Annotated in this window: 45 protein-coding genes and 2 pseudogenes; 31 read left to right on the top strand and 16 right to left on the bottom strand. The window is 71.7% G+C overall.

Going from position 1 to position 47893, the window contains the following annotated elements; translation table 11 throughout:
* The 5 genes from ACFVWU_RS28880 to ACFVWU_RS28860 all read left to right on the top strand — a co-directional run.
* The coding region (locus tag ACFVWU_RS28880) for a DUF317 domain-containing protein (RefSeq protein ID WP_387626380.1) at positions 1-761 on the top strand (761 nt) is incomplete at its 5' end.
* A gap of 96 nt (positions 762-857) precedes the next feature.
* Positions 858-1655 (top strand): hypothetical protein, encoded by a 798-nt coding sequence (locus tag ACFVWU_RS28875; RefSeq protein WP_387626378.1) that lies wholly within the window; start codon positions 858-860, stop codon positions 1653-1655.
* A 200-nt stretch (positions 1656-1855) separates the two neighbouring features.
* The gene (locus tag ACFVWU_RS28870; protein WP_387626376.1) at positions 1856-2029 is read left to right on the top strand and encodes a hypothetical protein; all 174 of its coding nucleotides are present in this window, start codon (positions 1856-1858) and stop codon (positions 2027-2029) included.
* A gap of 71 nt (positions 2030-2100) precedes the next feature.
* Complete coding sequence (locus tag ACFVWU_RS28865) at positions 2101-3111, top strand: hypothetical protein (RefSeq protein ID WP_387626374.1); 1011 nt, start codon at positions 2101-2103, stop codon at positions 3109-3111.
* A 213-nt stretch (positions 3112-3324) separates the two neighbouring features.
* Entirely contained in the window at positions 3325-4239 is a 915-nt protein-coding gene (locus ACFVWU_RS28860; RefSeq protein ID WP_270142935.1) for a ribosome-inactivating family protein, read from the top strand.
* A 92-nt stretch (positions 4240-4331) separates the two neighbouring features.
* Here ACFVWU_RS28860 and ACFVWU_RS28855 read toward each other — a convergent pair whose 3' ends face one another.
* A complete protein-coding gene (locus ACFVWU_RS28855) occupies positions 4332-4688 on the bottom strand; it encodes a hypothetical protein (protein ID WP_387626372.1) in 357 nt (118 codons plus the stop codon).
* Positions 4689-4852: 164 nt separating this feature from the next.
* Between ACFVWU_RS28855 and ACFVWU_RS28850 the strand changes: the two genes are divergently transcribed.
* Positions 4853-5932 carry an MFS transporter gene (locus tag ACFVWU_RS28850; RefSeq protein WP_387626370.1) on the top strand — a complete coding sequence of 360 codons (1080 nt, stop codon included), beginning with the start codon at positions 4853-4855 and terminating at the stop codon, positions 5930-5932.
* Between the two features lie 98 nt (positions 5933-6030).
* Here ACFVWU_RS28850 and ACFVWU_RS28845 read toward each other — a convergent pair whose 3' ends face one another.
* The gene (locus ACFVWU_RS28845) at positions 6031-6591 is read right to left on the bottom strand and encodes a hypothetical protein (RefSeq protein ID WP_387626368.1); all 561 of its coding nucleotides are present in this window, start codon (positions 6589-6591) and stop codon (positions 6031-6033) included.
* 348 nt (positions 6592-6939) lie between these two features.
* Between ACFVWU_RS28845 and ACFVWU_RS28840 the strand changes: the two genes are divergently transcribed.
* Positions 6940-8232, top strand: a complete 1293-nt coding sequence (locus tag ACFVWU_RS28840; protein ID WP_387626366.1) for a DUF317 domain-containing protein — start codon at positions 6940-6942, stop codon at positions 8230-8232.
* Between the two features lie 661 nt (positions 8233-8893).
* Here the strand turns inward: ACFVWU_RS28840 and ACFVWU_RS28835 are convergent.
* On the bottom strand, positions 8894-9697 hold the full coding sequence (locus ACFVWU_RS28835; protein WP_387626364.1) for an exodeoxyribonuclease III: 804 nt from the start codon (positions 9695-9697) through the stop codon (positions 8894-8896).
* A 297-nt stretch (positions 9698-9994) separates the two neighbouring features.
* Here ACFVWU_RS28835 and ACFVWU_RS28830 point away from each other — a divergent pair, with 297 nt between their 5' ends.
* Positions 9995-10768, top strand: coding sequence for a GntR family transcriptional regulator (locus tag ACFVWU_RS28830; RefSeq protein ID WP_387626362.1), 774 nt, complete (start codon positions 9995-9997; stop codon positions 10766-10768).
* 149 nt (positions 10769-10917) lie between these two features.
* Here ACFVWU_RS28830 and ACFVWU_RS28825 read toward each other — a convergent pair whose 3' ends face one another.
* The 3 genes from ACFVWU_RS28825 to ACFVWU_RS28815 form a co-directional block, all read right to left on the bottom strand.
* Positions 10918-12081, bottom strand: a complete 1164-nt coding sequence (locus ACFVWU_RS28825; RefSeq protein WP_387626360.1) for an ROK family protein — start codon at positions 12079-12081, stop codon at positions 10918-10920.
* 336 nt (positions 12082-12417) lie between these two features.
* A complete protein-coding gene (locus ACFVWU_RS28820; RefSeq protein ID WP_387626358.1) occupies positions 12418-12762 on the bottom strand; it encodes a hypothetical protein in 345 nt (114 codons plus the stop codon).
* 41 nt (positions 12763-12803) lie between these two features.
* Positions 12804-14348, bottom strand: coding sequence for a hypothetical protein (locus ACFVWU_RS28815; protein WP_387626356.1), 1545 nt, complete (start codon positions 14346-14348; stop codon positions 12804-12806).
* Between the two features lie 277 nt (positions 14349-14625).
* Here ACFVWU_RS28815 and paaK point away from each other — a divergent pair, with 277 nt between their 5' ends.
* On the top strand, positions 14626-15960 hold the full coding sequence (gene paaK, locus ACFVWU_RS28810) for a phenylacetate--CoA ligase PaaK (protein ID WP_387626354.1): 1335 nt from the start codon (positions 14626-14628) through the stop codon (positions 15958-15960).
* Between the two features lie 282 nt (positions 15961-16242).
* Here the strand turns inward: paaK and ACFVWU_RS28805 are convergent, their stop codons facing one another.
* The gene (locus ACFVWU_RS28805) at positions 16243-17364 is read right to left on the bottom strand and encodes a GNAT family N-acetyltransferase (RefSeq protein ID WP_387626352.1); all 1122 of its coding nucleotides are present in this window, start codon (positions 17362-17364) and stop codon (positions 16243-16245) included.
* 234 nt (positions 17365-17598) lie between these two features.
* Between ACFVWU_RS28805 and ACFVWU_RS28800 the strand changes: the two genes are divergently transcribed.
* From ACFVWU_RS28800 to ACFVWU_RS28790, 3 genes are all read left to right on the top strand, one after another.
* Positions 17599-19098, top strand: coding sequence for a DUF6025 family protein (locus ACFVWU_RS28800; protein WP_387626350.1), 1500 nt, complete (start codon positions 17599-17601; stop codon positions 19096-19098).
* A gap of 295 nt (positions 19099-19393) precedes the next feature.
* Complete coding sequence (locus ACFVWU_RS28795) at positions 19394-19576, top strand: hypothetical protein (protein ID WP_387626348.1); 183 nt, start codon at positions 19394-19396, stop codon at positions 19574-19576.
* Positions 19577-19584: 8 nt separating this feature from the next.
* Positions 19585-19866 (top strand): hypothetical protein, encoded by a 282-nt coding sequence (locus tag ACFVWU_RS28790; RefSeq protein WP_387626346.1) that lies wholly within the window; start codon positions 19585-19587, stop codon positions 19864-19866.
* 7 nt (positions 19867-19873) lie between these two features.
* Here the strand turns inward: ACFVWU_RS28790 and ACFVWU_RS28785 are convergent, their stop codons facing one another.
* Positions 19874-20743, bottom strand: coding sequence for a LuxR C-terminal-related transcriptional regulator (locus tag ACFVWU_RS28785; RefSeq protein WP_387626344.1), 870 nt, complete (start codon positions 20741-20743; stop codon positions 19874-19876).
* A 364-nt stretch (positions 20744-21107) separates the two neighbouring features.
* On the opposite strand from ACFVWU_RS28785, the gene ACFVWU_RS28780 reads away from it, so the two are divergent.
* The 12 genes and pseudogenes from ACFVWU_RS28780 to ACFVWU_RS28725 all read left to right on the top strand — a co-directional run bounded on the left by ACFVWU_RS28780 (position 21108) and on the right by ACFVWU_RS28725 (position 35688).
* The gene (locus ACFVWU_RS28780) at positions 21108-23396 is read left to right on the top strand and encodes an aconitate hydratase (protein ID WP_387626342.1); all 2289 of its coding nucleotides are present in this window, start codon (positions 21108-21110) and stop codon (positions 23394-23396) included.
* A gap of 19 nt (positions 23397-23415) precedes the next feature.
* Positions 23416-25029 carry an amino acid adenylation domain-containing protein gene (locus tag ACFVWU_RS28775; protein WP_387626340.1) on the top strand — a complete coding sequence of 538 codons (1614 nt, stop codon included), beginning with the start codon at positions 23416-23418 and terminating at the stop codon, positions 25027-25029.
* Positions 25030-25036: 7 nt separating this feature from the next.
* Positions 25037-26503 (top strand): citrate/2-methylcitrate synthase, encoded by a 1467-nt coding sequence (locus tag ACFVWU_RS28770; protein ID WP_387626338.1) that lies wholly within the window; start codon positions 25037-25039, stop codon positions 26501-26503.
* A 29-nt stretch (positions 26504-26532) separates the two neighbouring features.
* Positions 26533-29232, top strand: a complete 2700-nt coding sequence (gene acnA / locus ACFVWU_RS28765; RefSeq protein WP_387626336.1) for an aconitate hydratase AcnA — start codon at positions 26533-26535, stop codon at positions 29230-29232.
* Complete coding sequence (locus ACFVWU_RS28760) at positions 29229-30473, top strand: MFS transporter (RefSeq protein ID WP_387626334.1); 1245 nt, start codon at positions 29229-29231, stop codon at positions 30471-30473. The genes acnA and ACFVWU_RS28760 overlap by 4 nt, the downstream gene beginning before the upstream one ends.
* Entirely contained in the window at positions 30470-31696 is a 1227-nt protein-coding gene (locus tag ACFVWU_RS28755; RefSeq protein ID WP_387626332.1) for an acetyl-CoA carboxylase biotin carboxylase subunit family protein, read from the top strand. The genes ACFVWU_RS28760 and ACFVWU_RS28755 overlap by 4 nt, the downstream gene beginning before the upstream one ends.
* Positions 31696-32106 (top strand): hypothetical protein, encoded by a 411-nt coding sequence (locus ACFVWU_RS28750; RefSeq protein ID WP_387626330.1) that lies wholly within the window; start codon positions 31696-31698, stop codon positions 32104-32106. Before ACFVWU_RS28755 ends, ACFVWU_RS28750 begins: the two co-directional genes overlap by 1 nt.
* Positions 32107-32218: 112 nt before the next feature.
* A complete protein-coding gene (locus tag ACFVWU_RS28745; RefSeq protein ID WP_387626328.1) occupies positions 32219-32530 on the top strand; it encodes a DUF485 domain-containing protein in 312 nt (103 codons plus the stop codon).
* A gap of 40 nt (positions 32531-32570) precedes the next feature.
* Positions 32571-32951, top strand: a pseudogene (locus tag ACFVWU_RS28740) (hypothetical protein); the annotation flags it as partial.
* Positions 32952-32970: 19 nt separating this feature from the next.
* Positions 32971-33642, top strand: coding sequence for a class I SAM-dependent methyltransferase (locus ACFVWU_RS28735; RefSeq protein WP_387626326.1), 672 nt, complete (start codon positions 32971-32973; stop codon positions 33640-33642).
* A gap of 57 nt (positions 33643-33699) precedes the next feature.
* A complete protein-coding gene (locus ACFVWU_RS28730) occupies positions 33700-34155 on the top strand; it encodes a GNAT family N-acetyltransferase (protein ID WP_387626324.1) in 456 nt (151 codons plus the stop codon).
* 132 nt (positions 34156-34287) lie between these two features.
* Positions 34288-35688 carry a pyridoxal phosphate-dependent aminotransferase gene (locus ACFVWU_RS28725; RefSeq protein WP_387626322.1) on the top strand — a complete coding sequence of 467 codons (1401 nt, stop codon included), beginning with the start codon at positions 34288-34290 and terminating at the stop codon, positions 35686-35688.
* Positions 35689-35731: 43 nt separating this feature from the next.
* On the opposite strand, the gene ACFVWU_RS28720 is transcribed toward ACFVWU_RS28725, so the two are convergent.
* Positions 35732-37168 (bottom strand): aminopeptidase P family protein, encoded by a 1437-nt coding sequence (locus tag ACFVWU_RS28720; RefSeq protein ID WP_387626320.1) that lies wholly within the window; start codon positions 37166-37168, stop codon positions 35732-35734.
* A 358-nt stretch (positions 37169-37526) separates the two neighbouring features.
* On the opposite strand from ACFVWU_RS28720, the gene ACFVWU_RS28715 reads away from it, so the two are divergent.
* The 3 genes from ACFVWU_RS28715 (at position 37527) to ACFVWU_RS28705 (ending at position 39944) form a co-directional block, all read left to right on the top strand.
* Positions 37527-38528 (top strand): ArsR/SmtB family transcription factor, encoded by a 1002-nt coding sequence (locus tag ACFVWU_RS28715; RefSeq protein ID WP_387626318.1) that lies wholly within the window; start codon positions 37527-37529, stop codon positions 38526-38528.
* Positions 38529-38651: 123 nt separating this feature from the next.
* Entirely contained in the window at positions 38652-38855 is a 204-nt protein-coding gene (locus ACFVWU_RS28710) for a hypothetical protein (protein WP_387626316.1), read from the top strand.
* Between the two features lie 30 nt (positions 38856-38885).
* Complete coding sequence (locus tag ACFVWU_RS28705) at positions 38886-39944, top strand: radical SAM protein (protein WP_387626314.1); 1059 nt, start codon at positions 38886-38888, stop codon at positions 39942-39944.
* A gap of 118 nt (positions 39945-40062) precedes the next feature.
* On the opposite strand, the gene ACFVWU_RS28700 is transcribed toward ACFVWU_RS28705, so the two are convergent.
* On the bottom strand, positions 40063-41052 hold the full coding sequence (locus ACFVWU_RS28700) for a helix-turn-helix transcriptional regulator (RefSeq protein ID WP_387626312.1): 990 nt from the start codon (positions 41050-41052) through the stop codon (positions 40063-40065).
* Positions 41053-41145: 93 nt separating this feature from the next.
* On the opposite strand from ACFVWU_RS28700, the gene ACFVWU_RS28695 reads away from it, so the two are divergent.
* Positions 41146-41544, top strand: a complete 399-nt coding sequence (locus ACFVWU_RS28695; protein ID WP_387626310.1) for a VOC family protein — start codon at positions 41146-41148, stop codon at positions 41542-41544.
* Between the two features lie 274 nt (positions 41545-41818).
* Here ACFVWU_RS28695 and ACFVWU_RS28690 read toward each other — a convergent pair whose 3' ends face one another.
* Together ACFVWU_RS28690 and ACFVWU_RS28685 are read right to left on the bottom strand one after the other, a co-directional pair.
* Positions 41819-42670, bottom strand: a complete 852-nt coding sequence (locus ACFVWU_RS28690; protein WP_387626308.1) for an NAD(P)H-binding protein — start codon at positions 42668-42670, stop codon at positions 41819-41821.
* Positions 42671-42809: 139 nt separating this feature from the next.
* Complete coding sequence (locus ACFVWU_RS28685) at positions 42810-43691, bottom strand: SDR family oxidoreductase (RefSeq protein ID WP_387626306.1); 882 nt, start codon at positions 43689-43691, stop codon at positions 42810-42812.
* An 86-nt stretch (positions 43692-43777) separates the two neighbouring features.
* Here ACFVWU_RS28685 and ACFVWU_RS28680 point away from each other — a divergent pair, with 86 nt between their 5' ends.
* A complete protein-coding gene (locus ACFVWU_RS28680; RefSeq protein WP_387626304.1) occupies positions 43778-44356 on the top strand; it encodes a TetR/AcrR family transcriptional regulator in 579 nt (192 codons plus the stop codon).
* A 333-nt stretch (positions 44357-44689) separates the two neighbouring features.
* Here ACFVWU_RS28680 and ACFVWU_RS28675 read toward each other — a convergent pair whose 3' ends face one another.
* On the bottom strand, positions 44690-44923 hold the full coding sequence (locus ACFVWU_RS28675; protein ID WP_387626302.1) for a DUF397 domain-containing protein: 234 nt from the start codon (positions 44921-44923) through the stop codon (positions 44690-44692).
* Positions 44920-45657, bottom strand: a complete 738-nt coding sequence (locus ACFVWU_RS28670) for a DUF5753 domain-containing protein (RefSeq protein ID WP_387626300.1) — start codon at positions 45655-45657, stop codon at positions 44920-44922. Before ACFVWU_RS28670 ends, ACFVWU_RS28675 begins: the two co-directional genes overlap by 4 nt.
* Positions 45658-45878: 221 nt before the next feature.
* Between ACFVWU_RS28670 and ACFVWU_RS28665 the strand changes: the two genes are divergently transcribed.
* Both ACFVWU_RS28665 and ACFVWU_RS28660 read left to right on the top strand, forming a co-directional pair.
* Positions 45879-46202 (top strand): hypothetical protein, encoded by a 324-nt coding sequence (locus tag ACFVWU_RS28665; RefSeq protein WP_387626298.1) that lies wholly within the window; start codon positions 45879-45881, stop codon positions 46200-46202.
* Between the two features lie 17 nt (positions 46203-46219).
* Positions 46220-46438 carry a hypothetical protein gene (locus ACFVWU_RS28660; RefSeq protein WP_387626296.1) on the top strand — a complete coding sequence of 73 codons (219 nt, stop codon included), beginning with the start codon at positions 46220-46222 and terminating at the stop codon, positions 46436-46438.
* A 228-nt stretch (positions 46439-46666) separates the two neighbouring features.
* Here the strand turns inward: ACFVWU_RS28660 and ACFVWU_RS28655 are convergent, their stop codons facing one another.
* Positions 46667-47317: a DUF1707 domain-containing protein gene (locus tag ACFVWU_RS28655; protein ID WP_387626294.1), complete on the bottom strand. Its 651-nt coding sequence runs from the start codon at positions 47315-47317 to the stop codon at positions 46667-46669.
* Positions 47318-47674: 357 nt separating this feature from the next.
* Positions 47675-47893, bottom strand: a pseudogene (locus tag ACFVWU_RS28650) (IS200/IS605 family accessory protein TnpB-related protein); the annotation flags it as partial.

Genomic DNA, 47893 nt, shown 5'->3' with positions numbered 1-47893 from the left:
CAGATCCTGAGTCTCGACACCTCAAGATCTGCACAGGGGACGGCGTGTACTGCGTCAGGCGCTCCTCAGCGACCCACAGATGGAGCAGAAGAGCCCCAAATACGCTCTACGCGTTCGCGCGGGACACGACGAACACGTCGACCTGCTACGGACGCTGCGCCAGCATATGGCCCCCGCTGCTCACCACCGGCGCCACGGCCAGCCCGGGGGTCAACAGCAGCCACCTCGTCGCCGACACCCTCGAACACCTTCCCGACCAGCTCACCGCCAGCCGGAGCATCTACGTCAAGGAGGCCACCCGCCACCTCGAACAGGCCGGTTGGGACAAGCAGGTCACCGACACGCACACACGCCTGACGCCGGCAGGTGAGCACGCCGAGCTGGCCGGCCTGTCCCTCCAACGGCACCCTGAGCCGTGGCAGGGCGAGGAGTTCGAGCAGTTCGCGGAGACGATCACGATGTGGGGCGGCCCGAAGGGCAGCGCCCGCTGGGAGGCCAAGTTCACCCGGGACACGCCCCTGCACCTGGTAGCCGCAGCCACCCGCTCGCTGGTGACGCCGTCCCCGGTCGAGCGCTACCGCGACGACCTCGACCTGGCCGTCCTGCCCTACCTCGCCAGCCCTGACCGCTCACGCTCGACCCGCGCTGCCGCTGCTCGCGCCACCAGCACTACCACCGCCGCCGGTCACGGCGCCGCCGTCGTCGTTGCCCCGCCCGCAGCCGCTCAGCGCGATGCCGCAGCCGTCGCGAAGAAGCGCTGATCGGCCCGACCCGGCCGACGCGGCACCCACCGGCACGGCCCTGGGCCGCGGTACACCGAACAGGCGTCAACCCCACTGCGGACACCGGCCGCAGACTTGGAGCCCCAGCTGTACTTCGCCCCGTTCAACGACCACGTCTACGACCTCGACCTCGACGAACTGGACCCCGCCGACGAGCAGACCTCCCGCGCTCTCGCCCGGCTGGGCGACTGGGAGGACCCGTGCATCGTGCTGGCCGGCTACGATCAGCCCCGCGACCGGCAGCCGGGCCGGTGGGACTACTTCTATCTCGCGCACGACGAGCAGATGGCCGCCCAGGGCAGGCCGTTCTTCCTCGGTGTCCACCTGGAACGCGACACCGACGCCCGGCTGGTGCGCGTCGCCGTGCGCGAGTCGGCGATGCCGGACCTGGCCGAGGCGTGGCTCATTGCCCGGGGTGCCGACCCGACACAGCTTCGGGAGCGCATGCAGCGCAGCGAGTACCGCGCCGCCGACGCCGAAACCGAGGCGGCGCAGGACCTGCTGCGCCACTCCGGCACGCGCTTCGACGTCCACGACTCGGCCTCTTCGCCGGGCGCGCTGTACGTGACCTGGGTGATCGCCACCGACAACGAGGCACCCGACCCTGCCCGTCCGGTCGCTGTCTTTGTCGGGCACCGGCAGGCCGACAGTGAGGCGTTCACCCTCCGGTACGGGCACTTCGCCAGCATCGAGGACGCCTATACCTGGAGCCGCCTTCCCAGCGAACCCCTGCCGCGGCCCGGCCAGCCCGGTACGTCCCGCGCCGACGCCGCCCGCCTCGACCGCCGCCCGGCCGGTCTGACCGAGGCCAGCGGACTGGACGACCCACCCACCCCGCCAGCACACCGGTCCGGACCCGAACGCAGCCGCTGAGCCCGAAGGGAACTCCCCCGATCACCACCGACCCCAGCCCGAGCACCCCCCTCGACGTCGCCCCCCGGTACCTCGCTGGCGCAAGCAGTCGGACCAGCCCCATCGCCCGAGCCGTCCTGGTCCTCGACTGGCGGCAGGACTGCAACCGCGAACTCGGCCAGACCTTCGTCAGCAGTCCCGACCACCGCTTCCGGATCGGGATGGGCCAGCTCGAACCCGGCGCCTGGTGGCGGATCACCGCCGCCCGCGCAGCCGCCGCCCGCGCTCGCACCGGCAGTCCGGTCGCAGCAGCCGCCGGACGCACGACGACCGTCGTCGTGTCCCCTCCCGCCGTCGCCTCCGCAACCACCGTCCCGCACGGCAAGCGCCGCTGAGCCGGCCAAATCACGCCGCTCCACCGTCGGCAGTGTTGGCGCGGACACCGACCCAACCAACGCGCCACCGTGTGCAAGGTCCTCCACAACGCCCAACTCCTGCACCGCAACAGGCCAGAAGCGCACACGACTTCGCGCACCTGCCCGAGCGCGAGGCGTATCTCGCGCACTTCATCGACCGCCTCCCCGAGGGTGCGGCGATCGACATCAAGACCCTGGCGCGCGAGCAACCCCGTTACGGACAGCAGGCGGTGCGCAAGGCACTGAAGGCCCTGTGCGACGCCGGGCACCTCAGGCGGGAGCTCGAGAAGGTCGGCGAGGGGATCACCCGGTGGGTGTGGCGCACCTTCTTCTCCCGCACTCCGCACGCCGAGTCGTGGTGGCGGAACTTCCTCGGCAGCCGTGACCGCAACCGCCTGACCGGCGGCGCCGCCGACCCCGAACCCGGGCCGCCACCGCGCTCGGAGGCGTACCGCGCCCTGGCGGAGCTGGGCAACGCCGACAAGCGGCTGATGCTCTCCGCCAAGGACTGCGAGGCGTTGGAGCCACTCGCCGCCGAGTGGTTCGCGCGACGCGTGACGCTGGACCGGTTCCTGCACATGATGACCAACGCCCTGCCGCACAGCGTCGCCGCGCCGGGCCCGTTCGTCCGGAGGCGGCTGGTGGACAGGATCCCGCCCGAGCCTCCGGCGGCCCCGGCCGTCGTCCCGAGGCGCGACGGCTGCCGCGCGCCGGTCACGCGCGCCGGTGCGCCCTGTCACCGCTGCACCACCGCCCAACCGGGCGTGGCGCGGCCGGAGGTGCCCCAGCCGCCCCGGCCAGGAGCAGCTGGGCCGCCCGGTGTCCGCGAGCGCATGATCGCCGAGGCCCGTGCCGTCGTCAGCAGGGCCCGCGAGTTCGGAGCCCTTGGACAGGGAGGCCGGGAACGCGGGGAACGGGAACGCGGGGGCCGAGAGGCGCCGGCCCACCTCTCGGCGGTACAGGATCCACCGGCGGCCCCGGCTTCACGGAGCATGAGGTCCGTGCAGGTCAGCCGAGTTGATGAACAGCGCCCGGGAGGGCCGCCCGGCGGCACGCGGTAGCGCCCTGCCAACGGTGCGCGGTGCGGCGAACGATCGTTCCGTCTCGATCAAGTCCGATGGGCCTGCTGACATAGCGTCATGTGCGAGGGCGACCGCCGCCCGGTCGCCCAACCCCGTCGGCGGGTTGCGGGGAGCACCGGTCGGCTCGCCCGCTTCCTCCGTCGCTCCGGGCCCGCCCGGTGCGCTCACGCTGACGATCGGACAGACATGCACATGTTGGGGAGACTCCGCCGGACGCTGCGCCAGGCAGTGGGGGGCCTGGTTCTGGCACTGGCGGTCACGGCCGGCCTGCTGTGCCCCGCTGGAACGGCCTCGGCGTCGACCGGCGACGGCTCCGTGAGCCACGTCTGGCTGAACCTGGGCCACGCTCCCAGCCCGAACCTCCGCATCTCCTACTCGACCTTCCTGGCGAGCCTGCGCGCCGCGGTCGGCAACTCCCTGCAGGGGGTGGAGGTCGCCCAGGCCGCCTCGCAGAACGAAGGGGTCGTCCGAGTCTCACTGAGCGCCGTCGACGACCACGGGACCGAGCGGGCGGTCGACCTGTGGATCAACCCGGACAACCTCTACCTGGTGGGATACTCACCCCAGGCGACGCCCGGCGTTTCCTACATCTTCAACGACATCCATGCCAGCGCGGCCATCCCCACCGCACGGCAGAACCTGCCGTTCGGCGGGAACTACAACTCCCTGGTCGGCGCGGCCCACCGCGACCGTTCCAACACCCCCATCTCGTTCTCGAGCATCCGCCAGGCCGTCCTCGACCTGGCCAACCAGCGGTCGGCCGGCAGCAACCAGCAGACGACCGCCCGCGCCCTCCTGCTGCTCATCCAGTTCACCTCCGAAGCCGCCCGCTTCAACGACCTCGAGGGCGTCTTCCGCAACGTCCTGGCCGACTGGGGCAACTCGGGCAGCGGCATTCCCTCCTGGCTCCAGCAGATGGAGAACAACTGGGGCACCCTCTCCAACTTCTTCTGGAACGACCTCGGTTTCGGCAACAACCCCCACCCGGCGCCTCTGACCATCGGTGGCATTCGCATCAACAACGCGAGCGACGTCCGGCGTTACGTCAGGACCGTGCTGACTCCGGTGGTCGGCACCTCGTTCAACCCCGGGCACCAGGAGCTCTGACCCCGCCCCTCCGCACGCGCCGCTCGGACCACCGTCCGGGCGGCGCGTGCAGCAGGGCGAACGGACTGCTGGCGAAGGACGACAGCGCCCCCTCACGCCTCCGGCGGTGTGTACCGGGCCCGCGCGGTCACGGCCAGCAGGGTGAGGGGGACCGCGGCCGCCGCGGCGGCCGTGAAGAGGGCCCGGTAGGCGTGGTGTTCGGCCAGGGTGGCGCCGAGGGAGGAGCCCACGGCGCTGCCCGCGAACAGGGCGGCGACGAAGAGGGCGACCGAGGTGCCACGGGCAGCCGGCGCCAGGGACGTCGCCCAGGTCTGCAGCGAGGAGTGGAAGAACGACCAACCGCCGCCCAGCAGTACGGCGGCCAGTGCGATGCCCGGGACGGACAGCGTGATGGCGGCGACCAGGAAGCCGAGCACCATCATCGTGCCGCCCGCCGCATGGGCCCTCACCCCACATCACGCTGCCGAACCACCACCAATGCCGGAGCCCGCCCATAGCCACCCCTATCGCCGACCGCACCACCACCTCCACAAACCCGTACGCCACCGTCCTCAGTACGCCGCGCGTTCCTACGCTGCTCGCCGGCACCCTGATCGGGCGGATGCCGGGCGTCATGGCTCCAACTCTGGTCCTGCTGGCCCAGACTCGTGCCGGCACCGGACTCGTCACGGCAGGTGTCCTGTCAGCCCTGCAGGCCATCACCGCCGCCCTCAGCCAGCCTGTGCTCGCCAGGGTGGCCGACCGATACGGTCACCGAACCGTCCTGACCGCCAGCACCGCGGCCACCACACTGGTCTTCCTCCTCCTCGCGGCCATGCCCGCCAGCGAGTTCCTCACCGGCATACTCGTCGCGCTCTCCGGGCTCCTGGCTCCGCCGGTGCAGTCCTGCCTGCGAGGACGCTGGACCACGCTGGTCCCCGACCACGCGATCGGCTGCGCGCATGCCCTCGACAGCTCCCTGTCCGAGATCCTCTACATCGCGGCGCCACTGACCACAGCTGCGGCCGTCTACGGCACCGGCCCGGCCAGCGGTTACCTCCTCGCAGCCGGACTCGGCGTCATAGGCACTGCCGTCCTGTCCGTCGCCCCCTCTGTGCCCGCCACCCGCTCCACGTGGGCCCGCCACTCACTCGGCCCGCTCCGTTCCGCCGACCTGCTGTGGATCATGTCCATCCACGCATGCCTGGGCGCTTCGGTCGGCACGGTGACCTTGGCCGGACTGCTGGTCTCCACCCACAGCGGTCAGCCCTCCACCTCCGGCCTCGTTCCCGCCCTCTACGCCGTCGACGCCCTCGTCGGGGGCCTCATCTTCGGTGCGCGGCGGTGGCCGGGAACACCTGCACGCCGCCTGGTGATCGGCTTCGTCCTGATGGCCGTCAGCTGGCTGCCCGCCGCCGCCTGCTCCACCCCCTGGGGCGCGGCACTCGCCGCCATCGTCCCCGGCGCAGCAATGACACCCACCCTCGTCTGCGGCTCCGACCTGCGCCACGAGCATGTCATCGACGGCCAAGCCGAGGCATCCGGCTGGGTCATCGCGGCCACGGGGTTCGGAAGGGCGATCGGCGTAGCACTTGCCAGCCACTGGCCCACCACCTGGTGGCCAGCTGTCTACGCGGCCTGCGCGCTGCCAACCGCGGCGCTGTGGCTGCACCGTCCCCGCACCCGCTCACGCCCAGTCTCCCGTACCCCGTGACACGACCAACCCATGGCTGGGCGGACCGACGCCGACGCCGTTACGACCCACGGCCGCTGACGCCCCGACGAAACTTCCGCTCGACCGCGGTGAGAGCGTCAGCGGCGGTTGACGCTGAAGCCGCTGTCGCGGAGAGCGGCGGTCCACACGTCCCGGTCGAACCACTTCGTGATGTCCGGCACGTGTGCGGAGATCGCCTCCATGCGCGCGTCCCAGTCGTGGCCAGATGGCCCGCGGCTGCCCTCGCATCCAGGGCAGCCGTCCTCGCCGTGGATGTGGCCGGCCGTCCAGGCGTTCACGGCGACGTTGATGATCACCGAGTACAGGTCGCCGCCAGTCTCGGTCAGCGAGTCGGGGACGCCTGCCAGGATCAGCGCCAGTTCCGGGTTGTTGACCGGCGGCATCGGCGCCTGCCCGGCCCCGCGTGCGTCGCTGCTGGCCTTGAAGTCCTTCTGCTGCTGGGCGATGATGTCAGCCAGCCTGGTCGCGTCGAAGTACCGCCAGGCGGAACGGACCTGGATGCCCAGCTGCTCGGCCACCGTGGTCATGTTGCGCTCGATGGTGTCCTCGACCGTGCCCGGGCGCACGGTGACACCCCTGCGGGCCAGCTCGACCAGCGGCTGCGCGACGGCTTCCTTGAATGCTTTGGTGTTCCTCACCACAGCAGGTTAGAGCCTTACGAGCAGGCCAGGACCGAGCACCTGGAAGACCTGCTCTGCCCCTGCGGCGAGCGGTTCGAGACCCACAACCTCTGCTGCGGCAACCCCGCACGACCTCGTCGGAGTGCCGTACGGCAGCCCACCGGGTCGCAGCTGCCCGCTCGAGGACCGCCCGGACCACCAGCGCGGCAGCGACCCCGGGCCTGCCGGCATCCCATCCTCACCGGCGAGCGCACCGCGCCGCCGCTCACACCGCCGTATAGCGAGGAACACCCGATCGCCACCTACATCGACGTCACACCCCGCTATCTCGCCGGATACGCGGGCGACGGTCCCGTCCTCTCGCCGTTGGTCCTCGCGTACAACTGGGACCACAGCTACAACCGCGACCTCGACCAGACGTTCGTCTCCAGCCCTGACCATCGTTTCCGTATCGGTCTCAACCAGCTTGACCCCGGAGCCTGGTGGCGGATCTCCGCCGCCCGTGAACCCCTCGACGTGCCGCAGTGGCAGGCCGGTTTCTCCAAGGACACCCCGGCCGAGCTGATTGCCGCGGTCACCGACAAGCTGCACTACAACCGGCACACGATCGACTGGACGGGGGAGACGCACCCCGCGCTCAAGCAGGGCGCGTTCGGCGCGCTCGCTATCGCGGACGCGCTCGCCGCCGCCGGATGGCGCGAGCTGCAGGACACCGCCGGAGTACGGCGCTTCGAAACGGCAGACGGGCTGGCCCGCGCCGAACTGCGGCCCGACGCCGACCCGCTCGACCTGATGGCCCACCCCGCACTCCACGTCGAGGTCGGCCCCGCAGACGCCGGGATCCCCTACTGGCAGGCCCTGTTCACCGCCGACACCCCCGCCCTGGTCACCACCGCATTCGTCCAGGCCCTCACCGACCCCGCGCCGCTGCGACGGGACGCGGACTGGATGGACGAACACCTCCTCGCACACCTCGGCCGAGGCGACGCCGACACCGCAGAGGACACGGCGGCGCAGCTGCCGTTCACCGACGAGGACATCCGCAAGGCCACCGCCCGAGTCCTCTCGACCGCCCTGGAATGGGCCGACTACAACCCACCGGACGACATCTGGGAGGTCTTCGCCGACGCGGCCATCCCCAGCCGGGGCGTCCCCTTCAGGGACCTACCCAAGGACCAGGCAGCCCTCGCCACCCGCCTCGTCATCGACCTGGTCGTGGACGCAGCCGACCGCACCGAACTGCTCGTCGACCTGCCGGCCATCCGCCTGGAACCCCGAACGTCGACCACCAAGACTGCGGACCTCTCCGATCTGGAGCTGTCCGGCCTCGGCTTCACCAACGCCGACCTGTACGCCGCCGCGGCCGACGTCTGCGAGCACCAGATCCACTGGGGAGACGACCCATCGGGCATCGCCGAACTCCTCCACGACGAGGCCATCGCCAGCACCTCCGGGAACACGGCCACCCAGCTGACCTGGTGCGACCTCGAACCCGCTGCCCGAGAACAGGCCCACAAAGCCGTACACGCCTACATCGCGCTCGCAGGCGAGAGCACCCACGCCCTCTTCACGCCGCGCGATCAACTCCGCGCCGCCCCACTGGTCACGGCCAGCCCGGTCTTCCTCGCCGGTCCCGGCCCTGCCGGCGAATCCATTTAACCCGGAAGACCTGCAGCTCCGGCAACAAACCCCCTGTTTCGCCTGCCCATGTGATTGTGAGCCAGGCATGATACCTCACGGCAGCAAAAAGAGCTAGATATTGTTGCGCATATCACGCTGGTGGTGGTCGCGTTCGGGCGGTGCGGGGTGTTCCTGAGCAGGCTCAAGGACCCAAAAGATGCTAGGTGGACACCCACCACGCCGTTCACTCGGTTCACCCCCGTCGGCGGGGGAGAACCCGGCCAGTCGAGCAGTCCCCGGATCGGACGATGGATCACCCCGTGTGACAGCGCCCTCCGCGCCCTGCTGCGGGCCACCCCCGCGTCGGCGGGGATAGCATGCGCCGGACCGCGATCGAGCTGCACGCCAGCGGACCACCCCCCGCGTTGGCGGGGAGCACTTCCTGGGCCGTCGCCACCGCGCGCTGCTCGTTGGACCACCCCTGCGTCGGCGGGGAGAACTTGTCTCTGATTCACATAAAGCCACTGGTGACCGTGCTCCCCGCCGCCGCGGGGGTGATCCGTTCCTGGCGGACGTGGAGACCCTGGGTATCAAGTGCTCCCCGCCGACGCGGGGGTGGTTCGTAGGTCTTCCGCCACATGGCGCAGGTGGGCCACCCGCGCCTGCTCCGAGCTCAGGGCGGCCCAGCCGCTTCACCTCATCAGACGTTGTGGTCGTAAACGACCGTCACGGGCGCGTGGTCGGACCACCGTTCGGCGTGCGTGTCCGCGCGTTCGACGTAGGCCTCTACCGCCTTGGCAGCGATGCCCGGCGTTGTACAATGCAGGTCGATCCGCCAGCCGGAGTCGTTGTCGAAGGCGCGGCCGCGGTAGGACCACCAGGAGTAGGGGCCGGTGCGGTCGGGGTGGAGGGCGCGGACGACGTCGACGTAGCCGGCCTCGTCGTAGACGCGGGAGAGCCAGGCGCGTTCCTCGGGGAGGAAGCCGGCGGACTTCTGGTTGGCCTTCCAGTTCTTGAGGTCCTCGGGGCGGTGGGCGATGTTCCAGTCGCCGCAGACCACGACCTCGCGGCCGTCGGCGGCGGCGCGGGCGCGCAGGGCGGTGAGGTGGTCGAGGAATTCCGCCATGAAGCGTTCCTTCTCGTCCTGGCGCTCGGTGCCGACTTCGCCGGAGGGGAGGTAGAGGCTGGCGATGGTCAGGCCGGGCAGGTCGATTTCGGCATATCTGCCCGAATCATCGAATTCCTCCGACCCGAATCCGATGGCGGTGCGCTGCGGCTCCTGGCGGGAGAGGACGGCGACGCCGGCCCGGCCCTTGGCGACGGAGGGGGCCCAGACCGCGTGCCAGCCGTCCAGGTCGCGCAGTTCGACGGGCAGCTGCCCGGGCTCGGAGCGCACCTCCTGGAGGCAGATCACGTCCGCCTCGGTTCCGGCCAGCCATTCGACGAAGCCCTTCTTGGCTGCCGCCCGGATTCCGTTCACATTCACACTCGTCACCACGATCACCCGGGCAGCCTACCGACTGGCCTCGCCCGCGCCGAAGCGTGACGCGCTGCCGCAGGCGGTGTCGGGCCGCCGGAAAACAGCTGTCGTGAACGCGGCATGAATCTCCGCGACGGCCGCATCAAGCTGCGGCATTGGTCTTGACCATCTCCGGACGCAACACCTAGGGTCGCTTACTGCAAGGACCTTTAATAAAGAAGGACGGATAAAGGCCCGCTCTCCCACCTGCCGCAACAGCGGGCAGCGGGCCGGGGATCCGCCCTCCTTGTCAGGGCGGACAGAAGCAGGGTGGAGGACACGGTGGGAACGACAGGACAGCTTTCGCCGGTGCCGGAACCGAAGTACTGGCACCTGCGCACGGTGCTGCTGCGGGCCATCGACTCGGAGTTCTCCACCGGCCAGGTCCTGCCGAACGAGCGCGAGCTCGCCGCCCGCTTCGGGGTGGCCCGGGCCACGCTGCGACAGGCGCTCGACCAGCTGGAGCTGGAAGGCCGCCTGGTCCGCCGCCGGGGGATCGGCACCCTGATCGCCGCCCCGCGGGTCGGCGTCCCGGTGAACCGGCAGGAGGAGGGCTGGCCCGGCGCCGGCCGCAGCCAGGCCTGGCGCACGGTCGACTGCGCCACCGCCCCCGCCTCCGCGCAGCTGGCCAAGAACCTGGGCATCGCCGAGGGCGCCACCGTGCACACCGTCCGCCGGGTCCGACTGGTCGAGGGCCGTGCGATGGCCTGCGAGTCGCTGCACGTCCCGGCCTCCGCACTTCCGCACCTGCCCGGCTTCCGGGCCGAGAGCGACCGCGCCCGTTCGGTGCTGCGCCAGCTGGAGCGACTGGAGGTGGACGGCGAGTCCCGCGCCGTCGAGCTCGGTGTCGCCGAGGCCGAGGAGGCCCTGCTGCTGGAGCGCCCCCCGGGCACCCCGGTGCTGGTCATGACCACCCAGTACGCCTCGGCGGGCCGGCTGGTGGCGCTCGCCGTCGCCACCTACCGGGCGGACACCTGCAAGCTGACCTTCGGCGAGGCCGGCCTGGTCGAGGTCACCCCGGTCGGCGCGGCGGCCGAGGTCCGCACCGCCTCCTGAACCATTTCCCGACACCCTCGGGCAACGGCCCGGGCGCCCGAGTGGCGTCCGGGCCGTCGCCGTTGAGTGGGGTAGGGCGTGTCTGACAATTCGCGTCGCGCACCCGGCGGGAATTGTCAGACACGCCCGAGGTCTGCGTGCGGAGCCGGTCAGAGACGGGGCGGGTCGACGGCGAAGAGCTGGTCCTCGACGTGGTCCAGGGCGACCCGCAGGGCGCCCATCGCGACGACCTCCGAGCCCAGCGCCGCCAGCGCCACCTCGGGGGCGCGCAGGGTGAACTGGGCCAGCCGCTCACGCAGCGGCTCCAGCACGCCGTCCAGTCCGGCGGCCCAGCCGCCGATCACCACCAGCTGCGGGTCGATGGCCAGCACCAGCGCCGCGACGCCCTGCACCAGGCGGGTCAGGAAGCGGTCCATGGCGACCTTGGCCACCTCGTCGCCCTCCCGGGCCAGCCGCAGCACCCGGGCGACCGCTGCCTCGTCCAGCGGGTTGAGCGCCTTGCCGGTGGTGGAGAGCAGCCTCTCCGGGGTGACCTCCTGGCCGAGCAGGTGCAGCGCGCCGATCTCGCCGGCCGCGCCGCCGTAGCCGCGGTGCAGCTTGCCGTTGATCAGCGAGCCGGCGCCGGGGCTCAGGCCCGCCATCACGAAGACCACGTCGTCGGCGCCGAGTGCCGCGCCCTGCCAGTGCTCGGCGATGGCGGCGAGGTTGGCGTCGTTCTCGATCAGGACCGGGCAGCGGAACGAGCGCCGCAGCCGGGCACCGAGGTCCAGGCCGGTCCAACCGGGCATCGCGGTGCCGAGCTGAACGGTGCCCTCGCGGTCCACGATGCCGGGGGTGCCGATGCCGACGGCCCACAGGTTGTCCCGGGAGATCCCGGCCTTGCGCAGCACCTCGGCGACGGCGGTGCGGACGGCGGCGAGCCGGTCCTCGGCGTCCAGGGTCTCGTCCACCGGCTTGAAGTGACTGCCCACCACCTCGCCGGTGAGGTCGGCGAGGATGACCCGGATGTCGTGCACGCCGATCTCGATGCCGAGGATGTGCCCGGCCTCGGCGCGGAAGCGGAACCAGCGGGCCGGGCGGCCGCGGCGGCCGGTGCCCGACTGGCCGTCCTCGCGGGGCTGTTCGACCTCGGCCACCAGTCCGGTCTCGACCAGACCCTCGATCACGCCCTCGACGGTCGGCCGGGAGAGCCCGGTCTCGCCGACGAGCTGAGTGAGGGTCACGGAGTGGCCGGCCCGCAGCGCCCGAAGCGTGACCGCGGCGTTGATCCGCCGCAGCAGCGAGGAGTCTCCTCCGGTGAGCCGATCCGCCAATGCGATGCCCTTCGCCGTTCGCGCGACTGCCCTGGCGCGCGGTGTCGAGTGCGCGGAGCCCACAGAATGGCCCGCGGGGAGGTGCCCCCGGAACGCGGTACGGGCGGCGCGAGGGCCGCCCGCGCGAGGGCCCGGAGCACATGCCGGAGCCTACCCGGGGACCGCCCTGCGGGGCGAGGATTCCCGCAGCTCATCCGGGCTTCGGTATCGAAATGGTACGGATCGGGTGGTGGCGTGTGATCCGGGCTCCACGAGTCACTCACGGGTCGCCCGCATCAGGGTCTCCGGGACGTCACCGCCCGCTCCCGGACGGCCGGTACGCGGGAGCCCCGGGCCTCACCGCCCGCCCCCGGACGGCCCGCGGCCCGGGCGTGGCCCCCTGCCCACCAGCTGACCGCACGGGCCGGCCGGGCGCACCGCCCGGAACGAGCGCACCGCCCGGAGCCCCCGCACCGACCAGCGCGAGCGCACCGACAGCAGCGAGCCGACGCTCAGCCAGGAGCACGCCGACAGCGCGCTGAGGACCGAGCCGGCCGAGCCGATCGACAGCACGCTGCCGACCGACCCGACGGAGAGCACCGAGCCGACCGAGCCGATCGACAGCAGCGAGCCGATGGAACCGATGGAGGCGATCGAGCCCAGTGAGGCCCGGGAGCGGATCGAGCGCACGGAAGCGACCATGGGCCCGATGGTAGCCGCGGCTCGGCAGCCGTGGCTCGGCGTCAGTCCACTCGGGCGGCGAACAGCCGCTGCCCCAGCAGCCCCATCGGGTGCCCGTCCTCCGGCAGCGTGAGCACGGTCGGACAGCCGGCCGCGGTGAGCGCGGTCCGCCAGCGTTCGGCCGGGTGGGCGGTCAGGCCGCGGGCGTCGCCGGTGATCAGCACGTCGAGCTGTTCGACGGTGGGCGCGAGCAGCAGCAGCCGGCCGCCGGGGGAGAGCAGGTCGACCAGGGCCGGGACCTCCTCCTCGGGCCGTCCGGTCGCGGTGGCGACCACGACGTCGTAGCGGCCGCCGTCGGGGGCGAGGTGGTGCTCGGCGTTCTGTCGGGGGCGGGCGGCCAGGGCGCGGGTGATCGCGGTCTCGGCGCCGTCGCGGTCGAGTTCGAGCACCCGCAGCGGCTCCGTCCCGTCGTGGGCCTCGGCGGTGCCGCGCACCAGGGCGCCGACGGCGGCGCCGAGGTAGCCGCGGGAGGCGGCCCAGCGGACCGGGGCGGCGGCCGGACGGGGCGCCTCCTCGCCGGTGATCAGCCGGGGCAGTCGCAGCGCGCCGCGCCGTGCCCGGTCGAGGGCGGCGGCCGGGCCGAGCCCGTCGGCCCAGGCCTCGACGGCGGGGCGCCAGGCGTCGCGGACCTCGGCGGCGGTGAGTTCGGGCGCGCCGTGGAAGGTCGGGCCCTGGGCGCCGCCGTCCTGGCGGGCGATCAGGCCGTGCCGGGCGAGGGCGTCCAGCCAGCGGCCGACCCGGGGGCGCTGGGCGGGGGTGACCAGGGCGGTGGCGAGGAGCTCGGGCTCGGAGCAGCCGTGCGCGGGGTCGGTGAGGACGCCGGCCTGCTGGAGGGCGTGCAGCAGCGAGGTGAGGACGGCCCGGTCGAGGCGGGCGCCGAACTCGGTGACCTGCTCGGCGGTGACGCCGATGCTGTGCTTCCAGGCGGCGGCGGTGGCGGCCTCCGCGTCGGCGCGCAGCCGGCGGTCGGCGGCCTCGGCTTGGCTGTGCGGGGCGCGGACGTGGGCGAGGACGGCGCCGAGCGCGTCGACGGCGGCGTACACGTCGTCCTGGCGGGGCTCGGGTCCGACGTGCAGGACCAGCCGCAGCGCGCTGAGGTCGTGCTCGGTGAGGCCGGGTTGCCGGCTGAGTCGCCAGAGCAGGGCGGAGGGCAGGCTGAGGTGGGTGGTGCCGTTGGCGGCGAGGGCGGCGAGCTGCTCGTCGGCCCGCTGGTCGGGGTCGGCGCAGTGCACGGTGCCGCCGGCCAGCAGGGTGGCCAGGGCGAGTTCGACGGCGAGGTCGGTGGCGGGGTGCAGCACGGTGTGCCGGATCGGCGGCGGGCCGAGGACGCCCGCCCAGTGCCGGAGCCGCTGTTCGGCGGTGCGGGCGGCGGAGGGCGGCAGCGCGGCGTGTTCGGCGACGCGTTCGGCGAGGGCCCGGGGCAGGCCGCCCGGCGGGGAGACGCCGAGCAGCAGGCCGATGCCGCTGATCGCGCGCCCGTCGGCGACGACGGCGGGCCGGTCGCCGAGCTCGCGCAGCGCGCTGACCAGCGCAGGAGTCGAGGCCAAGGTGATCACTCCGGGGTGCAGGGGAGAAGCCGCACTACTGAACCATGCGTCCGGGCCGGAAGCGGCCGCCTACGGGTCAAAATTCCGTAATGATTTTCATATCGGCCAGCCAAGCGGGTGGATCGATCCCGGTACGAAGGTGCCGGAACTTCACATTCCGGGACCCTTGCGCGATCCCTTGACAGGTGGTTCGGGTGCTGGATTACTTGGCCTGGGCTTGCCCTGACCGAACGATCGGTCGGGCCTCCTGGATCGGCCGACCTGCGAAGGAGCGACGATGACCGCCAGTGCACCCGACCCGCGTCGACGTCTGGGGGAGCCGATTCCACCCGCACTCCTGGACGCCGGGGAGCGGATGAGCGTCGACGAACTGCGCGCCCATCAGCTCGACAGGCTCCGGGCCACCCTCCGGCACGCGTACGACAACGTCGAGCTCTACCGCCGCAAGTTCGACGCGGCCGGCGTGCGCCCCGAGGACTGCCGCACCCTGGACGACCTCGCCCGCTTCCCCTTCACCACCAAGGCCGACCTGCGCGAGGGCTACCCCTTCGGCATGTTCGCCGTCCCGATGGAGCGGGTCCGCCGGATCCACGCCTCCAGCGGCACCACCGGGCGCCCGACCGTGGTCGGCTACACCGAGAACGACCTGTCCATGTGGGCCGACGTGGTCGCCCGCTCGATCCGCGCGGCCGGCGGCCGGCCCGGCGACAAGGTGCACATCGCCTACGGCTACGGGCTGTTCACCGGGGGTCTGGGCGCGCACTACGGCGCCGAGCGGGCCGGCTGCACCGTCATCCCGGCCTCCGGCGGCATGACCGCCCGCCAGGTCCAGCTGATCCAGGATTTCCGGCCCGAGATCATCATGGTCACCCCGTCCTACCTGCTGACCCTGCTGGACGAGTTCGAGAAGCAGGGCGTCGACCCGCGCGCCAGCTCGCTGAAGGTCGGCATCTTCGGCGCCGAGCCCTGGACCGAGGAGATGCGGCGCGAGATCGAGGACCGACTCGACCTGCACGCCGTCGACATCTACGGCCTCTCCGAGGTGGTCGGCCCCGGCATCGCCCAGGAGTGCGTGGAGACCAAGGACGGACTGCACGTCTGGGAGGACCACTTCTACCCGGAGGTCGTCGACCCCTTCACCGACCGGGTGCTGCCGGAGGGCGAGGGCGGCGAGCTGGTCTTCACCTCGCTCACCAAGGAGGCCCTGCCGGTCATCCGCTACCGCACCCGCGACCTCAGCCGGCTGCTGCCCGGCACCGCGCGGCCGTCCTTCCGGCGGATGGAGAAGGTCACCGGGCGCAGCGACGACATGATCATCCTGCGCGGGGTGAACGTCTTCCCGACCCAGATCGAGGAGATCCTGCTGCGCACCCCGGGCGTCGCCCCGCACTTCCAGCTGCGGCTGACCCGGCAGGGGCGGCTGGACCACATGACGGTGCGGGTCGAGGCCCGCCCGGAGGCGCCGGTCGAGCAGCGGGAGGCGGCGCGGGCGGCCATCGTCCGCGCGGTGAAGGACGGCGTGGGCGTGACGGTCGCGGCCGAGGTGGTGGAGCCGTACACGCTGGAGCGCTCGGTCGGGAAGATCAAGCGGGTGGTCGACGAGCGGCGGTAGCCGGCGGGGTGGTCGAGGAGCGGCAGTGGTCGACGGGGCGGTCGACGGGCGGCCGCGGTGGCCGACGGGTGGTCGACCGGGCCGCTGTGGCGGGCCGCGGGGAGGTCGGAGGCGCACGGCTGTCCGGGGGGTGATGCCGTGCGCCTCCGACGTCTACAGAAATGTAGACGGCCATCCCGTGGGACGTCCAGCCGTGACCCGTTCGGCGCATCCGGATCGTGGCGCGGCCCGGAGCTCCCCGGGCTCCGAGGGGAGGGGGTGGACTCGGGACGGGACAACGCCTCAGGAGAGTCGACGCAGGAAGCAGTGCTGGTCGGTGGCCACGGCACCGCGGGACGCCTTGGCCTGCTCGCTGCCCAGACCGTAGTGGACGGCCCGTACCCCGCGGGCGGCGGCCTCCTCCACCAGGCGGTAGAAGAGCAGCTCGAAGTAGAGGGCCAGCTTGTGTTCGCGCTGGTAGGCGTAGTCGAAGCCGCAGTGCCGCGCGTACCAGCGGTCCTGGTGGCCGACCAGGAGGGCGAAGCCGCGGATGGTCGAGCCGGTGCGGGCGGTCAGCACCAAGGCGTCGTCGCCGTACAGCCGGTGGATCTCGTGGAGTTTTGCGGCGGCCTGCCCGGGCTCCAGCGCGACGCCGTACTTGTCGGTCAACTGGCATTCCAGAAAGGCCAGTTCGTCGATCTCCCGGACGTCCAGCGGGGCGAGGTCGATGCTCATCCGGTGTTCGGCCACGCGGCGCCGCTCGGCCTTGACGGAGACCTGGCGCTTGCGGGGCAGGGTGGCCAGCAGGCCCGCGAAGCCGTCTCCGGGGACGGGGAGCCGGCTGTAACGACCGGACCGGAAGGAGCGGTAGCCGCGGTCGGCGAGCACCGTGCGCAGCAGGGCGTCCTGCTCGTCGACGAAGAGGAAGGCGGCGCAGCCGGCCTCCAGTTCCACCGCGATGGCCTCGATCTCGGCCACCAGCGCCACCAGTTCGGCCTCGCCCGCCCGCGGATGGTGCAGGATCCGGGTGGTGCCGACGTGCCGGCCGCCCGCGATCAGTGCCGGCAGCAGGGCCTCGGCCGGGGCGGGCGGCTCGGCGAGGAGTTCCGCGAGGAGTTCGGTGGCACCCGGTTCTCCCGCGGCGGCCTGCCGCTCCAACAGGGTGTGCGGCCGTGCGGTGGGACCCCACCTGGTGGCCGCGTCGGCCCGGGCGGTGGCCACGGCGGCGAGCAGGGTGTCGCCGCGACGCAGCATCAGATAGCGCATCGGCACGCCGGCAACGCCCTCGACGACGTCGAGCCAGCGTCGACTGAGCAGGGCGTCCTCCGGCCCGAGGAGGGCGTCCCAGTCGGCGGGCAGTTCGGCGGCGTGCGCCACGCGGGAGATGGTCAGGGGGCCGTGGGCGGTGATCGTGTCGGTGTTCACCCGGCCATCCTCGAACGGCGGCGGCCGGCTTCTCCAGGGTTCGCGTGGCAGGAAGTTGAGCGGGCCGTTGACAGCTTCCTGCTCCGGTGTCCCGATGTCCGGTGAGCCGCGGACTGGCAGATTGAGGCCAGCGACAGACGGCGCCGTGTCGAACGGCCAGGACTTCGGGACGGTATGCGGATGATTTCTCTTGACAGCCCGGTACGAGCGAAGAAGGCAGCCGCTCGACGAGCCTTGGCGGACGACACCCGCTGCTATGCCAAGGACCGGGGCAGCCGGTTCATCTCGTTCCTGGACGAGTCCGGCCTGTTCGACGCGACCTTCGGCCGACCGCGGTTCACCCGGGAGCTCTTCGAACGGGTCGCCGAGCGGAAGCAGTTGTTCGTCGGGATCAACCCCGGCGGCACCGACCTGCAGGTGGGGCGGCTGCTCGACGCGATCCGCGGCCACGACTGGTTGCGCCCGGTGCGCAGCGGACACGCCGGCAACTGGGCGCCGATCTGGTCCGGGCGAGCCCCGTTGCTCGCCTACAACCGCGCCGCCACCGCGGACCTCGGGGTCGGCCGTCCGGTCATCCACGCGCTGGTGCTCACGGAGACCGCCGACCTCACCAAGGGCGACACGATCTACCGTCCGGGATCCCTGTACCGCGACGGCGAGTTGCACCCGCTGGACCTGGCGGCTCCGGCCGACCGGGGCGGTTGGCGGGAGCTGAGCCGCGAGGTGCCCCGCTTCGTCCCGTGGACCTGGGCGGAGCTGGACGGCGGCCGGGTCAACCTCGCGGACCTGCACTGCTCCGGGCTGCGGGCCGACGCCCCGGTCCCGGTGCTGGTGGAGGCCGAGCTGATCTGGCGCAACGCCGGGACGGTCCGCGGCTGGCTGGTCAACCTGCTGGAGAAGTACGGGCGTTCGGCCTTCCGCGGCGAACTCACGCCGCTCTTCGGTCGCGGTGTGGGGCGGGACGCCGCGGTCTGCGCGATCCGGGTCCGGGTCGACGGCGGCCGCTACCTGCTGTCCGGCGACAACGGCGCGACCTGGCAACCACTGGGCGGCGCCGAGGAGTTGGCCGACCTCTGCCTGCTTCCCTACCGGGTGGTGGCCGAGCCCGCGGTGGCCGAGCAGCTGGTGCGCTCCGCTCCCGCGATCACCCCGCTGCTCTCCAACCGGCTGTCCAGTCTGATCAGCGCCTACCTGGGCGTGGCCACCACCCTGCCGCCGGACGAGCTGGCAGCGGAGCCCTTCGCGTTGATGGTCGAATGGGGCGCTCTCGCGCAGGGCGGATACCCGCCCATGCGCCGAGGCTACTTCGCCTCCCGGAGCAACCAGCGCGCCATGCGTGGCATCGTCGGCGTCTTCGCCGCGGCCAACCGTCTCCCGCCGCTCGTGCACGTCATGCTGCCGCTGGCACCGTTGATCCTGCTGCCGTCCACCGCGGAGCCGGTCGACGCCGACCACTTGGCCGGTTTCTTCGCGGAGGTGGGCCGGCGTACGGCGGGGCTGGGCGACACGGTGCCCTTCGCGCTGGAACGGGCCGGCTCCGCCTATCAGGACTGGGGCGCTGCCGGGGCGGTCTCCGACTTCTACCGCAGCAAGTTCAGCGGGGCGCGCTCGGTGGAGACCCATGGCTCCGGCGCGGACACCGCGTTCACCATCGAGACCTCGCAGCTTCGCGAGCTGACCTTGCGTCAGGCGGGACTGACGGCGGCCACCCTGTTCGGCGCGTGGAAGGCGTAGCGCGGTCTCGGGGATTCGACACGGCATACGACAGGCAATACGGGCATGGCCCCGGGCGGAAGGTCGCCCGGGGCCATGCCCGTATCGGCTTTTCGTCGCGGTTCGGGAATGCCGGAGGCAATTCCGGTCCTGTCAGGAAGATGCAGCGGCGGGTGCAACTTGCTGGCCCGGCAGAGCCTGGAATCAAAACCCGGCACCTGCGAGATTTGAGGAGTCGCCGAGAACGCCGGAACACCGGAGCCGAAGGCGGCGAAATCCTGTGGAATCCCGATGAGTCGAGAGTGAGAAATCCTTCATGCGAAAGCTGCTGAGCGTCACCCGCCCGTCCACGGTCCGCACGGCCGCCGTACTGACGGCGCTCGGAATCGTCGCGGTGCCGTTCGCCGGAACCGCGAGCGCCGACGACACGCTGCCGACCACCACCACTGCCGTGACCACCACCGCCACCACACAGCCGGACATCCAGGGGTGGCAGTGACCGGGCGGGTGGATCAGCCGGCGGCGGTCCGGCCGAGGCCGGTGGAGCTGGTCGTCCGCAACGCCGCACAGGACGCGGCGACGGCGACGTCCCCGCTCGGTGCCTCCCGTCTGCTGTCGCTGCTGCCGGCGACCTGGCGGATCGACGTCGGCTTCGCCGACGGCGACGTGACCGTGCTGGTGCGGGCCGACGACGGCGTGACGGTGGAGCAGATCCGCCGGGCGGCGGAGCGGGCGCTGGCGGATCCCACCCTGGCCGGCTGGCGGCTGGTGTCCCGCCGTGGTCGATGACCGCAGGTCATATCCAGCCTCGCTCACGGGCCATGATCGCGACCTGGAAGCGGTTGGCCGCCCCGAGCCGCAGCATCACGTCGGCGACGTAACGCCGGAAGGTGCGGACCGAGATGCCCATCTGCCGCGCGCCGACCTCGTCCTTCTCCACCTCGGTGAGGATGCGCAGCACCATCAGCTCGTTGGTGCTCAGCTGCTCCTCCGAACCGGCCGGGTCGTCCCCCTCGGCCAGCGGCGCGGCGGCGTTCCAGACCTGGTTGAACAGCTCGATCATGTGGGAGACCAGGCCCGCCTGACGCACGATGAGCGCGCCGCGCGAGCTGTCGGCGGGGTCGACCGGAACGACGGCCACCGACCGGTCGAAGACGAGCAGCCGTTCCATGCGCTGCTCGACGGCTCGGATCTCCGCGCCGGCCTGGGTGAGTTCCCGCAGGTACCGACCGGTCGCCGGATCCGCCGTCGCACTGGTGAGCACCACGGTGCGCAGCGAGATCCCACGGCGCAACGCCCGCAGATCCAGCGGCCTGGCCGCCTCGATCAGGGCCGGGGTGAGCGGGCCGTCCGGTTGGAAGGCCAGGACCTCCCGGTGGGTGAAGAAGGCCAGATCGTCGATCCGGGCCCGGACTTCGGCCACGCTCTCCAGGCGCTCGATGTCGAGCGGGCTCTCCCGGTTCAGATCACCGTGCTGCTGGTCCTCGATGAGCGAGGGGATGACGCTGCGGGCTCCCGCGGTGCGTGCCACCTCGTCGTTGAGCTTCCGCAGGCGTTTGGAGATGAGCCGTTCGACGGCGGCCGCGGGTTGCGCCGCGACCACCCGTTCGCCCTCGACCAGCGAGAGGAGCTGGTCCTCGTGGAGCCGGAGGATCACGGCGTCCATGGATTCGCGGTCCAATCCGAGGTCATCGGCCGCGGATTCGACGGGCCGGCCCGGATGGCGAAGGAAGTGCCGGTACACCAGCTCTTCCTCGTGGGAAATTCCAAGACGTTCCAGACTCATCGTTTCCACCCCCAATGAGGCCGCATCCGCAGCATCGCACTGCTCTCTCGCGGCCAGGCATTTTTCCGTCCGCCCGAGGGGTCTGCCGAAGACCCGATCCCCGGTGTCGCGAACATTCCTGTCCACAGCCCGATTCACGTCGCCCGCTTCATGCCGACCGAAGGTCGTCAGGCGCATCGTGGGCCTACCTGTCGGTAGCCGTCCACAGCGGGCCGTTCCAACGTCAAAACCGATTGGAAGTCACATGTCCGACAACAGCCGTCGCACGTCCGAGGCGCTCGTCCGAGCGTCCTACCGGCGGGCCGTCCCGCGGATCGAGGCCGCGCGGGCCCGGATCGGGCGGCCCCTCACCCTCACCGAGAAGATCCTCGCCGGACACATGGTCGATCCCGCAGCCGCGACCGTGACTCGCGGAGAGGGCTACAACCCGTTGGTGCCCGACCGAGTGGCCATGCCGGACTCGACGGCGCAGATGGTGCTGCTTCAATTCATGACCTCGGGACTGTACCAGGTCGCGGTGCCGGCCTCGGTCCACTGCGACCACCTGATCCAGGCGCGGACCGGCGCCGGCCCGGACCTCCTGGCGGCCCGCCAGGAGAACGACGAGGTGTACGAGTTCCTGCGGGACGGCTGCCGCAAGTACGGGATCGGCTTCTGGGGCCCCGGCAGCGGGATCATCCACCAGGTCTTCTTCAACAACTACGCGTTCCCCGGCGGCATGCTGCTCGGGACGGACAGCCACACGCCGATGGCCGGCGGGATGGGCATGCTGGGCATCGGGGTGGGTGGTGGCGACGCCGTGGACAGCCTGGCCGGCCGGTCGTTCGGCCTGCCGATGCCGGGGATCATCGGGGTCCGCCTCACCGGCGCGCTCGGCGGCTGGACCAGTCCCAAGGACGTGGTCCTCGCGCTGGCCGGGATCCTCTCGGTCAAGGGCGGTACCGGCTCGGTCATCGAGTACTTCGGTCCGGGCGTCGCCTCGATCAGCGCCACCGGCCGGGGCACCATCTGCAACATGGGCGCCGAGGTCGGCGCGACCTCCTCGGTCTTCCCCTTCGACGAGGTCACGGCCCGGCACCTCCGGTCGACCGATCGCGCCGGCATCGCCGAACTGGCCGCCGGGCACGCCGAGCACCTGCGGGCCGACTCCGAGGTCGAGGCCCACCCGGAGCGGTTCTACGACCGGGTGATCGAGATCGACCTGTCCGCGCTCGAACAGCAGATCGTCGGCCCGCACAGTCCCGACGCGGCGCGCGGGGTCTCGCGGATGAGCGCGGTGGCGGCAGCCGAGAACCACCCGACCGAGATCAGCCAGGCGTTCATCGGTTCGTGCACCAACTCGAGCTATGAGGACATGGGCCGGGCCGCGGACGTGGCCCGGCAGGCCCGCGCCGCGGGCCTCAGGCTGAAGAGCCCGCTCTTCGTCACCCCCGGCTCCGAGCAGGTGCGCGCGACCATCGAGCGGGACGGGCTGCTGGCCGACCTGGAGGCGATCGGCGCGAAGGTCCTGGCCAACGCCTGCGGCCCGTGCATCGGCCAGTGGAAGCGCACCGACGGGCTGGGCGGCACCAGCAACGTCATCCTGTCGAGCTTCAACCGCAACTTCCCGCGCCGCAACGACGGCCACGCCGAGACGCTCGCCTTCCTCGCCTCCCCGGAGACGGTGATCGCCGCGGCGCTGGCCGGCCGGGTGGACTTCGACCCGCGCAGCGACGAACTGCCCGGCGGAGTGAGGCTCCGCCCGCCAGTGGCCGACGACGCCCCCGCGGCGGGCTACGCCGACGGCCACGACTACTTCCACGCCCCGTCCGCGACCCCGGACGAGATCGTCATCGAGGTGGACCCGGCGAGCGAGCGACTGCAGCTGCTGGAGGCCTTCCCCGCCTGGGACGGCGCGGACCTGGCCGAACTGCCGGTGCTGTTCAAGGCGAAGGGCAAGTGCACGACCGACCACATCTCGGCCGCCGGGTCGTGGCTGCGCTACCGCGGCCACCTGGAGCGGATCTCCGCGAACACCTTCCTGGGCGTCAACAACGCCTTCGGCGGCGGGGCGGGTGAGGGCCTCGACCAGCTCACCGGTGAGTGGGGCAAGCTGCCCGAGATCGCCCGCCGGTACCGCGACGCGGGCCTGGGCTGGGTCGCGGTCGGCGACGAGAACTACGGCGAGGGCTCCTCCCGCGAGCACGCCGCGATGCAGCCGCGCCACCTCGGCTGCCGGGCGGTGGTCGCCCGCGGCTTCGCCCGGATCCACGAGACCAATCTCAAGAGCCAGGGCGTCCTGCCGCTGACCCTCACCGACCCCGGCGACTACGAGCGGATCCGGTGCGCCGACCGGATCAGCGTGACCGGCCTGTCGGACCTGCGGCCGGGGGCACCGCTGCACGTGGTGCTGCACCACGAGGACGGCACCAGGGACGAGTTCCCCGTACGGCACAGCCTGAGCCACGAGCAGATCGAGTGGTTCCGGGCCGGCTCCGCCATGAACGCCCTGCGGCGGACCCTGTCGGACGCCACCGCGCCGGCCGTGGCGTGACGCGGAGAGGAGAATCCCTGTGAACCCCCTGACCGGCCTGTTGCACGCCGGATTCCTGCGGTCCGTCCAGCGGTACCCCGACCGGCCCGCCCTGCAGCTGCGCGGGAAGACGATCAGCTACGCCGAGGCCGACCTGGTCGCACGCCGGTGGGCCGCCGCACTGCTGGCCGCGGCCCCCGCGCCGCGTCGGGTCGGACTCTTCGCCCATCGGAGCGAGGTGTCCTACCTGGGCATGCTGGCCGCCCTCTACGCGGGCGCCGCCGTCGTCCCGCTGAACCGCACCTTCCCGCCGGCCCGCACCCGCGACATGCTCGAACGAGCCGAGCTGGACGTCCTGCTGGTGGACGCGCAGTCGGCGGAGCAGCTGCCCGAGGTGCTGCGCGGCCTCGATCCGGTGCTGCCGGTGGTGGCCCCCGAGTCGGCCGCCGGCCGGCTCGACCTGCCGCCCGGCACGCCGCTGCTCGCCGGGGGAGAGGTCACCGCCCGCGCCGGCCTGCCGGCCCCCGTGCAGAGCGACCCGAACGCGACGGCGTACCTGCTGTTCACCTCCGGCAGCACCGGCCGGCCGAAGGGTGTGCCGGTCTCGCACCGCAACGCCGACCACTTCCTGACCGTGAACGCCGAGCGCTACGGCTTCACCCCGGACGACCGCTTCACCCAGACCTTCGACCAGACCTTCGACCTGGCGATGTTCGACCTGTTCATGGCCTGGGGCTGCGGCGGCTGCCTCGTCCCGCTCGAACCGCTCGACCTGCTGGCCCCGTTCCGGTTCGTCGAGGAGAACCGGATCACCGTCTGGTTCTCGGTGCCTTCGGTCGCCGCCCTGCTGCGGCGCAAGCGCCTGCTGACCCCGGGGAGCCTGCGGTCGCTGCGCTGGAGCCTGTTCTGCGGGGAGGCGCTGCCCAGCGCCACCGCGCGGGAGTGGCAGGCCGCCGCACCGAACTCGATCGTCGAGAACCTGTACGGCCCCACGGAGGCGACCATCGCCTGCACGGTCCACCGCTGGGATCCGCAGACCTCACCGGTCGACTGCGTCAACGGCGCCGTCCCGATCGGCCGGCCCTACCCGGGCCTGGAGGCACTGGTGCTGACCGAGGACAGGCGGATCGCCGAGCCGCACCACGAGGGCGAGTTGTGCGTGTCAGGTCCGCAGGTCTTCGACGGGTACTGGCAGGACCAGCCGCAGAGCGCCGAGAAGCTGATCGTCGTGGAGCAGCCCGCCGGTACCCCGCGCACCTGGTACCGCACCGGCGACCGGGTCCGTCGGCTGGAGTCGGGCGAGTACGTCTGCCTCGGCCGGATGGACCAGCAGGTCAAGATCCATGGACACCGGGTCGAGCTCGGCGAGATCGAGGCCCGACTGGCCGCCCTGCCCGGCGTGGTGAACGCGGCCGTGGTCACCGTGCCGGGCGCCGTCGAGGACACCGTCGAGCTGGTCGCCTTCGTCTGCGGCCACGACCCGCGGGCCGAGGAGCTGGAGGCCGCGCTGCGCACCCGGCTGCCGCGCTACATGGTTCCGCGCTCGATCCACGTCGTCGACGCCCTGCCGCTCAACGCCAACCAGAAGGTCGACCGCAACGCACTGCGCTCCCACGCCGACCGGCTGCTCGTGCCCGCCCCGTCCAAGAGGTGATCACCCGATGAACACGACCATGGTCGACGACGGTCCGACCGCCGACCGTCGCACCACCGAACTGCTCTGCCGGGTACTCGGGTTGAGCCGGCAAGAGGTGACCGACGACCTGCGCTACCAGTCGATCACCGCCTGGGACAGCTTCGCCCACGTCGAGTTGATGGTCTCGCTGGAGAGCGAGACCGGGGTGCCGATCGACGGCGACCTGATGATCGCCCTGACCTCGGTGCCCGCGATCCGCGAGTTCATCACCGCGCACTCCGGCGACCCGATCGACCCGATCGACGAGGGCACCGCACCGCGCCCGGCCGACGACCAGGAGGAGGTCGCCGTCCACCGCGGCCTGACCGGTGTGGTCCTCGACGACAGCGCGGTCTCGGAGATCGACGGCCGGGGCGGCCGGCTCTCCTACCGCGGCTACTCGATCCACGATCTCGCCGAGCGGGCGAGCTTCGAGGAGGTCGCGCATCTGCTGCTGCACGGTGAGCTGCCGAACGCGGCCGAACTGGCCGCCTTCGCCGACCGGTTGGCGCACGCCCGGGTGCTGCCCGAGGCGGTGCTGGACACCATAGCGACGTACCGCCGGGCCCGCCCGATGTCCGTGCTGCGCACCGCGGTGTCGGCGCTCGCCGCGGTGGACGAAGCGGGAGAGGATCCGGTGCCCGGGATCGATCCGCGGGAGCGGCTGATCGCCCGGATCCCCACCATCCTCGCCGCACAACAGGCACTGCGCACCGGTGCCCCCGCCCCGGCCCCGGACCGTCGGCCCGGCCACGCCCGGGCGCTGCTGGGCATGTTGGGGCTGTCCACCGACCCCGAGCTGGTGCGACTGCTCGACCGCTGCCTGGTGGTCCAGGCCGAGCACGGTTCAAACGCCTCGGCCTTCACCGCCAGGGTGGTGACCGGCACCGGGGCCGACCGCTACGGCGCGGTGACCGCCGCGATCGCCGCCTTCGACGGACCGCTGCACGGCGGCGCGACCGAGCAGGTGGCGACCATGGTGGCGGAGGTGGGCTCGCCGGACAACGCCGCGCGGTACGTGGCCGGCTGCCGGGAGAACCGCCGCCCGGTGATGGGCTTCGGACACCGCGTCTACCGGACCGAGGACCCGCGTGCCCGCCACCTGCGCTCGGCCGCCGAGCAGCTCAGCGCGGCCACCGGCGCCCGGCACACCCTGTCGGTGCTGGAGGCCGTCCGCGAAGCGATGCGGCCCATGCGCTCGCACGGCCTGGACATCAACGTCGACTTCTACTCGGGCACCATCTACGACCAACTCGGCTTTCCCGCCGAGTTGTTCGTGCCGATTTTCGTGGCCGCCCGGATGCCCGGCTGGCTCGCCCAGATCGACGAGCAGCACGCGAACAACGTCCTGATCCGCCCGCTGCTGCGCTACTCCGGGGAGCGGCAACGCCCCTTCGTCCCGCTGACGGACCGGCTGACCGACCGGCTGACCGACCGGCTGACCGACCGCTGACCTTCCCACCCGACTGCCCAAGGATTCCCATGACCGGCACCACCCTTCCGCACCGACGGCTGACCACCCCGCAGGGAACGGTCGAGTTCCCCTCGCTGCCCGACCTCGCCGCCCGGCTCGGCGTCGACCTGGCCGCGCTGCCCTTCACCATCCGGGTCCTCCTCGAGAACCTCGCCCGGCTGGTCGCCGCCGGTCAGGCGGACCCGGCACGCCTGCACGACCTCGCCCGGTGGGACCCGTCCGCCGACCGGCAGGGCGAGTTCCCCTACCTGCCCAGCCGGGTGGTGCTCCAGGACTTCACCGGAGTGCCCGCCATCGCCGACCTCGCCGCGATGCGCGACGCGGTGGCCGGCCTCGGCCTCGACCCGTCCATCGTCGACACCCAGGTCCGGGCGGACCAGGTGATCGACCATTCGCTCCAGGTGGACGTGTTCGGCCGCAGCGACGCCGCCGCCGTCAACGTGGCGCGCGAATACCAGCGCAACGCCGAGCGTTACGGCTTCCTGCGCTGGGCCCAGCAGGCCTTCGACGGGCTACGGGTGGTCCCGCCGGGCGCCGGGATCGTGCACCAGCTCAACCTGGAGCGGCTGGCCGAGGTGGTCACCGTGAACCGCGGGGGCGCCGGGCCCGCGCAGGCGGTGCTGGACACCGTGGTGGGCACCGACTCGCACACCACGATGATCAACGGGCTCGGCGTGCTGGGCTGGGGGGTCGGCGGGATCGAGGCCGAGGCCGTCATGCTCGGCCAGCCCATCCACGTCGTCACCCCCCGGGTGGTCGGGGTGCGCCTCACCAACCGGCTGGCGGCCGGTGTCACCGCGACCGACCTGGTCCTCACCGTGACCGAACTGCTGCGCCGGCACGGCGTGGTGGGCGCGTTCGTCGAGTACTTCGGGGAGGGGGCGGAGCGGCTCGGCCTGGCCGACCGCGCCACGCTGGCCAACATGGCCCCGGAGTACGGCGCCACCACCGGCTTCTTCCCGGTGGACCAGGAGACCCTGCACTACCTGGCCGCCACCGGCCGGTCGGCGGAGCAGGTGGAGCTGGTCGAGCGGTACTGCCGTGCCCAGGGGCTGTTCCGCGAGCCGGGCGGCCCGGCTCCGCGCTACAGCGAGCTGGTGGAGCTCGACCTGGCCACCGTGGAGCCCAGCCTGGCCGGCCCCAAGCGGCCGCAGGACCGGGTACGGCTCGCCGAGGTGCCGCGGAGCTTCACCGCGGCCTATCCGCAGGCGGCGTCGTCCGCCCTCGAATCGGGGTCGTCCGCCTCCGGACCGGCGTCGTCCGCCTCCGGACCGATCGGGGACGGCGACGTGGTGATCGCCGCCATCACCAGCTGCACCAACACCTCCAACCCCGGCGTCATGCTCGCCGCCGGCCTGCTGGCGAAGAAGGCCGTGGAACGCGGGCTGGCCGTCCCCGACCGGGTCAAGACCAGCCTGGCACCCGGCTCCCGGGTGGTCACCGCCTACCTGGAGCGGGCCGGCCTGCTGCCCTACCTGGAGAAGCTCGGCTTCGCCGTGGTCGGCTACGGCTGCACCACCTGCCATGGCATGAGCGGCCCGCTGGTCCCGGCGGTCGCCGAGGCGATGGCCGAGCGCGAGCTGGTCGGGGTGGCCGTGCTCAGCGGCAACCGCAACTTCCAGGGCCGGGTCCACCCGCAGGTGCGGGCCGGCTACCTGGCATCCCCACCGCTGGTCGTCGCCTACGCGCTGGCCGGCTCGGTCACCGCCGATCTCACCACCGAGCCGATCGGCCACGACGAGGATGGACGCCCGGTGACGCTGTCCGACATCTGGCCGAGCCCGGAGGAGATCGCCGGAGCCCTGGACCAGGCGATGCGCGCCGAGCTGTACGAGGCCGAGTACGCGGGCGTCTTCGAGGGCGACGAACACTGGAAGGCGATCGACGCCCCCGCCGGCGTGCTCTACGAGTGGGACGACGAGTCCACCTACATCCGCCGCCCGCCGCACCTCGACGGGCTCACCGCGGAGCCCGCTCCGCCCGCCGACATCCGTGCCGCCCGGGCCCTGGCGATCCTCGGGGACAGCATCACCACCGACCACATCTCGCCGGTCGGCGCCATCGCGCGGGAGAGCGCCGCCGGCCGCCATCTGCTGGCCGCCGGGGTCGAACGGCGGGACTTCAACAGCTACGGCACCCGGCGTGGCAATCACGAGGTGATGGTCCGCGGCACCTTCGGCAACATCCGGCTGCGCAACGCGATGGCCCCGGACCACGAGGGCCCGTGGACCGTGGACCAGCCCTCCGGCGAGCTGGTCGGCATCTACGAGGCCTCCTGCCGGTACCGCGAGCGCGGGGTCCCGGCCGTGGTGCTGGCCGGGAAGGACTACGGCTGCGGGAGCTCGCGCGACTGGGCGGCGAAGGGCACGGCGATGCTCGGCGTCCGGGCCGTGCTCGCGGAGAGCTTCGAGCGCATCCACCGCAGCAACCTGGTCGGCATGGGCGTCCTGCCGCTGCAGTTCGACGCCGACCGGAGCAGCGCCGAGTACGGGCTGACCGGCGCCGAGGAGTTCCACATCGCCGGTGTCGACGGGCTGCGCCCCGGCGGCCGGGTCACCGTCCGAGCGGTCCGCCCCGATGGCACGGAACTCTCCTTCCCCATGACGGCCCGCATCGACAGCCGACGGGAACTCGACTACTACCGGCACGGCGGCGTCCTCGCCTACGTGCTCCGTCAGCTCATCAAGCGGTCCGAGGAGGGGAAGTGATCTGCGGGTCGACCCCGCCCACGGCCGGGCGCCGGCTCCGGATGACGCTCTTCGCGAGCAACACCTTCGTCTCCACCCTGGGCAGCGGCCTGTTCCTGGCCGTCTCCCCGAGCTACTTCCACACCGCCCTGGGCATCCCCGCGGAGCGGATCGGCCTCGGGCTCGGCGCCGGCGCCCTCGTGGGGCTCGTGGTGGGCTTCTGGCTGGGGCGGATCGCGGACCGCTTCGGTGCCGCGACCACCATGTGCGCGATCAACGCCTGGCGGGTGCTGGGGTACCTGGGCCTGGTCTGGGTCCGGGACTTCTGGTCCTTCCTGCTGGTGTCGGTCCTGCTGCTGGCCGTCGACCGGCCCGCGATGCCGGTCAACCAGGCGGCGGTCGGCGAGGTCTTCGACGGCCCGGGCCGCACCCAGGTGATGGCGGTGGTCCGCGCCCTGCGCAACATCGGGTTCCTGGTCGGCGTGGGGTTGGCCGCGCTGCTGCTCGGCTCGGGCAGCCCGGCCCAACTCCGCGGCGCGGTAGTGGTGAACGCGCTCTCCTACCTGCCCGGGGTGTTCTTCTTCTGGTGGGTCGGCCGGCGTACCTCCACCGGGCCGGCGGCCGCCCTGGCCGGCATCGGGACCCGGGAGATCCTCCGGCGTCCGGGCGGGCGGCCGGCCGCGCTCTTCTCCGGCTGCAACCTGGTCCTGATGTCACACGACACGGTGCTGCTCACCGTGCTCCCGCTGTGGGTGCTGGACCACACCAGTGCGCCGAGCTGGACCCAGCCGGTGCTGCTGGGTGTGAACAGCGTCTTCGCCATCGCCCTGCAGGTACCGGTCAGCCGACGGCTGCGGGACGGCGCGCGGGCCGCGTCCTCGCTCGGCCTGGCCGGCGGTCTGTTCGCGGCGGCGGCGGTCTGCTACGCGGCGGCCGGAGCCTTCGCCGACCCGAGCGCCGCGCTGAGTCTCCTGGTGGCGGGGACCTGCCTGGTCTCGGTGGTCGAGGTGGTCCACCTGTGCGCGTTCACCGAGCTCACCTTCACCTTGTCCCCGGCCGAAGCCCCGGCCAGCTACCTCGGGTTCTACCACCTCGGCGTCAACGCCCAGCACGCCGCCGGCCCGGCCGTCCTCACCTGGCTCACTGCCGGTCTGCTGGCGCCGGGTTGGCTGGTGCTCGGTGCGCTCTACGCGGCGGCGGCCGTGGTCGGCGGACACGCCGCCAAGCGCACCGCCCTGACCCTGAACGGAGTCCAGACATGACCGGCTTCAACCTCGTGCTGACGAAGAAGGACCTGACGGCCGAACCGATCCACGAATGGCTGGGCCCGGACGCGGCCCGGACCATCCTGCTCAGCCCCACCGCGACCAGGGCCGACACCCCGGAGGAGGTGCGGTCCGCCTTCGCCGGCTGGGTGTGCACCCCCGACTACGAAGGGACCGTCACCGAACTCATCGCCACCGACCTGGTCCTCGACCTCTCGATCGGGCGGATCGCCTCGATCAGCGAGTACGACGTCCACCGCACCGCCCGGCTGCGCCGGCTGGCCGGGATCGCCGGCCAGGATCCCGAATCCGCGCTCCGCTACCGCGACAAGCGGCTGATGAAGACCGTGGCGGCCGAGCACGGCGTCCCGGTGCCCCGGATGGCGGCGGCCGACACGGCCGACGAACTGCGCAAGGCGGTGGCCGAGGTGGGCTTCCCCGCGGTGGTGAAGCCGGCCCTGCTGGCGGGTGGCGAGGGCATCAGCGTGCTGCGCGATGCGGTGGAACTCGCCGAACTGGTAGCACGGTCGGCCCGGCGCCCGGGCCCCCTCGGACTCCTCGTCGAGGAGTTCGTCGACGCGCCGGTCCACCACGTGGACGGCCTGATGCGCGACGGCCGGATCCTGCTGGCACTGGCCTCGCAGTACATCGAGCGGCCGCTCGATTCCGTCCAGGCCGGCCGGCTGCAGGGCTGCCAGGTGCTCGACGAGGACGACCCGCGATCGGAGGCCCTGATAGCCGCGGCCCGGGCGACGGTCGCCGCGCTCGGATCCCCCGACCACGTGCTCTCCTTCCACGCGGAGTTCTTCCTGCCCGCACACGGCTCGCCGGTGCTCTGCGAGGTGGCGAGTCGTACCGGCGGCAGCGGCATCACGCCGATGGTGGAGGCGGTCACCGGGGTGAACCTGCGCCGTGAGGCCGTCCGGGGGCAACTCGGCCTGACGCCCCCGCCGTTGCCCACCCGCCGCAACGGTTCGGCCGGCTGCGTCGGCGTGCCGCCGAAGCACGGCACGCTGGTCGCGGCGCCGTCCTCCGTGCCGTTCGACTGGGCGAGGGCGAGCTCGGTCCGCGCCCGGCCGGGCAGCACCTACCGGCCGACCGCGACCCTCACCGACATCCTGATGCTGACCACCGTCGTCGGCGCCGACCGCGAGCAGGTCGCGGGCCGGATGGCAGAGGTCCTGTCCTGGTGGCAGGCGAACACCCAGTGGGAGAACTGATGCTGACCACCTACGACCACCCTGCCCTGCGGCGCGTCGACTGGGTCGCCGATCTGCTGACCGAACTACGCGAGGCGGACCGTCCGCACTGGGTGCTGTTCCCGACCTTCCTCACCCGGCTGGACGCGGTGGGCCTGCGTCAGCTGGTGGCCCGCGCGCAGTGGCCCGGCGGGATCGACGAACCCGCCGCGGTGTGGCTGGTGGGCGATGAGTACCGGCTGTCGGTCTCGCCCGACGGCGAGCAGTGGCGGGAACTCCGGCCCGCCCCGCACGGCCTCGACCCGACCCTGCCCGTCCCGGGGGGCTTCGCGGCCGGCTTCCTCGGCGCCCACCGGGCCGGCGGGGCGCCGGAGGTCATCGCCTCCTTCGCCTGGCCGGAGCCCGAGCCGGAGCCCGAGCCGACGGGCTGAGAGGAACGGGGCCGGGGCCGGGAGCGCTGGTGAACGCACGTTGATCGCTTGTCTACCGGGCACTTCTACGGTCGGGCCATCGGCAAGTTCCGCACTGCTCAGAAGGATTCACATGATCGACCCGGCCGCGTCGTCGCGCGGTGACCCGCCCTGGATCGGCGGTGATCCCCGGTCCACCGAACTGCGCTCCACCTACCGCAGGTTCGTCTTCCCCGTGACGGAGGCGTTCCTGCTCTGGTTCCTGGCGAACGTCCTCTGCTCGGCCCGTGCTCGCGGCTTCGTGGCGGCCAAGGTGGTCGGGAGCGTCAACGTGGCCGGTCTTCGGACAGCCACAGTTCGTCTCGACCTTCGGCACAGCCCCGGCCCCAGCCCGGCCCCGGCCGGTCGCGGCGGCGACCAGGAACTGACGGAGAACCAGGCATGACACAGCACCTTCCGCTCGCCGCGGCAGCGGCGCAGCCGGCATCGAAGGCATCGAACGAGGGCCTGACCGTCGGCCTGTTCGTCGCCCTGGTGGCGGTGACCCTCGTCATCACCCTCTGGGCACGGCGGAGCACCCGGGGCACCGGCGGCGGGCAGTTCTCCGTGCCGCAGAACGGGATCGCGATCTCGGGCGACCACCTGTCCGCGGCCTCCTTCCTCGGCATCGCCGGGACCATCGCGCTCTCCGGGCGTTCGCCCATGACCTGTACGCCGGCGTCATCCGCAAGGGCAGGGCCACCGAGCGGCGGGAGCTGGTCACGGCGAAGATCGCCGCCGTGGTCATCGGCGCGGTCGCGGTCGCCCCGTCGATCTTCGCCAGGGACATCGACGTGGCGTTCCCGGTGGTCCTGGCCTTCGCCGTCGTGGCCCTATGCTGCGGGCATGCCGACCGAGCTGCGAACTCTTCAGGCGGGCGCCGACCTCGCCTTCATCCGGCGGGAGACCGCGCTGTCGCCCGTCCCCTTCGTGCCCGAGATCCGCCTCCACATGGCGCCGGAGGCGATCGCCCTGTGGGAGACCACCGAGCGCGAGCGCGGCGAGGTCGGACTGCCGCCGCCGTTCTGGGCGTTCGCCTGGGCCGGCGGGGTGGCGGTCGCGCGCTACGTCCTGGACCACCCCGAACTGGTCGACGGGCGCGTGGTGCTGGACATCGCGGCCGGGTCCGGACTGGTCGGGGTGGCGGCCGCACTGCGCGGCGCCACGTCCGTTCGGGCGGCCGAGATCGACGCCTACGCGGTGGCCGCGATCGGCCTGAACGCCGAGGCCAACGGCGTGCGGGTGGACGGCGCGCTGGTGGACCTGGTGGACGGGGACGGCGCGCCGGCCGAGGTGGTGCTGGCCGGGGACGTGTTCTACGAACGGGCCATGGCCGCGCGCTTCCTGCCGTTCCTGGAGCGGGCCGCGGCGCGCGGGGCCACCGTGATCGTCGGGGACCCGGGGCGGGCCTACCTGCCCCGGGAGCGGTTCACGGCGGTGGCGGCCTACCAGGTGCCGGTGGTGGCGGACCTGGAGGACACGGCGGTGAAGACCACCACGGTGTGGCGCCTGGGCTGACCTCCACGGCGCGAAAATTCCGGCGGGTGAGGCGAACCGCCTGGTAGACAGGCCGACATGACCGAACAGACGGCTTCGCCCGCACGGATAGCGCTGCGCACCGCCACCCCCGACGAGATCCCCGCCCTGCTCGCCCTCTGGGCCCGGGCCGCCAAGGGCACCAGCATCACCGACGACGAGGCGGGCGTGGCGGCGCTGCTCGCCCGGGACCCGGACTGCCTGATCGTCGCCACCCCGGCCGACGACCCGAGGACCCCGCTCGGCACCGTGATCGCCGGTTGGGACGGCTGGCGTTGCCACCTCTACCGCCTCGCCGTCGACCCCGAGCACCGCCGCCGGGGTATCGGCGCCGCACTGCTGGCCGCCGCCGAGGAGCGCTTCGCCGCCCTCGGCGGCCGCCGGGCCGACGCCATGGTGCTGGACGACAACGCCCTCGGCCACCGCACCTGGCAGGCCGCGGGCTACCGGCCCGAACCGCAGTGGAGCCGCTGGGTCAAGCCGTTGCCCGCCTGATCCCACCTTCCGTTCGGACGGCCGCCGAGCGCTGGCGGCCGTCCACGGCGCGTGGTCCGCTGGGGACGATGCGCGCGCGAACAGTCACGTTCCGTAACGCAGTCCGACCCGTCCACCCGACAGGGGACCACCATGACCATGACCGAGAACGACCTCAAGCTCGCGGAGCCCGAGGCGGCCGCCGACGTCCTGGCCGGCCTGACCGACTTCGAGCAGGCCCTCGCCTTCTACCACCAGCACCTGGCGCCGGACACCGCGATCAACCTGTCCGTCGCGGAGAACGTCCTGCTGTACCAGGAGTCGATGGACACGGACGTCTTCAAGAAGATCAAGCTGATCCCCGAGCGGAACATCCAGTACATGGCCTCGGCCGGCACCCCGCAGCTGCGCCAGCAGGTCGCGGACCTGCTCGGCCGGGCGTTCGGCCGCACCGTCTCGAAGGACGACGTCTTCGGTTGCGCCGGCGTCTCGTCCGCGCTGGAGTGCATCGCCTTCGGGCTGATGCGCAAGGGCGCGGGCACCCCGGCGCTCAAGGCGAAGGACGAGGTGCTGATCCCGGCGCCGTACTGGCAGGGCTTCAACTGGTCCTTCGAGGAGCGGCCCAAGCTGAAGTGCGTCCCGGTCAACCTGCCGACCACCGGCGACAAGTCGTACCAGCTCACCAAGGATCTGATCGTCAAGGCCTACGAGGAGCGGCAGAAGGCCGGGCACCGCCCGCGGCTGCTGGTCCTCACCAACCCGCACAACCCGCTGGGCGTCAACTACGACAAGAAGCTGCTCGAGGACATCTACAACTGGGCGATGACCTACACCGACATGCACATCATCTCGGACGAGATCTACTGCCACTCCCAACTCAAGGGTTCCACCACGCCGTTCACGAGCGCGGTGACGCTGGAGGCGTACCGGGAGTTCGCCAACCGGATCCACGTGGTGTGGGGCTTCGCCAAGGACTTCGGGCTGTCGGGCTTCCGCACCGGCTTCGTGCTCTCCAAGAACCCGGCGGTGCACCGGGTCATGCTGGGCAGCAAGGACGCGGCGGAGCGGACCCACCCGCTGCCCTGGTTCAGCCCGTTCGACTCCCTGAAGACCTTCGTCATCGGGGAGTTGCTCAGCGCCACCAGGAACGGGGAGCCGTACACGACGTACGCGATGAAGAAGTACCCCGAACTGCTCAGCGAGAGCTTCAAGGCCGTCAAGGGCGCGCTGGACAAGGCCGGGATCACATACGTCCACCGGAAGGGGGACAACGCCGCCCAGTTCTTCTGGCTCGACCTCACCGAGTACCTCGGCAAGCGGGCGGACCACGAGCACAGCGAACTGCCGGTCATCGGGCCGGACGGGCTCGACCCGAACGAGGAATGGCTGTTCAACTACCTCGCCGCCAAGCCCACCGAGGTGAGCCTGCTGCCCGGCGGCATCATGCACAACCCCGCTCCGGGCTTCTACCGGCTCTGCTTCACGGCCCGCCAGTCCAAGGAGGTCGTGGACGCGGTCGGGCGGATGGCGAAAGCGCTCGGCAAGCTGAAGTAGTCGTGGGGCGCGGCCCCCGGTTGCGGGGGGCGCCCCCCCGCCGTCAGCCGCCCAGCCCGGCCCCGCACGCCACGACCTCGTCCGAGCGGCGGGGGAGGGCGGCGGAGAGGTTCTCGTTGCCGTCCTCGGTGACCAGGATGTCGTCCTCGATCCGCACCCCGATGCCCCGGTACTCCTCCGGCACCGTCAGGTCGTTGGGCTGGAAGTAGATGCCCGGCTCGACGGTGAGCACCATGCCCGGCAGCAGCTGCCCGTCGACGTGCTCCTCGGTGCGCGAGTGGGCGCAGTCGTGGACGTCGATGCCCAGCATGTGGCCGGTGCCGGCCAGGGTGAAGCGGCGGTGCAGGCCCAGCTCGTACACCTTGTCGGCGGTCAGGTCGCCGAACAGGCCCCAGGAGGTGAGGTGTTCGGCGAGCTCGCGCTGCGCGGCGTGGTGGAAGTCGCGGAAGTCCGCGCCGGGCCGGACCGCGGCGATGCCGGCCTCCTGAGCGGAGAACACCGCGTCGTAGACCTTGCGCTGGAGGTCCGTGAAGCGGCCGGAGACCGGCAGGGTGCGGGTCACGTCGGCGGTGTAGAGGTTGTTGGTCTCCACGCCCGCGTCGAGGAGCAGCAGGTCGCCGGGGCGGGCCTGGCCGGTGTTGCGGACCCAGTGCAGGGTGGTGGCGTGCGGACCGGCCGCGGCGATGGTGCTGTAGCCGACGTCGTTGCCCTCGATCCGGGCCCGGAGGAAGAAGGTGCCCTCGATCAGCCGCTCCGGCGTTTCGGTGTCGGTGCCGAGGACGCGCACCACGTCCTCGAAGCCGCGCGCGGTCGCGTCGCAGGCGAAGCGCAGCTCGGCGATCTCGAACTCGTCCTTGACCAGGCGCAGTCCGGAGAGGAAGACCTCGAACTCGGCGTCCTGGTCGGCCTCCGTCCGGTCGCGGAGCGCCGCCTCCACCCCCGCGTCGTGCCCGCGCAGCACCCGCACCGGGCCGGCGGCCGCCGCCAGGTCGGCGCGTACGGTGCGCACGTCCCGGCAGGGCAGGCCGAGCAGCTGCTCGCTCTCGGTCAGGCTGTCGCGGCGGCCGTCCCACAGCTCGCCGTGGCCGTCCAGCCAGAACTCGCCGTTGTCGGTCCGGGAGCGGTCGCGCAGGTAGACCACGGCCCGGTGGCCGCTCGCCCCGGTGGGCTCCAGCACCAGCACGCCGTCCTGGGACTGGTCGCCGGTCAGGTAGCAGTAGTCGGAGGAGGGGCGGAACGGGTAGTCGGTGTCGTTGGCCCGCACCTTGGGGTTGCCGGACGGGACGACCAGCAGCTCGCCGGGGAAGGCGGCGGACAGCGCGGCCCGGCGGCGCTCGGTGTGCGCGGCCTGCGGGATCGGCTCCAGGCCGTGGCGTTCGGTGTCGGCCCAGCCCTGCTTCATGTTCTCGGCGAGTTCCTCGGTCACCCCGCGGGTGAGACCGTTCTTCCGGTACTTGATGGGCTCGGTGGGCTCGGTCACTGCGGACTCTCCAGATGAGGGCGGGGGTTGCGGTGCGCTTGGCTACGCCGACCTGCCTGGTACGTAACAAGCGTTTTGTACCGTATATCGAACGGGGTCCGAAGAGAAGGGGCCGAGCGAGAAGAGGCCGAGCGTGAACGACCGCCCTCGACGGCGGGTCCGGCGGCCTGGCCGGTGCGCTCGGTGCTGTGACGCGGCGATGCCGCCCGGGGCCCCCACTCCCCTCGTGGTGGGGGCCCCGGGCGTCGACCCCGGGAAGGATGCCAATCCCGGCGGCCGGGCGGCCATGCATTAGCCTCTGGGCCTAAAGGTCAAAGAAGCGCCAGGTCAGGGCCTTGCGGAGAACCGGGGAGGGTTCGTGCTCGCACTCAAGTTCGGGGTCGCGGACCTCGCCAACACCCGCTTCGCCGTCTCACCGCTCGACCACCTGCTGACCGGCACCGCCCAGAACGGCGTCCACGAGTGCCTCGGGCTGCGGCGCGACCGCTGGTGGCGCGAGATCAGGCGCCACGTCCCGCACCGCGCCGCCCCCTTCCTCGACCTGGTCAACGCCAGCAGCGCCGGGGTCCCCAACTTCATGGGCGCGGACCTCGACGCCGTCCGCCGTCAGCTCACCGACGAACTCGACGCGGTCCTCGCCGTCCCGCAGCAGACCTTCGAGCAGGACCTCGCGATGTACGGCAGCGAGGCCGAACTTCCCACCGCGCTGGCCCGGTTGCGCGACGACGGCACCCGCGGCCTGCGCCGGATCACCGACGGCGCCTGGGCCCTGTTCCGCAGCTGCCTCGCCCCCCACTGGCCCGAGATCCGCCGCCAGCTGGAGGCCGACATCGCCGACCGCGCCCGCACCACGGCCCGCGCCGGCGCGGGCGCGATGCTCGACTCGCTGCACCCGAACGCGCGCTGGCGCGACGAAGGGGTGCTGGAGTGCGCCCTCGGCGACCTCTCCGGCGACTTCGCCCTGGGCGGCCGCGGACTGGAGCTGCGCCCCAACTACTTCGTGCAGAACGGGATCGGCCTGCTGGTGGCCGAAGGCCGCCAGAGCCTGCTGGTCTACCCGCTCGCCTCCCGGGGCGCCGCCGCCGCGAAACCCTCGCCCACGGCCGCCGACGGCCTCGCCGCCGTCCTCGGCCCCGCCCGGGCCCGTGCCCTGCGCGCCATCGAGGGCGGGCCCTGCTCCACCACCGAACTCGCCCGGCTGCTCGGGATCACCCCGCCCTCCGCCTCCGCGCACGCCGCCGCCCTGCGCGCCGCCGGGCTGATCACCACCCAGCGGGAGGGCAAACAGGTCCGGCACGCGCTCAGCGAGGTCGGGCACGACCTGCTGCTCGACAACCCGGAGGTCGCGCGGGCGGGATAGCGGTCCGTCGTCCGGGCGGCCGCCAAAAGTGGCGACGGTGGATGGTGCACGGAAGAGTTCTCGGCGCGACGAGGGGTTCGTCCCTTGCGCTTCCACTGCACGATCTCTGCAAGGAGAGTCGCCATGAGCACTCCGAAGCCCGGCACGAGCGGCGCCGACGTCAAACTGGACGAGCAAGGCCGCATCGTCATCACCTCGCCCGATCTGGCCAGAGCATTCGTGGGCTCGGACGGCAACATTCCCTTCGACCCTCCGCCGCTCACCCACGTCACCAACGTCTGTCCCAACCTGGTCGCCGGCTGCGGCAGCCCCGTCCACGCGGTGTAGCCGGACAGCCCGGCCCAGGAGACCACACCCATGACGCAGACCCTCGCCGCGCCCGGTACGGGGCGGAGCACCTCCCCGGCGTTCCAGGAGCAGCTCGCGGCATCCCTGACGAACGAGACCCTGCACCTGATCGTCCTCCCCACCGAGCAGTGCAACTTCCGCTGCACCTACTGCTACGAGGACTTCACCGTCGGGAGGATGGGCGAGGCCACGGTCGGCGCCCTCAAGCGGCTGATCGACCGGCGCGCGGCGGGTCTGCGGCGCCTGGGCCTCTCCTGGTTCGGCGGCGAACCGATGCTGGCGCGCGGCATCGTCGAGGAGGTCTCGGCCCACGCGGCGGAGTCGGCCGCCGGCCCGGACGGCTTCGCGTTCCACGCCGACATGACCACCAACGGCTACCTGCTCGACGCCGAGGCCGCCCGCGACCTCGCGGCGCTCGGCGTCCGGCAGTACCAGATCTCCCTGGACGGCCCCGCCGCCGCGCACGACACCACCAGGCTCCGGGCGGACGGTCGCGGTTCGTTCGACCGGATCTGGCGCAACCTGCTGGCGATCAGGGACGGCGACCTGCCGGTCGGCGTGCTGCTGCGGGTCCACCTCACCCCCGCCAACCTGCCGCTGATGCCGGAGTTCATCGCGCACCTGCGCGACACCTTCCTGCGGGACGAGCGGTTCACGCTCCACCTCAAGCCGGTGGAGCGGATGGGCGGGCCCAACGACGGCACGATGGAGATCCTCTCGTCGCAGGCGCGCCGCCACACCGTGGACGAGCTCACCGCCATCGCGTACGAAGGACTTCCGGCGCGGGGCGCCGGCGGTCTGGAGGTCTGCTACGCCGCGCGCCCCAACTCCCTGGTGATCCGGGCCGACGGCACCGTCGCCAAGTGCACGGTGGCGCTCTCCGACCCCTCCAACACCATCGGCCGGCTGCTGCCGGACGGCACCCTGCGGATCGACGACAGCGCGCTGGCGCCGTGGGTGCGGGGCTGGGCGGCCGGCGACGAGGACGCGGTGCACTGCCCGTACCGGGGAATGCCGCGTCGTCGGACGCCGGCCCTGCTGCAGATCGGGGCCACCCGCCCGGCATAGGGGGCAGCGCCCGTGCGGCATGATGATCACCATGGGCGTCTCCCGGGCCATGGCACGATGACCGCCGCCGGCACCGGGGACCAATCGAACCGTGGCCGGCGCTGAGACTGATCTGCTGTCAGGCTCGGCGGGCGTAGGTCGCGAGGCGATCGGCGAGCGCGGTGACGAGGTCGCGCAGTTCATCGGGGCGCTCGATGACGAACGGCCGGTCGAGTGAGGCGAGTACCGGAGGCAACCAGTCGAGCCGCTCCGCCCGCAGCTCGACGCGCAGCCAGCGCTCGGCCGCCGGGTCCTCGCCTGCCGCGGGCTCGTGCTCCTCCAGGCTCGCGACGCTGGCGGGAAGGTGGGCGCGGACCTGCTCAACCGTCCCGTGGATCCGCAAGGTCACCTCGTGCCGGTACTCGGCCGTGGCGAATCCTGACAACACGCGCTGCGCCGGACCGGGACCCACGGGCGTTTCGAATGAGCCGGGCAGGGTCCTCGCGTCGGCGATGCGATCGAGCCGGAAGGTTCGGTCCTCGCCGATCCGGGCGTCCTTGCCCGTGACGTACCACCGGCCCGCGTGGGCGACGATCCCGTACGCGTGCAGGGTGCGTTCGCTGCGCCGTCCGTCGCGGTCGGTGTAGCGGATCGAGACCGGTCGGTGGTGGCTCACCGCATCGGCGATCGTGAGCAGGACCCCAGCGTCCGGGGTGTCGAACTCGCCGGGCTGGTCCGTGAAGGCGAGAGCGTCCAGGAGTGTGTCGAGCCGGCGGGCGATGTGCTTGGGCAGCACCCGCCGGATCTTCGCCGATGCCGTCTCGTTCGCCGTGCGCTCCGTCGTCGTCAGCCCTGCTCGGCGGCCGGCGACCAGGCCGAGCAGCACGGCCAGCGCCTCGTCGTCGCTGAGCATGAGCGGAGGCAAGCGGTACCCGGGGGCGAGCCGGTACCCGCCGTAGCGGCCGCGCACCGATTCCACGGGCACGTCGAGGTCGATCAGCTGGTCCACGTACCGGCGCACGGTGCGTCCTTCGACGCCGAGCCGGTCGGCGAGTTCGGCCACAGTCCGGGTGCCGCCCGACTGCAGCAGCTCCAGGAGTGTCAGCACGCGGCCGGTGGGTCGAGGCATGTCCGCAGCCTAACGCGAATAGTGGACCGATTCTGTCCACTATTTCTCCTAGCCTGCGACGTGCACACCTCCAGTACAGCCAAGGAGATCCCCATGGACTTCGTCTCTGTCCGCATCATCACCGGCGACGTCGCGCGCCTCGTCGAGTTCTACGAGCGCGCCACAGGGGTGCGGGCGACGTGGGCCACCGAGGACTTCGCCGAGCTCAAGACCGCGGGCGCCACCCTCGCGATCGCCGGCACCCGCACCGTCCCGCTGTTCGCCCCGGGCTCCGCCCGCCCGGCGGACAACCACAGCGTGATCACCGAGTTCCTCGTCGACGACGTGGACCGCGTCCACCAGAACCTGACCGGCTTCGTCACCGACTTCGTCAACGGACCCACCACGATGCCCTGGGGCAACCGGTCCCTGCTGTTCCGCGACCCCGACGGCAACCTCGTCAACTTCTTCACCCCCGTCACCCCAGCGGCCGTCGAGAGGTTGGCACGCTGACGCCACGCACGGCCGCTCATCGGGAGCCCTGGGATCCCAGGGCTCCCGCGTGACGCCGGGACCTCGCCCCACCGACCGGCGAGCAACCGCGCGGGGTCGTCCGCTGCTCCTACGACCACGAGCGGCCGCACGCCGCGCCCGGCGGCCGACCGCCCGTCAGCCGGACCGCCGGGAGCGACTACCGGATCGTCTTCGACCAGCCGCCAGAACTGCGGCGGCGGAAACCGGAGTGCCGAGCAGACCGGGCCCCGTACGGCTGGTCAGCACGACAAGCTCAGCGGAAGTCGTCGGCGTGGTCGACGGCCCACTGGGCGTAGGTGTGTGCCGGAGCGCCGGTGATCTTTTCGGCGATGACGGAGGTCAGAGCCACGACGCCGTCGGTGGCGGCCCACTGACTCACGATCGCCTCGGCCACGACCGGATGCATCGTTCTGGCGACTTCCGCGCGAGCCTGCTCGGCGGAGATGTGTTCAACCCGGATGTGACGGCCGATGGCCTCGCCGATGTGCTCGACCTGGCGTTGCAGGGTCAGGGACTCGGCCCCGTAGATGGTGTAGGCCTGGTGCGAGTGGCCCGGTTCGGTCAGGGCGGTCACCGCCAACGCCGCGATGTCCTTCTCGTTCACCGGTGCCGACTGCGCGAGCGGATACGGAAGGCGGACGACGTTGTCCGTGCGGATCGATTCGGCCCACCAGGTGCGGGTGTTGGTCGCGAATGTCCCCGGCCTGAGGAAGGTCCAGTCCATGCCGGACCGTTGGACGGCGTGCTCGATCGTGCGGTTCAGGCGGGCGACCGGGTGGTCGGCGTCGGGGTCCAGGACGACCGCCACCGACGAGAGCAGAACCACCTGTCGGATTCCCGCAGCCGCGGCCGCCGCAGCGACCTTCTCGATGTCGTAGGGATTCTGGGGGTCGAGCATTCCGTACAGGAACACCTTGTCGGCACCGTCGAGCGCTGCGGGCAGCGTCTCGGGACGCTCCAGGTCGGCGACGACTGCTTCGCACCCAGGCGTCGAGCCCGCGGCTGGGGTCCTGCTGACTGCTCTGACCTGCTCACCGGCGGCCAGCAGGCCATCGACCACATGACGACCGACGTTTCCGCGAGCGCCGAAGACAACTGCCACCATGATGGAACCTCCTACTTGTTGTGGACGTGAACTGCCGCAGTCGCTGCGGCGAGACGGTCGGTCGCGAGTGACGTAGGTGAGGGTTTTCCGCTGCCGATGTGAGCGCTGGCAGCGGGTCCCCCCGAACGTCGGTCGCCGATCAGGGCTGGATGTTCTCCAGGTCCTCCAGAAGGCTGGGGTGCTTCGGCTCCCAGCCGAGCGCCTGCCGGGTGCGGGTGCTGGACGAGGGCTGGTCGGCCTTGAAGATCGGGCCGAGCGGGCCGTAGGTCTCCTCCGGCACCGACTCGACCGGCAGGCCCAGCCGTCGGCCGATGACGGCCGCGATGTCCCGTACCTTGTCCCCCTCGTCGGCCACGGCGTGCCAGGCGGTACCGGCCTCCGCCTGCTCCAGGGCGAGCCGGAAGAGAACGGCCGCGTCGAGCGCGTGGACGGCGGGCCAGCGCTGCGTGCCGTCGCCGGGGTAGCCGGAGATCCCGCTCTGGCGTGCGATGTCGGTCAGCAGACCGGCGAACCCGCCCGCGCCCTCGTTGTGAACCGTGCGCGGCATGCGTACGGACGTGCTCCGGACCCCGCGCGAGGCCAGGCCCAGGACCGCCGTGACCGTGCGACCACGGCCGCCGACCGGTCCGTCGGTCGGCAGCGGGTCGGCCTCGGTGGAGGCGCGGCCCGGCACCCAGGGCGTACCCGAGACGGTGACCAAGGGGCGGTCGCTGCCGACGAGCTCCTCGCCGAGGGCGGTGAGGGCGGCGGTCTCCTCGGCGACGTTCCGGGCGAGGGCCTCGGGGCTGCTGAAGTCGTTGCCGAAGGCCAGGTGGATCACCCCGTCGGCCTGGGCGGCGCCGGAGCGCAGGACGTCCAGATCGGCGAGGCCTCCCCGCAGTGGCTCGGCGCCGGCTGCCTCGGCGGCCTGTGCGGAGGCGTCGGAGCGGGCGAGCGCGAGGACCGTGTGGCCGTTGCCGAGGAGTTCGGCGACGACGGCGGAACCGATCAGACCGGTGCCGCCGGTGACGAAGACGCGCATGGAAACCCTCCCAGAAGTGATGGGACTCTTGTCCCATCACCATAGCAGGGTGATGGGACAAGAGTCCCATCACGTATGCTGAACCCATGGGTCGATGGGAACCAGGTGCGCGTGAACGCCTTGTCGTGGCTGCGGTCGACCTGTTCACGGAGCAGGGGTATGACGCCACGACGGTCGCGCAGATCGCCGAGCGTGCCGGGGTCACCAAGAGCACCTTCTTCCGGCACTTCCCCGACAAGCGCGAGCTGCTGGTCGCTGGGCAGGAGACGCTGAGCCGGCTGCTGGCCGAGGGGATCGCCGACGCGCCCGGTGACGCCAGCCCGCTTGAGGCGGTCGCCGCCGGTCTCGAGCGCGCCTCGACCGCGATGGGCCCCGGCAGTCGCGAGCTCGCCCCCCGCCTGAAGGCGGCCGTCGCGGCCAGCACCGAGCTCCAAGAGCGTGACACCCTCAAGACCGTCAGTCTCGCGGCCGCGATGACAACCGCTCTGGTCGCCCGCGGCGTACCCGATCCGACTGCGGCCCTCGCGGGCGAGCTGGGCGTCCTCGCTTTCAAGCGGGGGTACGCCGAATGGGCCGAGGACGACCGTGGCGCCGAGGGCGAGCTCGCCGGGTACGCCCTGGCGGCCCTGGACGAACTGCGTGCGGCGAGCGCATCGCTGGGCTGACCGGACGGAGCATCGTCCAGCGCTGGTGCGGTGGACGGGAAGCAGACCTCACAGCTCTTCGAGCTCGCCGGCCTGATCTTGGCGGTGGGCCGCCCGGGCGACGACGTGGGTGGCGGGCCTGGGAACTTCAGAAGTCGACCTGAAGACCGGGCCCGTCGTTGTTGGAGGGCGAAACCGGCGACCTGCGGAAACGGGACTCCGACGGCCGGTCACAGAGCGGATCTCCCACCCGTTCGGCCTGGCTGATACGTACCTGCCGCACGGCAGCGACCCGACGAGCGAAGCTCAGCGGATCCGGATCACCAACTGGCCGCAAGGTGCGTTCCCCCGAGATCAGATGGTGCCGAACTCGCCAGCGGAGGTAGCGGAGATGAAGGCAGCGAAGGCCTCAGGGGAGATGGCGAGGTGGACGCCGGGGGTCTTGGTGTCGCCGATGAGGATGAGGTCATGGGAGGTACGGAAGTTGGTGGCGACCTGGACGCAGTCGCCCTGGCCCTGAGGGTCGCTGTAGGTTGACTTGAACCAGCAGGCGGTGGAGAGGTCGATTGCCGAAGCGGGCAGGGTCATTTCGGACGTTCCTCCGTTGCTCTTTCCAGCCACGCCAACGAATCGTCAGGCGTAAGCGCCTCCGCTCGGAGCGTATCGTAGACCAGTGCCATATTGGTTACTTCGTCCGGGGACTCCAGGAGTTGGCCGGACAGTAGACCTTCCAAGTAGGCGACCCGAGGCGCGTCGTCGAAGTGGAGGAGGGTCAGTGAGCCGCCAATGGCACCGTGAGCTCGATCGATGGGCAGGATCTGGACGGCAGCGTCCGTGCTACCGGCGATCTCGATTAGACGCCTGATCTGCCCGCGCATGACTTCTGTACTGCCGACAACTCGTCGGAGAGCTGCTTCGTCCAGAACCGCCCAAATGAAGGGCGGTTTGGGGAGACGCAGGACTTGCTGGCGAGCCTTTCGGATGGCCCAGAGGTCGCGGATCTCCGTCTCGGACGCCCTGGGGAGACCAAGGCGCAGGAACGCAAGGCCATAACTCTCGGTCTGCCACAAGCCGGGAATCGAGAGTGAGAACTTCAGGTGGGTGTTCGCGACCGGTTCAAGTGCCATATAGCGCCGCGACCAGTCCGGAAACGAATCACTGCTCACGAGTGGGAAGAACCGGGTAAAGAAGCCTTCGGCAGAGGGAAGCGCGGTGTCGAGCAGGGGCGGTAGGTCCGGCGGCGGAGTCCGGTGCGCAGCCTCGATGTTGGCCATATGGGACTTGCTGTAGCGAACCTGCTCGGCCAGATCGGCGATGGACATGTCGGCGCAGGTTCGGTGGTGGCGGATCTCTGACCCGAAGAAGTGCCGGGCGGAGCGGCCGGGCGTGAGGTCGCGAGGCTGCGCGGGCATCTGAGGCCTCCGGATGTCTTCAAGCGAGGTGGGGACATGCCGCTTCTTCACAAGCCTAGCCCCGAGGCGTGACGCTTGAAGCACAAACGGTGACGGCCGATTCCGGCGAACACCTCAGTGGAGCAGCAAATATGACGAACAATCAATCGGGCGAAAGCCTCATCCTGCGGCGGAACTTCCCGCCCTGCCGGTGCCCGCAGTGCGGCGACGCCGTCCCCGAGGCGCGGATGAACACCAGCGCCATCGCCCCGGCGGCGCCACCCGCGCGACGGGTGGCGCCGCCGTCCCAGCCCTACCGGCCCTCGACCGTCGGCGAGCGGGTCTTCGACGTTCGCTCCGGCCGTTGGGCCGCCTTCATGGGCTGGCAGCACGGGCGCGCCTTCCTCCGGCCCCTCGGTGGCGGCATCGAGTGGGACACCGAAGCGCGTTGGATCACGAACGCCGAACACCTGTGAGATGCCCCATGAGCAGCATGATCGACAGGATCACAACCGAGGACCGTCGGATCGCGGCCGACATCCTCGACGACCTCCAGGCCGTCCTGCGCGCCGCCGACGTGAAACTCCCGTCCCTCGGCATCGACTGGCGCTCGGCCAAGGCCACCGGCGTCATCCTGATCGACCTCGGTGCCGCCCGGCCGGACGTCATCGAGCGGCTGGTCGTCGTCCTCCGCAGAGGTGTGCGGCCGTAGTCGCCGCCGGCGTCATCGTCGTCGGCAGCCTCGCAATCGCGGGTGTCGCCGTCCTCGTGATCCCCGAGCGCGTTCCCGGCTCGGCGAGTGTCCTGGTGTTCGCCTTGGCCTTCCTCGCCGTCTCCACGGGCGGATTCGCCCTCGCTGCCGGGTGGATGAGGGTCCGCACATAGCAACAGTGCGGGCTTCGAGGGCGCTCGAAGCCCGCACTGAGGGTCAGAGCAGCGGTCAGTCGCCGGCCGACAGGGCCGCGGGCTTCCGCAGCAGCCACTGGCCTGCCGTCCTCCGGGGCTGCCGTACCACCACGCGACCGAAGCTCTTATGGCCGACCAGTTCCACCCGCAGCGCGATCGGCACATCAGGGTCCGGAACCCGAGTGTTCTTCAGCTTGCTGAACTCCAGCCTCAGGCTGTGGGGTTCGATCACGATGTCAGGCCTGACGACCAGTGTCAGGTTCCTGCCCACCATGTTCAGATCGAGCCGCAAGGTGTCGTGCGTGATCACCGCCTGCGTGAAGTCGAGTGTTACCTCGCACCACTGCGTGCAGAGCTCCAGCCGGCGCGGCACCACCCAGCGACCCACCTGCTGGACCGGACTGAACGCCTGGTCGATCCGGAGGAGATCCCTGGCCTCCGCCGCAGCCCCACCGGCAAACACCGGCGCGGGCGGCAGGTCGGCGGTGAGTTCGGCCAGCTCGCCGACCGTCCGCGCCGACAGGGCGGTCTCCAGGCGCTGGTCCAACTCGTCTGCCGTCAGTCGGCCTTCGCCCGCCGCGATGCTCAGCAGGTCGACCACCCGATCCCGGTCCGCGTGCGAGGCCCGCATCCCGGGCTGCGAGCTGCCGGAACGCATCCCGGCGGGGGAGATCTCTCCCGACATACTTCCCGTCCTGAGGTTGACACAGGTCTTCGCGCGACGCGGTCGGCGGCACGGCTGGAACTCACGATATATCGCGATAGGTGTTCCCGCCAGGCCCGGGTTGAGAACGGTGGCTCTTCGAAGTGGCCGCCTGTCCCATCGCCTCGGGCCCAGGACGCTCGTTCGGTCCTGAGTCGGGCGTTCTCCCGCATGTCATAGCGGCCCTGCTGCCCGCTGACCGGCGGGTGCCGCCGTTTCCATGCCGTGATGACCTTCCGGACCAGCTCCCACGCCTCATCCGACAGGTCGCTCGGGTAGGGACTGCGCTCGCCCGTACCCATAGCAGACCGCTTTCCCGCCGAACGTCAACCGTTCCCATCAAGTGATCAGGAGTGAGTCTTGGACCCAGGTCTGATCACTGCGTGCATCCCGAACGGTGGTGGATGCCCGGCTGGTCGCCCGCGTTCTCGTTGTCCCCGTCCGGCTGCGCGCATCGTGTGCGCGGTCCGTGACGGGGCGGCGGGTTTCCTCACGCCCCCGGATGCCCGATGGGGCCTGGACGGTCCGATGCCCACGACGATCGCTCCGGTCGTCGTG

The sequence above is a fragment of the Kitasatospora sp. NPDC058190 genome, from assembly GCF_042883685.1.
Taxonomy (GTDB): Bacteria; Actinomycetota; Actinomycetes; order Streptomycetales; family Streptomycetaceae; genus Kitasatospora.
This window is presented reverse-complemented; position numbering and strand designations above follow the sequence as displayed.

Bases quoted from the DNA above. Each gene is read 5' to 3' on its own strand.
- ACFVWU_RS28735 (WP_387626326.1), top strand. From the start codon at position 32,971: ATGCCGACCGAGCTGCGAACTCTTCAGGCGGGCGCCGACCTCGCCTTC.
- ACFVWU_RS28690 (WP_387626308.1), bottom strand. From the start codon at position 42,670: ATGGTGGCAGTTGTCTTCGGCGCTCGCGGAAACGTCGGTCGTCATGTG.
- ACFVWU_RS28795 (WP_387626348.1), top strand. From the start codon at position 19,394: ATGCGAAAGCTGCTGAGCGTCACCCGCCCGTCCACGGTCCGCACGGCC.
- ACFVWU_RS28870 (WP_387626376.1), top strand. From the start codon at position 1,856: ATGGGCCAGCTCGAACCCGGCGCCTGGTGGCGGATCACCGCCGCCCGC.
- ACFVWU_RS28730 (WP_387626324.1), top strand. From the start codon at position 33,700: ATGACCGAACAGACGGCTTCGCCCGCACGGATAGCGCTGCGCACCGCC.
- ACFVWU_RS28695 (WP_387626310.1), top strand. From the start codon at position 41,146: ATGGACTTCGTCTCTGTCCGCATCATCACCGGCGACGTCGCGCGCCTC.
- ACFVWU_RS28850 (WP_387626370.1), top strand. From the start codon at position 4,853: ATGGCTCCAACTCTGGTCCTGCTGGCCCAGACTCGTGCCGGCACCGGA.
- ACFVWU_RS28820 (WP_387626358.1), bottom strand. From the start codon at position 12,762: ATGGTCGCTTCCGTGCGCTCGATCCGCTCCCGGGCCTCACTGGGCTCG.
- ACFVWU_RS28675 (WP_387626302.1), bottom strand. From the start codon at position 44,923: ATGACCCTGCCCGCTTCGGCAATCGACCTCTCCACCGCCTGCTGGTTC.
- ACFVWU_RS28780 (WP_387626342.1), top strand. From the start codon at position 21,108: ATGTCCGACAACAGCCGTCGCACGTCCGAGGCGCTCGTCCGAGCGTCC.
- ACFVWU_RS28710 (WP_387626316.1), top strand. From the start codon at position 38,652: ATGAGCACTCCGAAGCCCGGCACGAGCGGCGCCGACGTCAAACTGGAC.
- ACFVWU_RS28785 (WP_387626344.1), bottom strand. From the start codon at position 20,743: ATGGACGCCGTGATCCTCCGGCTCCACGAGGACCAGCTCCTCTCGCTG.
- ACFVWU_RS28860 (WP_270142935.1), top strand. From the start codon at position 3,325: ATGTTGGGGAGACTCCGCCGGACGCTGCGCCAGGCAGTGGGGGGCCTG.
- ACFVWU_RS28745 (WP_387626328.1), top strand. From the start codon at position 32,219: ATGATCGACCCGGCCGCGTCGTCGCGCGGTGACCCGCCCTGGATCGGC.
- ACFVWU_RS28750 (WP_387626330.1), top strand. From the start codon at position 31,696: ATGCTGACCACCTACGACCACCCTGCCCTGCGGCGCGTCGACTGGGTC.
- paaK (WP_387626354.1), top strand. From the start codon at position 14,626: ATGACCGCCAGTGCACCCGACCCGCGTCGACGTCTGGGGGAGCCGATT.
- ACFVWU_RS28770 (WP_387626338.1), top strand. From the start codon at position 25,037: ATGAACACGACCATGGTCGACGACGGTCCGACCGCCGACCGTCGCACC.
- ACFVWU_RS28725 (WP_387626322.1), top strand. From the start codon at position 34,288: ATGACCATGACCGAGAACGACCTCAAGCTCGCGGAGCCCGAGGCGGCC.
- ACFVWU_RS28685 (WP_387626306.1), bottom strand. From the start codon at position 43,691: ATGCGCGTCTTCGTCACCGGCGGCACCGGTCTGATCGGTTCCGCCGTC.
- ACFVWU_RS28680 (WP_387626304.1), top strand. From the start codon at position 43,778: ATGGGTCGATGGGAACCAGGTGCGCGTGAACGCCTTGTCGTGGCTGCG.
- acnA (WP_387626336.1), top strand. From the start codon at position 26,533: ATGACCGGCACCACCCTTCCGCACCGACGGCTGACCACCCCGCAGGGA.
- ACFVWU_RS28660 (WP_387626296.1), top strand. From the start codon at position 46,220: ATGATCGACAGGATCACAACCGAGGACCGTCGGATCGCGGCCGACATC.
- ACFVWU_RS28755 (WP_387626332.1), top strand. From the start codon at position 30,470: ATGACCGGCTTCAACCTCGTGCTGACGAAGAAGGACCTGACGGCCGAA.
- ACFVWU_RS28665 (WP_387626298.1), top strand. From the start codon at position 45,879: ATGACGAACAATCAATCGGGCGAAAGCCTCATCCTGCGGCGGAACTTC.
- ACFVWU_RS28705 (WP_387626314.1), top strand. From the start codon at position 38,886: ATGACGCAGACCCTCGCCGCGCCCGGTACGGGGCGGAGCACCTCCCCG.
- ACFVWU_RS28670 (WP_387626300.1), bottom strand. From the start codon at position 45,657: ATGTCCATCGCCGATCTGGCCGAGCAGGTTCGCTACAGCAAGTCCCAT.
- ACFVWU_RS28700 (WP_387626312.1), bottom strand. From the start codon at position 41,052: ATGCCTCGACCCACCGGCCGCGTGCTGACACTCCTGGAGCTGCTGCAG.
- ACFVWU_RS28655 (WP_387626294.1), bottom strand. From the start codon at position 47,317: ATGTCGGGAGAGATCTCCCCCGCCGGGATGCGTTCCGGCAGCTCGCAG.